This is a genomic window from Tabrizicola sp., assembly GCF_041911175.1.
Taxonomy (GTDB): domain Bacteria; phylum Pseudomonadota; class Alphaproteobacteria; order Rhodobacterales; family Rhodobacteraceae; genus Tabrizicola.
On the sequence record NZ_JAYRPN010000141.1, the window covers coordinates 1 to 49281 of the forward strand.

The 49281-nt window shown below is 66.2% G+C and carries 44 protein-coding genes, 1 pseudogene and 1 riboswitch; of the genes and pseudogenes, 26 read left to right on the forward strand and 19 right to left on the reverse strand.

Annotated features, from left to right (window positions below; translation table 11 throughout):
• Positions 1 to 164 (reverse strand): annotated as a pseudogene (locus tag ACE3P6_RS19370) (two-component system response regulator); the annotation flags it as partial.
• A gap of 72 nt (positions 165 to 236) precedes the next feature.
• Here ACE3P6_RS19370 and ACE3P6_RS19375 point away from each other — a divergent pair.
• Positions 237 to 503 carry a hypothetical protein gene (locus tag ACE3P6_RS19375; RefSeq protein ID WP_374398072.1) on the forward strand — a complete coding sequence of 89 codons (267 nt, stop codon included), beginning with the start codon at positions 237 to 239 and terminating at the stop codon, positions 501 to 503.
• 123 nt (positions 504 to 626) lie between these two features.
• On the opposite strand, the gene ACE3P6_RS19380 is transcribed toward ACE3P6_RS19375, so the two are convergent.
• From ACE3P6_RS19380 to ACE3P6_RS19395, 4 genes are all read right to left on the reverse strand, one after another.
• The gene (locus ACE3P6_RS19380; RefSeq protein WP_374398073.1) at positions 627 to 2711 is read right to left on the reverse strand and encodes an MFS transporter; all 2085 of its coding nucleotides are present in this window, start codon (positions 2709 to 2711) and stop codon (positions 627 to 629) included.
• Positions 2712 to 2912: 201 nt separating this feature from the next.
• On the reverse strand, positions 2913 to 3575 hold the full coding sequence (locus tag ACE3P6_RS19385; protein ID WP_374398074.1) for an adenylate kinase: 663 nt from the start codon (positions 3573 to 3575) through the stop codon (positions 2913 to 2915).
• Between the two features lie 5 nt (positions 3576 to 3580).
• Positions 3581 to 5539: an acetate--CoA ligase gene (gene acs / locus ACE3P6_RS19390; RefSeq protein WP_374398075.1), complete on the reverse strand. Its 1959-nt coding sequence runs from the start codon at positions 5537 to 5539 to the stop codon at positions 3581 to 3583.
• A 288-nt stretch (positions 5540 to 5827) separates the two neighbouring features.
• Positions 5828 to 7477: a SulP family inorganic anion transporter gene (locus tag ACE3P6_RS19395; RefSeq protein WP_374398076.1), complete on the reverse strand. Its 1650-nt coding sequence runs from the start codon at positions 7475 to 7477 to the stop codon at positions 5828 to 5830.
• A 105-nt stretch (positions 7478 to 7582) separates the two neighbouring features.
• Between ACE3P6_RS19395 and ACE3P6_RS19400 the strand changes: the two genes are divergently transcribed.
• On the forward strand, positions 7583 to 8074 hold the full coding sequence (locus ACE3P6_RS19400) for a HugZ family protein (RefSeq protein ID WP_374398077.1): 492 nt from the start codon (positions 7583 to 7585) through the stop codon (positions 8072 to 8074).
• A 49-nt stretch (positions 8075 to 8123) separates the two neighbouring features.
• Here the strand turns inward: ACE3P6_RS19400 and ACE3P6_RS19405 are convergent, their stop codons facing one another.
• The 3 genes from ACE3P6_RS19405 to ACE3P6_RS19415 form a co-directional block, all read right to left on the reverse strand.
• Positions 8124 to 10412, reverse strand: a complete 2289-nt coding sequence (locus ACE3P6_RS19405) for a right-handed parallel beta-helix repeat-containing protein (RefSeq protein WP_374398078.1) — start codon at positions 10410 to 10412, stop codon at positions 8124 to 8126.
• A 261-nt stretch (positions 10413 to 10673) separates the two neighbouring features.
• The gene (locus ACE3P6_RS19410) at positions 10674 to 11075 is read right to left on the reverse strand and encodes a DUF4864 domain-containing protein (protein ID WP_374398079.1); all 402 of its coding nucleotides are present in this window, start codon (positions 11073 to 11075) and stop codon (positions 10674 to 10676) included.
• Positions 11076 to 11188: 113 nt separating this feature from the next.
• Complete coding sequence (locus tag ACE3P6_RS19415; protein WP_374398080.1) at positions 11189 to 12769, reverse strand: lysine--tRNA ligase; 1581 nt, start codon at positions 12767 to 12769, stop codon at positions 11189 to 11191.
• Positions 12770 to 12872: 103 nt separating this feature from the next.
• Between ACE3P6_RS19415 and ACE3P6_RS19420 the strand changes: the two genes are divergently transcribed.
• The gene (locus ACE3P6_RS19420; protein WP_374398081.1) at positions 12873 to 13289 is read left to right on the forward strand and encodes a tellurite resistance TerB family protein; all 417 of its coding nucleotides are present in this window, start codon (positions 12873 to 12875) and stop codon (positions 13287 to 13289) included.
• Between the two features lie 15 nt (positions 13290 to 13304).
• On the opposite strand, the gene ACE3P6_RS19425 is transcribed toward ACE3P6_RS19420, so the two are convergent.
• Positions 13305 to 14921: a DUF4435 domain-containing protein gene (locus tag ACE3P6_RS19425; protein WP_374398082.1), complete on the reverse strand. Its 1617-nt coding sequence runs from the start codon at positions 14919 to 14921 to the stop codon at positions 13305 to 13307.
• A 416-nt stretch (positions 14922 to 15337) separates the two neighbouring features.
• On the opposite strand from ACE3P6_RS19425, the gene ACE3P6_RS19430 reads away from it, so the two are divergent.
• Positions 15338 to 16900, forward strand: coding sequence for a 2-isopropylmalate synthase (locus ACE3P6_RS19430; RefSeq protein WP_374398083.1), 1563 nt, complete (start codon positions 15338 to 15340; stop codon positions 16898 to 16900).
• Between the two features lie 117 nt (positions 16901 to 17017).
• Here ACE3P6_RS19430 and ACE3P6_RS19435 read toward each other — a convergent pair whose 3' ends face one another.
• Complete coding sequence (locus tag ACE3P6_RS19435; protein ID WP_374398084.1) at positions 17018 to 17776, reverse strand: SDR family NAD(P)-dependent oxidoreductase; 759 nt, start codon at positions 17774 to 17776, stop codon at positions 17018 to 17020.
• 242 nt (positions 17777 to 18018) lie between these two features.
• Between ACE3P6_RS19435 and ACE3P6_RS19440 the strand changes: the two genes are divergently transcribed.
• The 8 genes from ACE3P6_RS19440 (at position 18019) to ACE3P6_RS19475 (ending at position 26209) form a co-directional block, all read left to right on the forward strand.
• Complete coding sequence (locus ACE3P6_RS19440; protein ID WP_294983864.1) at positions 18019 to 19056, forward strand: rod shape-determining protein; 1038 nt, start codon at positions 18019 to 18021, stop codon at positions 19054 to 19056.
• Between the two features lie 30 nt (positions 19057 to 19086).
• A complete protein-coding gene (mreC, locus tag ACE3P6_RS19445) occupies positions 19087 to 20091 on the forward strand; it encodes a rod shape-determining protein MreC (protein WP_374398085.1) in 1005 nt (334 codons plus the stop codon).
• Positions 20084 to 20623 carry a rod shape-determining protein MreD gene (locus ACE3P6_RS19450; RefSeq protein WP_374398086.1) on the forward strand — a complete coding sequence of 180 codons (540 nt, stop codon included), beginning with the start codon at positions 20084 to 20086 and terminating at the stop codon, positions 20621 to 20623. The genes mreC and ACE3P6_RS19450 overlap by 8 nt, the downstream gene beginning before the upstream one ends.
• Positions 20620 to 22566 (forward strand): penicillin-binding protein 2, encoded by a 1947-nt coding sequence (mrdA, locus tag ACE3P6_RS19455; RefSeq protein WP_374398087.1) that lies wholly within the window; start codon positions 20620 to 20622, stop codon positions 22564 to 22566. Before ACE3P6_RS19450 ends, mrdA begins: the two co-directional genes overlap by 4 nt.
• A 13-nt stretch (positions 22567 to 22579) precedes the next feature.
• Entirely contained in the window at positions 22580 to 23719 is a 1140-nt protein-coding gene (gene rodA, locus ACE3P6_RS19460; protein ID WP_374371256.1) for a rod shape-determining protein RodA, read from the forward strand.
• The gene (locus ACE3P6_RS19465) at positions 23716 to 24336 is read left to right on the forward strand and encodes a DUF1345 domain-containing protein (protein WP_374398088.1); all 621 of its coding nucleotides are present in this window, start codon (positions 23716 to 23718) and stop codon (positions 24334 to 24336) included. The genes rodA and ACE3P6_RS19465 overlap by 4 nt, the downstream gene beginning before the upstream one ends.
• 111 nt (positions 24337 to 24447) lie before the next feature.
• Positions 24448 to 25155, forward strand: a complete 708-nt coding sequence (locus ACE3P6_RS19470; protein WP_374398089.1) for an IS1595 family transposase — start codon at positions 24448 to 24450, stop codon at positions 25153 to 25155.
• Positions 25156 to 25294: 139 nt separating this feature from the next.
• Entirely contained in the window at positions 25295 to 26209 is a 915-nt protein-coding gene (locus ACE3P6_RS19475) for a 2-hydroxyacid dehydrogenase (RefSeq protein ID WP_374398090.1), read from the forward strand.
• A gap of 5 nt (positions 26210 to 26214) precedes the next feature.
• Here the strand turns inward: ACE3P6_RS19475 and ACE3P6_RS19480 are convergent, their stop codons facing one another.
• On the reverse strand, positions 26215 to 27087 hold the full coding sequence (locus tag ACE3P6_RS19480; protein ID WP_374398091.1) for a MurR/RpiR family transcriptional regulator: 873 nt from the start codon (positions 27085 to 27087) through the stop codon (positions 26215 to 26217).
• Between the two features lie 191 nt (positions 27088 to 27278).
• Here ACE3P6_RS19480 and ACE3P6_RS19485 point away from each other — a divergent pair, with 191 nt between their 5' ends.
• From ACE3P6_RS19485 to ACE3P6_RS19515, 7 genes are all read left to right on the forward strand, one after another.
• Complete coding sequence (locus ACE3P6_RS19485) at positions 27279 to 27785, forward strand: TRAP transporter small permease subunit (RefSeq protein ID WP_374398092.1); 507 nt, start codon at positions 27279 to 27281, stop codon at positions 27783 to 27785.
• Positions 27785 to 29125, forward strand: coding sequence for a TRAP transporter large permease subunit (locus tag ACE3P6_RS19490; RefSeq protein WP_374398093.1), 1341 nt, complete (start codon positions 27785 to 27787; stop codon positions 29123 to 29125). The genes ACE3P6_RS19485 and ACE3P6_RS19490 overlap by 1 nt, the downstream gene beginning before the upstream one ends.
• Positions 29126 to 29171: 46 nt before the next feature.
• On the forward strand, positions 29172 to 30212 hold the full coding sequence (locus ACE3P6_RS19495; RefSeq protein WP_374371244.1) for a TRAP transporter substrate-binding protein: 1041 nt from the start codon (positions 29172 to 29174) through the stop codon (positions 30210 to 30212).
• Between the two features lie 89 nt (positions 30213 to 30301).
• A complete protein-coding gene (locus ACE3P6_RS19500) occupies positions 30302 to 31669 on the forward strand; it encodes a glutamine synthetase family protein (protein ID WP_374398094.1) in 1368 nt (455 codons plus the stop codon).
• A 75-nt stretch (positions 31670 to 31744) separates the two neighbouring features.
• On the forward strand, positions 31745 to 33121 hold the full coding sequence (locus tag ACE3P6_RS19505) for an aldehyde dehydrogenase family protein (RefSeq protein WP_374398095.1): 1377 nt from the start codon (positions 31745 to 31747) through the stop codon (positions 33119 to 33121).
• Between the two features lie 4 nt (positions 33122 to 33125).
• Positions 33126 to 34286 carry an iron-containing alcohol dehydrogenase gene (locus tag ACE3P6_RS19510; RefSeq protein ID WP_374398096.1) on the forward strand — a complete coding sequence of 387 codons (1161 nt, stop codon included), beginning with the start codon at positions 33126 to 33128 and terminating at the stop codon, positions 34284 to 34286.
• A gap of 40 nt (positions 34287 to 34326) precedes the next feature.
• Complete coding sequence (locus ACE3P6_RS19515) at positions 34327 to 35577, forward strand: NAD(P)/FAD-dependent oxidoreductase (protein WP_374398097.1); 1251 nt, start codon at positions 34327 to 34329, stop codon at positions 35575 to 35577.
• Between the two features lie 96 nt (positions 35578 to 35673).
• Here ACE3P6_RS19515 and ACE3P6_RS19520 read toward each other — a convergent pair whose 3' ends face one another.
• The 3 genes from ACE3P6_RS19520 to dacB all read right to left on the reverse strand — a co-directional run bounded on the left by ACE3P6_RS19520 (position 35674) and on the right by dacB (position 37915).
• Entirely contained in the window at positions 35674 to 35874 is a 201-nt protein-coding gene (locus ACE3P6_RS19520) for a hypothetical protein (protein WP_374398098.1), read from the reverse strand.
• A 232-nt stretch (positions 35875 to 36106) separates the two neighbouring features.
• On the reverse strand, positions 36107 to 36316 hold the full coding sequence (locus ACE3P6_RS19525; protein WP_374371233.1) for a hypothetical protein: 210 nt from the start codon (positions 36314 to 36316) through the stop codon (positions 36107 to 36109).
• 126 nt (positions 36317 to 36442) lie between these two features.
• On the reverse strand, positions 36443 to 37915 hold the full coding sequence (gene dacB, locus ACE3P6_RS19530) for a D-alanyl-D-alanine carboxypeptidase/D-alanyl-D-alanine-endopeptidase (protein WP_374398099.1): 1473 nt from the start codon (positions 37913 to 37915) through the stop codon (positions 36443 to 36445).
• A 138-nt stretch (positions 37916 to 38053) separates the two neighbouring features.
• Here dacB and ACE3P6_RS19535 point away from each other — a divergent pair, with 138 nt between their 5' ends.
• Entirely contained in the window at positions 38054 to 38929 is an 876-nt protein-coding gene (locus tag ACE3P6_RS19535) for a GNAT family N-acetyltransferase (protein WP_374398100.1), read from the forward strand.
• A gap of 76 nt (positions 38930 to 39005) precedes the next feature.
• On the opposite strand, the gene ACE3P6_RS19540 is transcribed toward ACE3P6_RS19535, so the two are convergent.
• Positions 39006 to 39608: a nicotinate-nucleotide adenylyltransferase gene (locus ACE3P6_RS19540; protein WP_374398101.1), complete on the reverse strand. Its 603-nt coding sequence runs from the start codon at positions 39606 to 39608 to the stop codon at positions 39006 to 39008.
• A gap of 206 nt (positions 39609 to 39814) precedes the next feature.
• Here ACE3P6_RS19540 and ACE3P6_RS19545 point away from each other — a divergent pair, with 206 nt between their 5' ends.
• From ACE3P6_RS19545 to ACE3P6_RS19570, 6 genes are all read left to right on the forward strand, one after another.
• Complete coding sequence (locus ACE3P6_RS19545; RefSeq protein ID WP_374398102.1) at positions 39815 to 41101, forward strand: reverse transcriptase family protein; 1287 nt, start codon at positions 39815 to 39817, stop codon at positions 41099 to 41101.
• A gap of 61 nt (positions 41102 to 41162) precedes the next feature.
• On the forward strand, positions 41163 to 42818 hold the full coding sequence (ettA, locus tag ACE3P6_RS19550) for an energy-dependent translational throttle protein EttA (protein WP_374398103.1): 1656 nt from the start codon (positions 41163 to 41165) through the stop codon (positions 42816 to 42818).
• A gap of 11 nt (positions 42819 to 42829) precedes the next feature.
• A complete protein-coding gene (locus ACE3P6_RS19555) occupies positions 42830 to 43129 on the forward strand; it encodes a hypothetical protein (protein ID WP_374398104.1) in 300 nt (99 codons plus the stop codon).
• Positions 43130 to 43346: 217 nt separating this feature from the next.
• The gene (locus ACE3P6_RS19560; protein ID WP_374398105.1) at positions 43347 to 44258 is read left to right on the forward strand and encodes an alpha/beta hydrolase; all 912 of its coding nucleotides are present in this window, start codon (positions 43347 to 43349) and stop codon (positions 44256 to 44258) included.
• Between the two features lie 85 nt (positions 44259 to 44343).
• The gene (locus tag ACE3P6_RS19565) at positions 44344 to 44502 is read left to right on the forward strand and encodes a DUF3309 family protein (protein WP_374398106.1); all 159 of its coding nucleotides are present in this window, start codon (positions 44344 to 44346) and stop codon (positions 44500 to 44502) included.
• A gap of 145 nt (positions 44503 to 44647) precedes the next feature.
• Positions 44648 to 44800, forward strand: a complete 153-nt coding sequence (locus ACE3P6_RS19570; protein ID WP_374398107.1) for a hypothetical protein — start codon at positions 44648 to 44650, stop codon at positions 44798 to 44800.
• A gap of 18 nt (positions 44801 to 44818) precedes the next feature.
• Here the strand turns inward: ACE3P6_RS19570 and aroA are convergent, their stop codons facing one another.
• The 4 genes from aroA to lnt all read right to left on the reverse strand — a co-directional run.
• Positions 44819 to 46165, reverse strand: a complete 1347-nt coding sequence (aroA, locus tag ACE3P6_RS19575; protein WP_374398108.1) for a 3-phosphoshikimate 1-carboxyvinyltransferase — start codon at positions 46163 to 46165, stop codon at positions 44819 to 44821.
• 94 nt (positions 46166 to 46259) lie between these two features.
• Positions 46260 to 46958, reverse strand: a complete 699-nt coding sequence (locus ACE3P6_RS19580; protein WP_374398109.1) for a tRNA (guanosine(46)-N(7))-methyltransferase TrmB — start codon at positions 46956 to 46958, stop codon at positions 46260 to 46262.
• Positions 46959 to 47082: 124 nt separating this feature from the next.
• A complete protein-coding gene (gene metK / locus ACE3P6_RS19585) occupies positions 47083 to 48249 on the reverse strand; it encodes a methionine adenosyltransferase (RefSeq protein WP_374398110.1) in 1167 nt (388 codons plus the stop codon).
• A gap of 6 nt (positions 48250 to 48255) precedes the next feature.
• A riboswitch (SAM-SAH riboswitch) is annotated at positions 48256 to 48305 on the reverse strand.
• A 35-nt stretch (positions 48306 to 48340) separates the two neighbouring features.
• Positions 48341 to 49281 (reverse strand): apolipoprotein N-acyltransferase (lnt, locus tag ACE3P6_RS19590; protein ID WP_374398111.1); only part of this gene is annotated, 941 nt, incomplete at its 5' end.

The following is a 49281-nucleotide window of genomic DNA, read 5'->3' on the forward strand; positions in this document are numbered from 1 at the left end:
AGCAGCACGAGGTCGGGCCGGGTTGCCCGGATGCGCGGCAGCGCCTCGGACCCGGTGGCCACCCGGTCATGCCCATAGCCCTCGCGCGTGATCAGGAATTCCAGCGCAATGGCGATGTTGTCCTCATCCTCGACCACCAGGACCCGGGGAAAGGCGGCGGTCATGCCGCACCGCCGATCTGGGGGCTTGTGCGCGCGGGCCTGATCGGGAAACTGACGCAAACGAAAGGACCCCCCATGATCGAGCTTATCCAGTCGCAGCTTCTGGACCCGCTCCGCATCGGCCTGATCGTGGGGCTGGTCGTCACCATGTTCCGCACCCGGGGCGCGACCGGCACGCTGGTCCCGCTGGCGGCGGGCGTGATCTTCGTCGCGGTGATCCTGCCGGTGACGCAGGGCGGGGCCAGCCTGACCCAGGCGGTCGCGGCGGGGATCCTGTCGAACCTGATCATCCTTGGCATCGTGCTAGCCCTTGCCATGATCATCCGGCGCCTGCGCAGCTGAGGCGAAAAAGCGGCGGGCCTTCGGAAAGACCCGCCAGTCTGCGCCCGGAGAAGCCCGACGGCTTGTCAGGAAGCAGCGCGGAAGGCCGGGCCGAGGCTTTCGCCCCGGCCCGGTTTCAGGCTCTTACCGATTGTCGTCGGCGAAGATGTCCTTCTTGTGGGTGCCATTCGGGACGAAGATCGTGCCGATGATCACCGTCATGACGGCCACCACGATCGCATACCACAGGCCTGAGTAGATGTTCCCGGCCTGGGCCGAGATCGCCAGCGCGGTCGCGGGCAGAAGGCCCCCGAACCAGCCGTTGCCGATGTGGTAGGGCAGCGACAGGCCCGAGTAGCGGATCCGCGTCGGGAAAAGCTCCACCAGCATCGCCGCGATCGGGCCGTAGACCATCGTCACCAGGATGATCAGGTAGGTCAGGATCAGGATGATGGTGATGTTCTGCCCGGTGAAGATGTCGCCGAACGAGCCGACCTTCGCGATGGTGGCGTTGTCCGCCGCCACGATCGGATAGCCGATGGCGGCCAGGGCGTCGTTCACCTGCTTCTCGAAGGCGCCCTTGACGCCGTTCTCCTTGGCCAGCGCAGCGGTGGCCGCGTCGAACTTGGCCAGGGCGTCGGCCGGAACCGCCGCACGGGCCGCATCCGCCGCCGCCTGGGCCGCCGGGACCGCAGCGTTGGCCGCGTCGAGCGCGGTCTGCGCCGTGGCCTTGGCCGCATCGTCCGCCGCCGCTTTCAGCGCCTTGTCGGCATCGGCCACAGCCGTCTTCGCCGCACCCAGCGCCTTGTCGGCATCGCTCATCGCGGTCATCAGGCCTGCGTCGATCCCGCCCTTGGCTTCCTCCAGCGCGGCTTTCGCGGCGTCGATGGCCGCCGTGTTCGCCGAACCGTCATAGGCGGCGATTTCCGTGTCGCCGATCTTGACCGAGGCCACGGTGCCCGCCGCCGCATCGACGGTCGACGAGTTGACCGAGGACTTGAGCAGGAGCGCCTTCAGGATGTCGCAGCTCTTGGTGAACTTCGCGGTGCCGACCGGGTTGAACTGGAACGAGCAGTCCGCCGGATCGGCCGTCACCACGACTTCATGCTCCTGCGCGGCATGCAGCATCGGGTTCGCGGTCGCGGTCAGGAACTTGAACACCGGGAAGTAGGTGATCGCCGCGATCAGGCAGCCGGCCAGGATGATCGGCTTGCGACCGATGCGGTCCGACAGGCGGCCGAAGAAGATGAACCCGTAGGTGCCGAGGATCAGCGAGGCCGCCACGAAGACGTTCGAGGTGAAGGCGTCGACCTTGATCACCGACTGCAGGAAGAAGAGGGCATAGAACTGGCCCGAGTACCACACCACGGCCTGTCCGGCGGTCAGGCCCAGAAGGGCGATGACGGCGAACTTGGCGTTCTTCCACTGGCCGAAGGCTTCGCGCAGCGGCGCTTTCGAGGCCGAACCCTCTTCCTTCATCTTCTTGAAGGCGGGGGATTCGTTCATCTGCAGCCGGATATACAGCGAGATCGCCAGCAGGAAGATCGAGCCGAGGAACGGAATCCGCCAGCCCCAGGCCTTCCAGGGTTCCAGCATCACGGCCACGCCCTTGGCGTCAAGCTGCGGGGTGCCGTCCAGGTTGAACTGGGCCACCGGCTCGTAGTTGCCGTTCACATAGGCGGTGAAGACCAGGATGATGACCAGCGACAGCAGAAGCCCCAGCGTCGCGGTGGTCTGGATGAAGGCCGTGAAGTAGCCGCGCTGGTTCGCCGGCGCGTGTTCGGCCACATAGACCGCGGCGCCGCCGTATTCCCCGCCAAGCGCCAGGCCCTGCAGCATCCGCAACCCGATCAGGATGACCGGCGCGGCGATGCCCCAGGACTGATAGCCGGGCAGCAGGCCCACGCAGAAGGTGGAAAGGCCCATGATCATGATGGTCATGAGGAAGGTGTATTTCCGACCGATCAGGTCGCCGAGCGAGCCGAAGACCAGCGCGCCGAAGGGACGCACCAGGAAGCCCGCCGCAAAGGCCAGAAGCGCGAAGATGTTGCGCGTGGCTTCCGGGAAGGGCGTGAAGAACTGCGCGCCGATGATCGCCGCGAGCGAGCCGTAAAGGTAGAAGTCGTACCACTCGAAGATGGTCCCTGCCGACGAGGCGAGGATGACTTTCCTCTCCTCCGCCGTCATCGGGCGCGATCTGTCGCGCACGTTGGTTGTGGTCGTAGCCATGCAATACCTCCTTGTGGCCTGACTCGGGTGAATCAGGCAGTCCCCGTCTGTTTCTGGCTTTGGGCCCGCCCGTCCCGGCAGGCCGTTGCTGTTGTCCATCCCTCCGGGGATGGCCTTCCTTGAAGGATCACGCCGTATGCGACCTTCCCCTCCCCTTCCGCTCCCGCCCGCCCCTCCTCATGGCGAGGGCGAGAGCCAATCTCATGCCGCGACGCGCCCGACGATCTCGGCCAGGCGGGCGCGGATGCCGGGGATGGACCCCATCGCCGGAACCCGTTCCAGGACCGAAAGCCGGTCGTAATGCGCGATCAGCGGGGCCGTCTGGGCGTGATAGGCGGCCAGCCTTTCGCGCACCGTCTCGGCATTGTCGTCGGCCCGGCGCTTGAAGCCGGTGCCGCCGCATTTGTCGCAGACCCCCGCCTGGGCGGGCAGCTTGAACGCGTCGTGATAGCCCTCGCCACAGGTGGCGCAGGTATAGCGGCCCGAGACGCGGGCGATCATCGCCTCGTCCTCGACCTCCAGGCTGATCGCCGCCGTCACGGATTGCCCGGCCTCGGCCAGCAGGGCATCCAGCGCCGCCGCCTGCCCCGCCGTGCGGGGAAAGCCGTCGAGGATGATGCCCTTGGCCACATCCGGCGCGGCCATCCGGTCCTTCAGGATCGCCAGCACGATGTCATCGCTGACCAGCTGTCCGGCCTCCATCACCGCCTTGGCGCGCTTTCCGGCCTCGGTCCCCGCAGCCACGGCGGCACGCAACAGGTCGCCGGTCGACAGCTGGACCAGACCGAAGTCTTCCTCCAGCATCCGGGCCTGCGTGCCCTTGCCTGCGCCGGGGGGGCCGAGAAGGATCAGGACGGGGCCCATGCGCCTCAGCCCCGGTTCATGCGGTTGGCGATCAGGTCGTCGACCACCGACGGATCGGCCAGCGTCGAGGTATCGCCCAAGGCGCCGAAGTCGTTCTCGGCGATCTTGCGCAGGATGCGGCGCATGATCTTGCCGGACCGGGTCTTCGGCAGGCCCGGCGCCCACTGGATCAGGTCGGGCTTGGCAATCGGGCCGATCTCGTTCCTGACCCAGCCTTCCAGCTTCTTGCGCAGGTCCTCGGTCGGCTCGACCCCCTTCATCAGGGTGACATAGGCATAGATGCCCTGGCCCTTGATGTCGTGCGGGTAGCCCACCACGGCGGCCTCGGCCACCGCCTCATGCGCGACCAGCGCGGATTCCACTTCCGCCGTACCCATCCGGTGCCCCGAGACGTTGATCACGTCATCCACGCGGCCGGTGATCCAGTAATAGCCGTCCGCATCGCGGCGGCAGCCGTCGCCGGTGAAGTAGTAGCCCTTGTACTGGCTGAAATAGGTCTCCTCGAACCGCTTGTGGTCGCCCCAGACGGTCCGCATCTGCCCCGGCCAGCTGTCGGCGAAGCACAGCACGCCCTCGGTCTCGGTCTCGGTCTGCACCTTGCCGGTCGCGGCATCCAGCACCTCGGGTTTCACCCCGAAGAAGGGCTTCGTCGCCGACCCCGGCTTGGTCGGGATCGCGCCGGGCAGCGGGGTCAGCATGTGGCCGCCGGTCTCGGTCTGCCAGAAGGTGTCGACGATCGGCAGCATGCCCTTGCCGACATGGGTGTCATACCAGGCCCAGGCCTCCGGGTTGATCGGCTCGCCCACCGAGCCCAGCACCTTCAGCGACGACAGGTCGTGCTTTTCCACCCACTCAGGCCCCAGCCCCATCAGCGACCGGATCGCGGTCGGCGCGGTGTAGAACTGCGTGACCTTGTGCTTGGCACAGACTTCCCAGAAACGGCCCGCATCGGGGAAGGTCGGCACGCCCTCGAACATCAGCGTCGTGGCACCATTCGCCAGCGGGCCATAGACGATGTAGCTGTGCCCGGTGACCCAGCCCACATCCGCCGTGCACCAGAAGACATCGCCGTCATGGTAGTCGAAGGTCAGCTGCTGCGTCATCGCGGCAAAGACCAGGTAGCCGCCGGTGGTATGCACCACGCCCTTCGGCTTGCCGGTCGAGCCACTGGTGTAAAGGATGAACATCGGGTCTTCCGCCCCGACCTCGACGTAAGGGCAATAGGGACGGGCCTCGGCCATTTCCGCCGTCAGGTCGAAATCGCGGCCCTGCACCCAGCTGGTCTGGTCGCCGGTGCGCTTGACCACCAGCACCTTCACGTCATCGGAACAGTGCAGCAGCGCCTTGTCTGTGTTGTCCTTGAGCCCCGTCTTCTTGCCCGCCCGCGGCGCCCAGTCGGCGGTGATGACGATCTTCGCATCGCTGTCGTTCACCCGGTTCGCCAGGGCATCGGGCGAGAAGCCGCCGAAGACGATGGAATGGATCGCCCCGATCCGGGTGCAGGCCAGCATCGCATAGGCGGCCTCGGGGATCATCGGCATGTAAAGGACGACCCGGTCGCCCTTCTGCACGCCATGCGCCTTCAGCACGTTGGCCAGGCGACAGGTCTGCTCCAGCAGTTCCCGGTAGGTGATGTGCTTGGCCGGGGTCTTCGGATCGTCCGGCTCCCAGATGATCGCGGTCTGGTCGGCGCGGGTCAGCATGTGGCGGTCGATGCAGTTGGCGGAGACGTTCAGGTGCCCGTCCTCGAACCACTTGATCGAGACATTGCCCATCTGGAACGAGGTGTTCTTCACGCGGGTATAGGGCTTGATCCAGTCCAGTCGCAGCCCTTCCTCGCCCCAGAACGCCTCGGGGTCGGCCACCGAAGCAGCATAGCGCTTGGCATAGCTTTCCGCATCGACATGCGCGGCGGCGGCAAACGCCGCAGAGGGCGGATGGATCGACTTGGCGGCTTCGCTCATTCTCTTCTCCCCTTGGAAGGCGGCAGCCTTCCGCGACTGACGGTGACTGGCCAGGAAACCTCTTCCTGATGGCAGAGTAGCACTTCGTAAAGATTTTCGTAACCCCATATTTTTCATCAATAATTCTGTAAATTTCTTCACTGTCATGAAGTCAATTCTGCAAATATGTGAAAATTGTGGCGCCCAAGTGCTTGCTTTTTCGGCCCGTTACCGCTCACGCCGCCGTGAGCGGCAGGCAGGAAGGGTCGCAGCACGCCCGGAAGACCGGGAAAGGCTGCGCTGCCGGGATCAGCGTGATTCGCCGCCGGGTTGTGCGTCCAGCACCGCATCGACGGCGGCGAGATCAGGCAGGAAGCGCACCTCCGGCTCGTCCAGCCCCTGCGCCTGCAACTGCCGCCTGAGCGCGGGCCTGAGCCCGACAAGGTAGAGCCGCCCGCCCCGCTTGGCCACCCGCGCGGCCATCCGGTGAAACCCGCGCGCGCCGGAGCTGTCGATCAGCGGCACCCCCGACATTTCCAAGACCAGCGCCCGCGGCGCCTCGGCGATCCGGTCCAGCACGCCCCCCAGTTGCGCGGCGGCACCGAAGAAATACGGCCCCTCCAGATGATAGACCATGCGGTCGGCGCGGGGCGTGTCGATATGCTCTTCCCGGGGCCGCATCGCGGCGCTTTCCGACATGCGCTTGATGAAGACGAGGCCCGCCAGCGCGAAGCCCATCACGATGCCTTCGGTCAGGTCGCGGAAGACCACCAGCAGGAAGGTCACGCTGACCACCAGCGCATCTCCACGGGTCGACCGCAGAAGGGCTGCAAACTCCTGCCGTTCCGCCATGCCCCAGGCGACGACGCCCAGTACGCCCGCCAGCGCGGCGAGCGGGATGTAGGCGGCCAGGGGCGCGGCAACCATCAGGAAGGCCAAGAGGAACAGCGCATGCAGCATGCCGGAGACCGGCCCCTTGCTTCCCGCCCGCACATTGGTCGCAGTACGCGCGATGGTGCCGGTCACGCAGAACCCGCCAAAAAGCCCCGAGCCGATGTTCGCCACCCCCTGCGCCACCAGTTCGGCATTCGAGCGATGCCGCGCGCCCGACATCCCGTCGGCGACCACGGCGGACAGCAGGGATTCGATGGCACCAAGGAGCGCGAAACTCCCCGCCCAAGGCAGCGCCTCGCGCCACATCGACAGGTCCGGCAGCGCGGGTGCGGGCAGCAGGTGCGGCAGGTCGCCGAAGCGCGTGCCGATGGTGGCGACCGGCAGTCCCAGCGCCCAGACCACCACCGAGGCCAGCGCGACGGCGATCAGCATCCCCGGCCAGTGCGGCCTTATCCTCCGCAGTCCCAGGATCACCCCCGCCGTCAGAGCCGTCACCCCGACCGCGCCCCAGGTCACACTCCCCCGCGCCGCCCACAAGGCCTGAACCTTGGCGATGAACTCGCCCGGCTCCGCGCCCGGAAGCGTCAGCCCGAACATCTCGCGCAGCTGGCTGGCGAAGATGATCACCGCGATCCCGGCGGTGAAACCCACCGTCACCGGATAGGGGATATAGCGGATGTAGGTCCCAAGGCGCAGCGCCCCCGCCCCGATCAGGATCACCCCCGACAGGATCGTCGCCAGGATCAGCCCCTGCACCCCCGTCGCCGTCACGCAGGCCGCGACCAGCACGATGAAGGCCCCCGCAGGCCCGCCGATCTGGTAGCGCGAGCCCCCCAAAGCGCTGACCAGGAACCCGCCGACGATGGCGGTGAAGAGCCCCCGCTCGGGCCCCACCCCGCTGGCGATGGCGATGGCCATCGACAGGGGCAGGGCCACGATGGCCACGGTCAGCCCCGCCAGCGCATCGGCGCGCACCTGCGAAAGCCCATAGCCCTCGCGCCAGACGGTCCAGAGCTTCGGCAGGAAGTCGGTCGGGCCATTGTGGCCCCGCGCGGTGTCGGTCATGATGGCGTCCAGGCCAGGGGAACGGCCAGTAATCGCTGGCAGGTCGGCAGGAATGCGGCCAGATGACCCCCGAGCCGCCCCCCTGTCAACTGCTTCCGGTATGCCATGTCCGACCGCCCCGCCCGCCCCGATCCCGTCCAGCCCGCCACTGACGACGCGCTGGCAATTGTCCACCAGCTCCTCTCGCTGGGCCACGCCGCCCTCGCCTGGACCGACCCCGACACCGGCACCCCCGGCATCAGCCGCATCGCCTTCGCCCGCGACCCCGAGGCGGGCCTCCTGACCCTAGTCTCCGGCCTCGCCCCCCACTTCCGCGCCCTGCGGACCAATCCCGACTGCGCCCTGATGCTGGGCGAGGCGGGCGAAAAGGGCGACCCGCTGACCCACCCCCGCCTGATGATCCGGGCGCAGGCCAGCTTCATCGCCAAGGACGACCCCGCCCGCCCAGGCATCCGCAGCCGCTGGCTGGAGCGGAACCCCAAGGCCACCGTCTACATCGACCTGCCGGATTTCGCCTTCGTCCGCCTGACCCCCAGCTCCGCCCTCCTGAACGGCGGCTTCGCCCGCGCCTTCCACGTCCAGCCCGGCGACCTGTGAAAAGGGGCGGCCCCGAAGGACCGCCCCCAACCTCACCACTGCATCAGGATCAGGCCGGCACGTCCATCCGCATCGTGACCAGTGCCTTGCCCTTCACCGCCTCGCCCCAGCGGACCTGCGCCTCGTTGCCGCCCGCCCCGCTGCCCGGCAGCGAATAGGGGAACACATAACGCGCCGCATTGGCCGCCGTGCTGATCATCCCCTCCGGCGCCACCGCCTCGACCATGCGGATGCGCCCGCCAAAGGGCACGAACCCGCCCGCGCTGACGTTCCAGGTCTCGGCCGCCGTGTTCTGCGTATGCATCACCTGCACCGGGTTGATGATCCACTGGCTCACGTTGTTGAAGCTGTTGCCCTCGACCCGCACATTGCGCGCCTTGCTGAAATCCAGCGTGGCAAAGCTGGTGTCCACCATGTCCACCCGGTCCACGATGTTGCCAAAACAACGGAAGCTGTTCCCCGTGATCGACAACCCGCTGAAGAAATGCCCCGACCCGTAGGGCTTCACCACGATCCAGCGGAAGGCGGTGGCCGTGTCCGAGGCGATGAACACGTTGCCGACGATGTTCAGCCCCCCGAACGAGAACTCGCCGTTCTCCTGCGGTTCCGAGTCATGCTCGTTGCCCCATTCGATGAAGCAGTTGTCGACATAGTTGCCCGTCACCACGGTCGAGACGTTGGTCTGCGTGAAGACCAGACCCGCGCGCCGCACACCCGCCGTCGTGTTGTCGCCCTGGAAGAAGTGGTTGGCGTGGATCAGGTGGCCGGTCCCGTTCATCACCGCGAAATGCGCGAAGCGCACGATCCGGTTGTTGCGCAGCTTGGTGTCGTTCGCCTGCACGTTCATCGCGATGGTGGTGCGGTCGACCGCCGCGACCGACTGTTCGTTCGACAGGAACTGGCACATGTCGACGAACATGCCCTGGCACCCCGACCCGGCCGAGCTGATCCCCCGGTCCAGCGGCCGGTTGAAGGTGCAGGACATGAAGCGCTGGGTATTGCCCGCCATCGGCAGCAGCACGCCCGACCCGATCCCGAGGCAGTTGAATTCGATATCCTCCAGCTCGAAGCGCGACAGAAGGCCGAAGCCGCTGAAATCCAGCAGGTATTTGAAGCGCCGGAAGGTATAGTTCCGCACCCCCACCGCCGCATACAGCGGCTGGCTGATCGTCACCGTCCCCGCGCCGATGTTGGTCGCGGTGACATAGACCTCGCGCCCGACGCCCGTCCCGATCACCAGCGAGCCGACCTTGATGTTCGCCACATTCGCCACCCCGGTCAGCGTGGTGTTGGCCGAGGCCGAATAGGTCGCGACCGAGGTCACGTCCTCGGTCGTCCAGCCCGGCCCCGCCACCGCGTTCAGCGACCCGTTCCGCACCACCCGGCGGCTGGAGAAACTGGTGATCCCGGCTAGGGCAGCGACATCAATCGGCTCGGGAATGTCGACCCGGCGGCCCGACAGGTCCAGTGTGACATAGTCGGTAAAGAAGAACAGCGCCTGCAAGGCCCGCCTGAACCCCTCCAGCTCCGACCCGAAGGCCTGGCCATAGGTGTCCAGATCGAAGTTCCGCGTCAGGGTCAGCTTGCGGTTCGCGGGCATCGACAAGGTGCCCTCGAACCGGATGCGGCTGTTGATCGTCACGTCGCTCGTCAGCCGGAACACCCCCGACGGCACCAGGATTTCCCGCCCCTGTGCAGCGGCATCGGCGGCGAGGAAGGCCGCCGCATCATTGGTCGACCCGTTGCCCAGGGCGCCAAAGTCGCGCACGTCGACCCAGTCCATCAGCTTGCGGATGAAGATGTTGGTCACATCCTCGACCACGATATCGTCGATCCTGACCACGCCGCCGTTCGCCCCGGTCAGGTCCAGCCCGACATGGGCATAGACGGATTGCAGCGACCAGGGCAGGTCCACCCCGGTCCGGCTGGCGGGCGAGATGATCGCGCTCACCGTCACCACCTGGCCGTAAGCGGTCAGCGTGACCGCTGGCCCGGTCTGCGGCAGGCCCGCCACGTTTGCCCCGCTGACATCCCCCGCCCAGGCCGCGATGCGCACCGAGGGCAGGTTCCCCGACACTGCCTTCACCCGCGCCGTGACGCGCAGGTAAAGCCCCGGCTGCACCGGCGTCTGCGCGAAACTGCGCAGCTTCTGCGTGGCTTCCGTCTTCTGCAGCTCCAGGCAGCCCGCGAAGTCCTGGTCATTCGTGACCAGCGCCGCGTTCGGCTGGCCCTGGTAGGACCCCGACCCCGGCACCCCGTCCTCGCGCGACCAGAGGTTCAGCCCTGCCGAGAACGGCGGCGGCATCAGGACCAGCCCGTCGGTGATAGCCTTGTTCATCTTCGATTTCCCTCGCCTCGCTTCGCGTCCCTGTCCCGGAGAGGTGCGCCGGAAACTCCGACAAACCGCGCCGTCATCGGGCAAAGGGGGTAGCAAGCAAGGTTTAACCGGGGGTCATGCCTCCGCACGGAGCAGGGTCGGCTTGCGCAACGGACGAGCCGCGTGACGGAAACAGGGCAGGGTGGACGCCCACCCACCGTTCGCAGGGACCTGATGGGATTGCACCCACCCTCCGCCCGGCCCTGAAAGCGCTCCTGCCCGTCACGCCCCGACATCCGGCGCAGGCAATATCTGCACCGCATTGATCTGCCAGCCCTCCGCCGTCTCGACCATCATGTAGTCCAGATACCAGCCCGCCCCGGCCTGATCGGTGATCCTGACCCGCTGCCACAGGGCCCCCGCCACCTCGCGCAGCTCCATCATCTGCACCTCCGCCGGCCGGTAGACCATCGGATAGCCCTGCTTCACCATCGCCCCGAAATTCTCGGGCGTGCCGAACATGCCCTTGATCGTCGGGCTGGCAAAGGTGAAGGCCCGGGCGAAATCATCGGCCCGGAAGGCCTCGATCTGGCTCTGGATGGTGTTCCGTATCGGCTCTTCCTGCGCGGCGGCAGGCAGGGACAGGACGGCGGCGAACAGCACGGCGTAAACAGCATTGCGCATGGCAATCGCTCCTTGTGAAGCGTCCCCTCGCGAAACGACCTAGACCGCCCGGGCGGAAGTCAACCGCCCCGCCCCGCAAAGCCGCGTGGGCGCCAGCCTCGCCGCCCCCTGCGTCAGCCCGCCAGCTCGCCCCTCAGCGCCCGCTCCATCAGCGCCACCGTCTCGTCCACCCCATAAAGCGCGATGAACCCGCCGAAGCGCGGGCCATCCGACGCCCCCAGCAGCACCTCGTACAAAGCCTTGAACCAGTCCCTCAGCGGCTCGAACTCATGCTCCTTGCCCACCGCAAAGACCATCGACTGCAAGGCCTCGTCGTCCAGCCCCCCGTCCCACAGCTTCAGCCGTGCGACAAGATCCTCCATCGCCGCCCGCTCCTTCGCGTCCGGCAGACGGAACACCCGCGTCGGCGCGATCCGGTCCGCGAAGTAGCGCACCGCAAACCCCGCCGCCGCATCCAGATCGGGGTTCCCCTCCGGCGACGCCTCCGGAGCATAGCGCCGGATGAACTTCCACAGCGCCTCGGCATCCTTCGCCCCGGCCACCGAGGCCAGGTTCAGCAGCATCCCGAACGACACCACCATCTTCGACTCGGGCGGCTTCCCCCCGTGGATATGCCAGACCGGGTTGTTCACCTGCCCCGCCACGTCCTGCGTCGGATAGGCCTTCAACTGCTGGTGATACTCGTCCACCGCCCGCGGGATCACGTCGAAATGCATCCGCTTCGCCGTCTTCGGCTTCTGGTACATGAAATACGACAGGCTCTCCGTCGCCGCATAGGTCAGCCATTCGTCGATGGTCAGCCCGTTCCCCTTCGACTTGCTGATCTTCTGCCCATGCTCGTCCAGGAACAGCTCATAGCTGAAATGGTTCGGCTTCCGCCCCCCCAGGACCTCACAAATCCCGTCATAGATCGGCGTATTGGTGGAATGGTCCTTCCCGTACATCTCGAAGTCCACATCCAAGGCCGCCCAGCGCGCCCCGAAATCCGGCTTCCACTGCAACTTCACATGCCCGCCCGTGACCGGCAGCGTCCACTCCCGCCCGTCCTCGTCGTCGAAGGTGATCGTCGCATCCTTCGCATTGACCTCCTTCATCGGCACATACAGCACACGGCCACTCTCCGGGTGGATCGGCAGGAAGCAGGAATAGGTCTGCTGCCGCTCCTCCCGCAGCGAAGCCAGCATGATCGCCATGATCGCATCATACCGCTCGGCGCACAGCCGCAGGGTCGCATCGAACCGGCCCGACTTGTAGAACTCCGTCGCCGAGATGAACTCGTACTCGAAGCCGAACGTATCCAGGAACCGCCGCAGCATCGCGTTGTTGTGGTGGCCGAAGCTCTCGTACTCGCCATAGGGGTCCGGCACCGAGGTCAACGGCAGCTGCATATGCCCCCGCAACATCTCCTGCTGCGGCACGTTCTCCGGCACCTTCCGCATCCCGTCCACGTCGTCGGAAAAACAGATCAGCCGCGTCGGGATGTCCGAGATGATCTCGAACGCCCGCCGGATCATCGTCGTCCGCGCCACTTCCCCGAAGGTCCCGATATGCGGCAACCCCGACGGCCCGTAACCCGTCTCGAACAGCACATAGCCCTTGGCCGGGTCCTTCCCGCCATAGCGTTTCAGCACCGCGCGGGCCTCTTCGAATGGCCAGGCCTTCGACGCCATCGCCGCATCGCGCAACGCACTCATCGCTTCTCTCCTGAAACGCCGGGCCCACGCCCCGCGCCCGTCCTCTATTGCCCCCCCTGCCTCCCGTCAATAATCTCCCCCCCAAACCCTTGAAGGACCAGCCATGCCCGAATCCGGAATGTCACCCCAGGACGCCCTCGTCGCCGTCATGGTCGCCTGCTCCGCCTCGGACGAGAACATGCGCACCGCCGAACTGGTGGCGATCACCCGCATGGTCAACCACATGCCCGCCTTCGCCACCTACGACCCCGACCGCATCCGCCGCGTCAGCCGCATCGTCTTCGACCTGTTCGAGGAGGAAGACGGCCTCGACGCCCTCTTCGGCCTGATCCGCAACGCCCTGCCCGAGCGCCTGTACGAGACCGCCTATGCGCTCGCCTGCGACGTGGTCACGGCGGACGGGCGGCACTCCCAGGTCGAGCTGCGGATGCTGGAGGAGGTGCGGGACGAGCTGAAGATCGACCGCCTCCACGCCGCGGCGATCGAGTGGGGGGCGAGGGTGCGGCATATGGGGGTGTGACCGCTTCAAATTCCATTATTTGGCTATCAATGCCGGTAGCACGCTTTGGACTGCGGACCTAAGTCCTACATTCTTTGGGTCCCGCAGCGATCTTGATATCCAATCCTCAAATGCACTCTTTGATAGACCCTTGACCTTCCTAGCTACAACATTCAGAAGCGCCTTGTTGTCGTAATAGCGAAGGAACGTAGTGCTGTCGTCCTTCTGCATTGCGTCAGAGATATTCTCCATCACACCTCGAACAATGGCTTCGACGTCAATCTGTGATACTTCAGAAAGGAAAGCCTCCTTAAGTTGACCTGATGTTTTGAACGATCTCAGATCAATGGATTTAAGGGCTCTGTCAATTCGTCTCTGACAGTGGCGAACAGCTACGCTTTCCAGCGCATCCTGGGCACTCGCCAGCGCAAACATTTCCCTCCTCAACTCATAGTGCTTTGACACTCGCTCATCCGCATCAAAGCTTTCCATTTCAAGCATAGCCTCCACGACTTGCGGAAGCAGAAAAAGATTCTCTATTTCGCAAACCGGGAGAACTGCCACTCCAAGAAAATCAAGAGCGCGTATTTCGTCCTCATTGTGATCATCTGCGTCCACAGCACCAGCACATGTCACTCTCGTGAGAGCGGAGTTCGCCCTCATTGTAGCCACCGAATGGATAACATCAGCGGCATTTCCTCTCGGGATCACAGTCCAACTTGGATAACAGGCGCGATAAACTGCTAGATCGAGACTACTGTCAGTGCCCTCAACGAATAGAATAGGCTTCCGACTTCCGAGAATTAGCGTTGAAACTTCTTCGCTAAAACCCGTGCCGTCTGGCACTTCCTCAACTTCCCAATTGGATGGCGCCATGTACTTTTTAATTACATACTTTCGTCCAGGACGAGAAGCAGCAAACTCGAGATCATGGGTGATCACTAGGAAAGCGCAATCCGGGCGAGCGGCTTCAACCTCATCCCAGAGACTTCCGAGAATTGACCGATGCATGTGCAATTCGGGCTCGTCAAATATCAGAACAACGTTCGGCATGGCAACAAGAACCTGACCAATCAGGTAGAACGCAGATCGCTCTCCATCGCTCATTTCAGAACCATCGAATTGGTTCTGATTTGCGTCAAGACATCTTATTCCATCTCCAGTAACGTATAATTTTCTATGCGGAAATATTCCATCCCAGATCCGACTTAGTTTTTGAAAGTATGTTTCCTCTAGTTCGCTAATTTTATTTGCATGGACTGCGTAGTGGGTTCTTAGGGCAACATTGGATTGGTTGGCAAACAGAAGTTGCAACAGATAGTCGTAGTCATTTAGTAGGTTTGTAGACGATTTTGAACCCCACCTCTGACTCGCACGATAGTTAGTTTCGGCGCCAGGCTTCACCTCCGGGTAACCTGTCAACAGACCCTTCTGCGCCTTCTCTTCAGAGATCTTCGCAACAGCAGGATTTAAGTTGAGGGACCTGTGCGCAGAAATGCGATGGGCATTCAAGCCCAGTCTCTCCTCCGCATACGCTGAAAGGCGTGTCTTTCCGCTACCGTTTGCCCCGACGAGAAAAGTCGTAGTTCCAGCATCAAGACTAATGCTAACCGGAGTCGTATCGAAGTTTGGAACGGAAAGAATGTTGGCCAAATTTGCACTCCGCTTACAGATGAACCAGAACTTGATGGCCTAGCACTGCCTCTTTAGCAAGCAGCTCCAGTACGAATGAGAACAAGGGGCCATTAACCACCCCCTTAACAAACCCTTACCGTCCACACCCCTTCCCCAGCAAAATCAACCCCTTACCCCCATCCGTCCACCGTGGACACTCCCCCGGAGTCCCTCCCGGCCCCCGCCCCGCACAAACCCCCTTCCCTTCCCCGATTTCCCCCGTATAGTCGCGCCCCATGACCAGGGGCCATCATATCCACTCCCCCGGGGCCGCACCGCGCCCCACGACCGCCCGCGGTCTCCTCCTTCTTAGCTGCCTCTGAGCGTGCCCCCGGGCGCGACCGCTCAGAGGTGACCAGCGCCGACCACGCCAGCTAAGGAAACAGGACCGCATCATGACCCAGAACAAAGTCGTCATCTTCGACACCACGCTCCGCGACGGCGAGCAAAGCCCCGGCGCGACCATGACCCATGAGGAGAAGCTGGAGATCGCCTCCCTCCTCGACGAGATGGGGGTCGACATCATCGAGGCCGGCTTCCCCATCGCCAGCGAAGGCGACTTCGCCGCCGTCTCCGAGATCGCGAAGCGGGCGAAGACCTCCACCATCTGCGGCCTCGCCAGGGCCAACCAGAAGGACATCGACCGCTGCTGGGAGGCGGTGAAGCACGCCCGCAGCCCCCGCATCCACACCTTCATCGGCACCTCCCCCCTGCACCGCGCGATCCCGAACCTGGACATGGACCAGATGGCCGACCGCATCCACGAGACGGTGACCCACGCGAGGAACCTCTGCGACAACGTCCAGTGGTCCCCGATGGACGCGACCCGGACGGAACCCGACTACCTCTGCCGCGTGGTGGAGATCGCGATCAAGGCCGGGGCGACGACGATCAACATCCCCGATACCGTCGGCTACACCTACCCGATGGAATCGGCGAAGATCATCCGCATGCTGCTGGAGCGGGTGCCCGGCGCCGACCGGATCATCTTCGCCACCCACTGCCACAACGACCTCGGCATGGCGACCGCCAACGCCCTGGCTGCCGTGGAGGCTGGCGCCCGGCAGATCGAATGCACGATCAACGGCCTGGGTGAGCGCGCGGGCAACACCGCGCTGGAAGAGGTGGTGATGGCGATGCGGGTCAGGAACGACATCCTGCCCTTCCAGACCGGGATCGACACGACCAAGATCATGAACCTCTCCCGCCGCGTCAGCCAGGTCTCCGGCTTCCCGGTCCAGTTCAACAAGGCCATCGTCGGCAAGAACGCCTTCCTGCATGAGAGCGGTATCCACCAGGATGGTGTGTTGAAGAACGTCCAGACCTTCGAGATCATGCGGCCCGAAGATATCGGGCTGACGGCCAAGAACATCGCGATGGGCAAGCATTCGGGGCGCGCAGCACTCCGGGCCAAGCTGAAGGAACTCGGGTTCGAGCTGGCCGACAACCAGCTGAACGATGTCTTCGTCCGCTTCAAGGCGCTGGCCGACCGCAAGAAGGAAGTCTACGACGACGACCTGATCGCGCTGGTCACCGACGAGCAGACCAACGACGCCTACGAATACCTCCAGCTCAAGAAGCTGCGGGTCGTCTGCGGCACCGAAGGCCCGCAGGAGGCCGACATGATCCTCTCCGTCGACGGGGTCGACCACCACATCGACGCCACCGGCGACGGCCCGGTGGATGCAGCGTTCAACTGCGTGAAGATGCTCTTCCCGCACCAGGCGAACCTGCAGGTCTACCAGGTCCATGCCGTGACCGAGGGGACGGACGCGCAGGCCACGGTCAGCGTGCGGCTGGAGGAGGACGGGCGGATCGTGACCGGCTCGTCCGCCGATACCGACACCATCGTCGCCTCGACCCGGGCCTATATCAACGCGCTGAACCGGTTGATCATCCGCCGCCAGAAGACCGCGCCGGGCGAGGATGTGAAGACCGTCTCCTACCACGGCGAGTAAGGCAAGGACCCCGCTGTCCACGCAGGACAGCGGGGGACGACCCTTTGGAATCAAGGGCTTGGTCGTGGACGTTTACTGCGGCTTGACCGTGCCGGGGCGGGGCGACGGCCCCCAGGCTCACGCCCCCTTGATCTCCTGCAGTGTATTGCCGCCGTCCACCACCAGCATCGCCCCGGTGACATAGGACGCTTCGTCCGAGGCGAGGAAGAGGGCGCAGGCGGCTACCTCCTCGGGGCGACCGGGACGGCCCAGAGGCGTGGCCCTGCCCGCGCGCAGCTCACGCGGGCTGGCGCTGTCGGTGGCGATCCAGCCGGGCAGCACCGCGTTGCAGGTCACCCCGCTCGCGCCATATTCCACCGCGACGGTGCGGGTCAGCCCGGTGATCGCGGCCTTGGCGGCGGCATAGGGCGCCCCGCCGGAATAGGTCACGACCGGCCCGGTGACCGAGGCGATGTTGACGATCCGGCCCTGCCCGCGGGCTTCCATGCCGGCCAGGGCGGCGCGGCAGCAGTGGAAGGTGGTGTCCAGGTTGATCGCCATCTGGTGCGCCCAGGAGGCATCCGAAGTCCCGCCCAGCTTGCCGGGCTTCACCTTCCGGCCGCTTTGCACCATGCCCGCATTGTTCACCAGGATTTCGACCGGCCCCAGCGCCGCCTCCACCGCCGCGAAGAGGCCCGCAACCTGCGCCGGGTCGGTCAGGTCGGCGATTTCGGACAGGCAGCCAAGCTCTCGCCCCCGGTCATGGACGCGCGCCGAGGCGGAGGTCACCGCCACCCGCGCACCCCCGGCAACCAGCGCCCGGGCGATGGCAAAACCGATTCCCCCGGGGCTGCCCGCCCCCGTCACCAGCGCCACGCGCCCCGCCACGCCTGCCATCGCCGTTGCCCTCTCCAGATCGCCTTCAGGCTAGCATATCGCAATAGTGCAAGGATGCTGCAAAATCCGGCCAAGAGTCTGCGCCAATAGATCGCATTTCTGCAAGCACGGCGAAGTGAGCGGATACCGGCCAGCGGGGCTTTCGCTCAAATCCCCATGCTTCTATATGGTAGCGCCCCGTCGGAAGCCCCGAGTCGGGGCCAAAACCATTGCTTGCCCCATCGACCACCAAAGGACTGCACATGTCGCTTATCCCCGGCCTCTTCTCGTCGGACATGGCCATCGACCTCGGGACCGCGAACACGCTGGTCTATATCCGGGGCAAGGGCATCGTGCTGAACGAGCCTTCGGTGGTGGCCTATCACAACAAGGACGGCAAGAAGCAGGTCCTTGCGGTGGGCGAGGATGCCAAGCTGATGCTCGGCCGCACCCCCGGCACCATCGAGGCGATCCGCCCGATGCGCGACGGGGTGATCGCCGATTTCGAGGCGGCGGAAGAGATGATCAAGCATTTCATCCGCAAGGTTCACAAACGGTCCACCATCTCGAAGCCCAAGATCATCGTCTGCGTGCCGCATGGCGCGACCCCGGTGGAGAAGCGTGCCATCCGGCAGTCGGTGCTGTCGGCGGGCGCCAAGCGCGCGGGCCTGATCGCGGAACCCATCGCGGCGGCCATCGGGGCGGGGATGCCGATCACCGAACCGACCGGCAACATGGTGGTCGACATCGGCGGCGGCACCACGGAAGTCGCGGTCCTGTCGCTTGGTGACATCGTCTATGCCCGCTCGGTCCGCGTCGGCGGCGACCGGATGGACGAGGCCATCGTCAACTATCTCCGCCGTCACCAGAACCTGCTGATCGGGGAATCCACGGCGGAGCGGATCAAGACCTCGATCGGCACCGCGCGGATGCCCGACGACGGGCGCGGGTCGAGCATGACCATCCGGGGCCGCGACCTTCTGAACGGCGTCCCGAAGGAAACCGAGATCAATCAGGCCCAGGTGGCCGAAGCTTTGGCCGAACCCGTGCAGCAGATCTGCGACGCGGTGATGCAGGCCCTGGAAGCCACCCCGCCCGATCTGGCCGCGGACATCGTCGACCGGGGCGTGATGCTGACCGGGGGCGGCGCGCTTCTGGGCGAGCTGGACCTGTCCTTGCGCGAGCAGACGGGCCTGTCGATCTCGGTGGCCAACGAGTCACTGAATTGTGTTGCCCTCGGCACCGGGAAAGCGCTGGAATACGAGAAGCAGCTTCGGCATGTGATCGACTACGATACCTGAGCCGATCCAGCGGCGATGGAAGGCTGACCCGTGGCCAGGAACCGCACCGCCCCCGAGGAGTATTCCCGCCCGCTGCGCCGACTTCTGGTCTGGCTGGCGGTGCTGGTGCTGTTCGCGATATTCATCCTGTGGCGGATCGACAGCCCCCGCGTCGAACGCTTCCGCGCGGCGCTGATCGACGCGGTGGTGCCGAATTTCGACTGGGCGATGAAGCCGGTGACGATGGTCGCGGGGATGGTGGATGATTTCCAGTCCTATACCCGGATCTACGAGCAGAACCAGGAGCTTAAACGCGAGCTTCAGCAGATGAAGGCCTGGAAAGAGGCCGCGCTGCAGTTGGAACAGAAGAACGCACGGCTTCTGGATTTGAACAAGGTGCGGCTCGACCCGAAGCTGACCCATGTGACGGGCGTGGTGATGGCCGACAGCGGCAGTCCCTTCCGGCAGTCGGTCCTGTTGAACGTCGGCGCGCGGGACGGCATCCGGGACGGCTGGGCGACGATGGACGGGATCGGGCTGGTGGGGCGCATCTCGGGCGTGGGGGAACGCACCAGCCGGGTGATCCTGGTGACGGATTCCAACAGCCGCATCCCGGTGACGATCCAGCCCTCGGGGCAGAAGGCGCTTCTCAGCGGCGACAACTCGCCCCTGCCGCCCTTGGAATTCATCGAGGACAGCGACGAGGTCCGCCCCGGCGACCGGGTGGTCACCTCCGGCGATGGCGGGGTGTTCCCGGCGGGGCTTCTGGTGGGCCAGGTGGCACTGGGGACGGACAAGCGGCTGCGCGTGGTGCTGGCGGCGGACTATCAGCGGCTGGAATTCCTGCGCGTGCTCCGCAGCCACGACCTGCAACCGATCACCGACCCCGGCAGCCTGGTCGCCCCGCCCGCGACCCAGCCCGTCCCCGACACCTCGACCGAGGCCGCCGAGGCCGCCGCCGCCGCCCAGCCCTCGCCGACCGAGGGCGGCAATGTCGAGGAAGCCGGCTCCGGCGCCGCCGAGGGCCCGTCCGGGCCGGAGGTGCCGAATGACTGAGTTCTGGCGCCAGGAGCACTGGATCTTCCGCGCGCTTTTTCTGGCCATCGCGCTGCTTCTCCTCTTCATCCGGCTGCTGCCGCTCGGCAGCGCCCCCGGCGCCCTGCCCGGCCCCGACCTCCTGATCTGCGTGATCATGGCCTGGATCGTGCGCCGTCCCGATTTCCTGCCGATGCCGCTGATCCTGTTCGTCATCCTCGCCGAGGACCTGATCCTGATGCGCCCGCCGGGCCTCTGGACCGACATCGTGATCCTGGCGACCGAATTCCTGCGCGGCCGGGTCACGCTTACGCGAGAGTTGAGCTTCGTGGTCGAATGGCTCTTGGTGTCGGGGCTGATGCTGGGCATGATGCTGATCTACCGCCTGACCCTGGGCCTCGCCTTCGTGCCGCAAGCCCCGTTCGGCTTTGCCATCGTGCAGGTCCTGTGGTCGATCGCGGTCTATCCGGTGGTCGTGGGCCTGTCGCGGCTGGCGCTCGACCTGCGCAAACCCGCCACCGGCGAGGTTGACAGTTTCGGGAGACGGCTGTGAGACGCACCGCCCGCGACAGCGAGGAATCGAACCAGCGCCTCAACCGCCGCACCCTCATGCTGGGCGGCGCGATGGGGGCGATGATCGCTGTCCTTGGCGCAAGGATGCGCTACCTGCAGGTCGACCAGGCCGACGAATTCAAGCTTCTGGCCGAGGAGAACCGGATCAACATCCGCCTGATCCCGCCCGTCAGGGGCCTGATCCAGGACCGCAACGGCAAGGTGATCGCAGGGAACGAACAGAACTACCGCGTCGTCATCACGCGCGAGGCGGCAGGCGATGTCGATCTGGTGATGCGGCGGCTTGCCAGCATCATCCCGATGACCGCCGAAGAGATGCAGCAGTCCATCGACGAGGTGAACTCGCTTTCAGCCTTCGTGCCCGTCACCGTGGCCGAGCGCCTGTCCTGGGCCGACTTCTCCAAGGTCGCGCTGAACGCTCCCGCGCTGCCCGGCGTGGTGCCCGAAGTCGGCCAGTCGCGCCACTATCCGCTGGACACCGATTTCGCCCATGTCGTCGGCTACGTCGGCCCGGTCAGCGAGAAGGACCTGGAGGGACTGGAAAACCCCGACCCCCTGCTCAAGATCCCGAAATTCCAGATCGGCAAGATCGGCGTCGAGAAGTGGATGGAAGACACCCTGCGCGGCGAGGCGGGCACCAAGCGGATCGAGGTCAACTCCGCCGGTCGCGTCATGCGCGAGCTGGAGCGGCAGGAAGGTGTCCCCGGCCTCGACATCCGCCTGACCATCGACGCCGACATCCAGAACTTCGCCCAGGCGCGTCTGGGGGGCGAAAGCGCCGCCGTCGTGGTGATCGACGTGACGAACGGCGACATCGTCTGCATCGCCTCGGCCCCCTCCTTCGACCCGAACCTCTTCGTGCGCGGGATCAGCCACACCGACTACAAGACCCTGACCGAGAACGACCACCGACCGCTGGCCAACAAGACCGTCTCGGGTGCCTACCCGCCGGGGTCGACCTTCAAGCTGGTGACCGCCCTTGCCGCGCTGGAGGCAGGCGTCGTCACGCCCGATACCAAGGTCAGCTGCCCCGGCTACATCGAATTCGGCGGCCGTCGCTTCCACTGCTGGAAGCGCGGCGGCCACGGCACCGTCCGGCTGGAGCGCAGCCTCGCCGAAAGCTGCGACGTCTACTACTACGAGGTCGCGCAGAAGGTCGGCATCGACAAGATCGCCGAGATGGGCCGTAGGATGGGCCTTGGCCACAAGTTCGACCTGCCCATGTCCGCCGTGACGGACGGCATCATGCCGGACAAGGCCTGGATGCTGGAGCGCTACAAGCAGGAATGGCGGATCGGCGACACGATCAACGCCTCGATCGGGCAGGGCTATGTGCTGGCCTCGCCCCTGCAGCTGGCGATGATGACCGCGCGGGTCGCCTCGGGGCGGGCCGTCGTGCCGCGCCTCGTGCGGATGATCAACGACAAGGAACTGCCGGTCGTCGAGGCTCCGCCGCTGGACGTGCCGCCCGAATACCTTGCCGCCGTGCGCGGGGGCATGAACGCGGTGGTGAACGGCGACCACGGCACCGGCAAATCCAGTCGCGTGGTCGACCCGACGATGATCTTCGCAGGAAAGTCCGGCACCAGCCAGGTCCGCAACATCTCCAAGGCCGAACGCGAAGCCGGGGTGATCTCGAACGACGACCTGCCCTGGAACCGGCGCGACCATGCGCTGTTCGTCGGCTTCGCCCCCTACGATGCCCCGCGCTATGCGGTGGCGGTGGTCGTGGAACACGGCGGCGGCGGATCGACCGCCGCCGCCCCCATCGCCCGCGACGTGATCCTGCGCTGCATGTCCGACGGGCTGCCCTCGCTGGAGGCCTATCCCGCCAGCCAGCGCGGCCGGATCGAGACCATGCTGAAGGAACTGCCGCTCCGCGACCCCGTCACCGGGCAGCCGCCCGTCAAGACCGAAACCTGAAGGGGGCGGGTCGATGAGCTTCCTGGAATACCGCGTCAAGTTCGCCCCCACCGGGCTGCGCAAGGTGCTGTACCTCAACTGGCCGCTGGTCCTGCTGGTGACCGCCGTCGCCTCGGTCGGCTTCCTGATGCTCTATTCGATCGCGGGCGGCAACCTGGACACCTGGGCGCGGCCGCAGATGGAACGTTTCGGCGTCGGCATGGTGCTGATGTTCATGGTGGCCCTGACGCCGATCTGGTTCTGGCGGTCGATGTCCGGGGTGGCCTATATCGTCGCCTTCCTGCTCTTGATCGTGGTGGAATTCTTCGGCACCGTCGGCATGGGCGCGCAGCGCTGGATCGACCTTGGGTTCATCCGCCTGCAACCCTCCGAGATGATGAAGTTCACCCTCGTCATGCTGCTGGCGGTCTATTACGACTGGCTCGACCCCAAGCTCGTCTCGCGGCCCTTGTATGTGCTCTTGCCGGTGCTGATGATCGTCACCCCCACCGTGTTGGTGCTGATGCAGCCGAACCTCGGCACATCGCTGATGCTGCTTCTGGCCGGGGCCACGGTGATGTTCGCCGCCGGGGTCAGTCTGTGGTATTTCGGCGCGGTGATCGGCATCGTGGTGGCCGCCGTGGTCGGCGTCTTCACCCTGCGCGGCACGCCCTGGCAGTTCCTGCACGACTACCAGTACAAGCGGATCGACACCTTCCTCGACCCCGCCGCCGACCCGCTGGGCGCGGGCTACAACATCATCCAGGCCAAGATCGCCCTTGGGTCGGGGGGGTGGAGCGGCAAGGGCTTCATGCAGGGCACGCAGTCGCGCCTGAACTTCCTGCCGGAAAAGCACACCGACTTCATCTTCACCACTTTGGCCGAGGAATTCGGCTTCATCGGGGCCTTTTCCCTCCTCGGCCTCTACGCGCTGATCCTGGGTTTCTGCCTGGTCGCAGCCTGGCAGAACCGCGACCGCTTCTCGGCGCTCTTGATCATCGGGGTGGCGGCGAACTTCTTCTTCTACATCGCGGTGAACCTGTCGATGGTGATGGGCATGGCGCCGGTCGTGGGCGTGCCGCTGCCCTTGCTGTCCTACGGCGGGTCGGCGATGATGGTGCTTCTGGTGGGCTTCGGCCTTGTCCAAAGCGCCCATGTCCATAGGCCCAGATGACCTTCGCCCCCCGCCACGGCCGGTTCCTGATCGCCTTCTCGCTGGGGGTTGCGGCGGGCATCGCGGCCTGGTCGCTGTCGATCGCGCGCGACTTCGCCGTGCTCGCGGCGGCGGACGTGTTCTTCGTGATCTACCTTGGGCTTACCGCCCGGATCATCGGCGCGACCGGGTCCGAGGAGTTGCGCCGCCATGCCGCCGAGGATGACGAAGGCGTCGTGCTGATCCTCCTCCTCGCCGCGCTGGCGGCGGCGGTCAGCGTGACGGCGATCTTCCTGGTGCTGAACGCCGATGCCAGCAGCCTTGCCGCCCGGCTGGCCGCGCTGGTCAGCCTGCCCCTTGGCTGGGCGACGATCCACACGCTCGTCGCCTTCCACTATGCCCACCTGCATTACCGGGGCAAGGCGCCGGGCTTCCAGTTCCCCGGCAAGGGCGATCCGGACGCCCTGGATTTCCTGTACGCGAGCTTCACCATCGGGATGACCGCGCAGGTCTCGGATGTCGTGGTCGCGACCCGCCCCCTGCGCCGGGCGGTGCTGGCGCACGGCGTGGCATCGTTCTTCTACAACACCTGCATCCTGGCGCTGGCGGTCAATGCCGCCCTGACGGCGGGGCAGTAGGCACCGATTTCTTCAAAGAAATCGGACCGGAGCCTTTGAAGGCTCCGAGCCGGAATTTTCGCAAGGGTCTACCACAGCTGAGCGGTTCTGAGAGTATGCTAAGGTGCTCTCATGGCTCAGAAAAACCGCTATCTGTTTCGGGGGAGAATATCGGAGCGCAAGTTCCGCGATCTTCTGCGGCTTTTCGCGCTCGACATCACGGCGGATCGCGCGGCGGACCTGACCGGGCTGCACCACAACACCACGCTGGCGCTCTACCGGTTTCTGCGGCTCAGGATGGCCGAGATGGCGCGCGAGGGCTGCCCCTTCCGTGGCCAGGTCGAGATCGACGAGAGCTACTTCGGGCCCGCCCGCGTCCGGGGCCAGCGCGGGCGTGGGGCGGGCAGGAAGACCCCCGTCTTCGGCATCCTCGAACGGGGTGGGCGGGTCCATTGCCAGATCGTGAAAAACTGTTCAAAAGCAACGCTGACGGCGATCCTGCAGGGCAAGGTCACCCCTCAGGCCGAGATCACCTCGGACGGCTTTCCCGCCTATCACGGCCTGGTCGAGGCGGGCTTCTCGCGCCATCACAGGATCGACAAATACGCCGATCCAAACCACCCCGTCTTTGCCGAGAAAGGCGTCCACATCAACGGCATCGAGAGCTTCTGGAGCTACGCCAAACGCCGCCATCAGAAGTTCAACGGCCTGCGCCGCGACGCCTTCCCGATCTTCCTCAAGGAGACCGAATTCCGCTTCAACAATCGCGCAAATGACCTCTACAAGATCCTCCTCAAATCCTGCAGACTAACACCCCTCAGGTCACCTCAGCTGTGGTAGACCCTTTCGCAAATTCCGTCGCCGCGCGGACCTGCAGCGTGCCGGAAAACCTTGACAAATCCCTAACGTCCACGGCCAAGTTGTTGAAATCCCTCACCCCGAAAATCTGTCCACCGTGGACACGTCCCCGAAAGCCCCCATGCCGACCATCCTCTTCGCCGCCCCCTCGCTCTGGCCGGAATACCGCGACGCCCTGCCCGCCGCCCTGGCCGAGGCCGGGATCGACGCCACCCTAGTCACCGAGGCCGCGCCGGAGATGGTCGACTACATCGTCTACGCCCCCTCCTCGCCCCTGCAGGACTTCACCCCCTACACGCGGACCAAGGCCGTCCTGAACCTCTGGGCGGGGGTGGAGCGGATCACCGGCAACCCGACCCTGACCCAGCCCCTGACCCGGATGGTCGACCCCGGCCTGACCGAAGGCATGGTGGAATGGGTGACGGGCCACACCCTGCGCCACCATCTCGGGATGGACCGCCACATCGTGAACCCCGGTCATGTCTGGGACCCGACCTGCCCGCCGCTGGCCCGCGAGCGCCCGGTGACGATCCTCGGGATGGGTGCCCTCGGCTCGGCCTGTGCGACGGCCCTGCGCGCGCTGAACTTCCCGGTGACCGGGTGGAGCCGCACCGCGAAGCCCGGCTGCCTGCACGGGCAGGACGGGCTCGCCCAAGCCCTCGCCACCGCGCAGATCCTGGTCACCCTCCTGCCCAAGACGCCCGAGACCGAGAACCTCATGAACGCCGACCGGCTGGCCCTGCTGCCGCAAGGTGCCGTCATCCTGAACCCCGGCCGTGGCCCGCTGATCGACGACAACGCCCTCCTCGCCGCCCTCGACGCGGGCCACATCGGCCATGCCACGCTCGATGTCTTCCGGGTCGAACCCCTGCCGCAGGGTCATCCGTTCTGGACCCACCCGCGCGTCACCGTCACCCCCCATATCGCCGCCGACACCCGGGCGATCACCGCCTCGCGCGTCATCGCCGAGAACATCCGGCGGGGCGAGGCCGGGGAGCCCTTCCTCCACCTCGTCGACCGCGCGCGGGGGTATTGACGCCGCTACCGCCCCACCTTCGGCGCGCGGAACACGCGGGTGCGGGCGAAGTAGCCCTCCAGCCGGTTTAGCCGGCCCTGCACCTGGTCGGGAAGGTGGCCCTGCACCTGCGCCAGAAGCGCCTCGACCACCACCAGCATGGCGGCGGTGCTGTCCCAGGCCGCAGGCATCTCGATCTGGCAGGGCAGGGTAAAGCGGGCATGGGCGGCGGCGGGGGACAGCCAGCGGTCGGTGATCAGAACCACCTCGGCCCCCTGCTCGGCTGCAAGCTCGGCGAAATGCACCGCATTGCCCTCATACCGGCGGATGTCGAAGATCACCACCACATCGCCCGCGCAGAGGTCGAGAAGCGCCTGCTGCCAGTCGGTCAGGTGGTCCGACAGGAAGGTCACGTCCGGCCGGAGCACGCGCAGAAGCGTGGCCATGTAGTCGGCCATCGCATGGGTCAGCCGCCCGCCGCTGATCGCCACCCGGCGGGCAGGATCGGCCAGAAGCGCCGCGGCGCCGGTGAAATCGGCCGCCGGGATCAGGCCCAGCGTCGCCTCGACATTGGCCACCACCTGCGCGGCAAAGCCCTGCAGCGGATGGGCCTGCGGCTCGCGCGCGCCCTCGGGCAGGCTGAGCGGTGCGACCAGCAGGCGCTCCACCTCGACCTTCAGCGCGGCCTGGTAGTCGGACCAGCCGAGATAGCCCAGCTTCCTGACCAGCCGCATGATCGTGGGCGAGGAGACCTCGGCCGCCTCGGCCAGCGCGGTGATCGATCCCAGCGCCGACATCGGGAAATGCGACAGGATATGCGTGGCGGCACGGCGTTCGGCCGGGGTCAGATCCCCCAGGCTCGCCCGCATCCGGACCGCAATGGTCAGTGACCGATCCATCCACCCCCCTGGCCGCCCGGCGAATCCCTGGAATGTTTGTAACAGTTTTTTCGTCAGCGGAAAATTCTTGACACAATGCGGCAGGTCGGCCGACCCTTCTCCCATAACAGGGGGATGAATCAGCCGATGAAGCTGTCCGTCACAGCAATCGCCGCAGCGGTGCCTTGCCGCGAAAAGGGGGCACCGTCGCCATGCCGCATGTCCTGATCCGCTTCGTCCGCCTCGTCGAGGGCGTGAACTATGCTGTCGGTCGGCTCGCCATGTATCTGTTCTTCGTCCTGGGCGGCGTGCTTCTGTGGTCGATCATCGCCAAGGCTTTCGGCCACCCGCCCTTGTGGACGCAGGAGATGGCGCAGTTCACGATGGTCAGCTACTTCGTCCTGGGCGGCGCCTATTCGCTGCAGCTTGGAAGCAACGTGCGGATGGACCTGCTTTATGGCCGCTGGTCGCCGCGCACCCAGGCCGCTGTCGATGCCGTGACCGTCTTCGCGATGATCTTCTTCCTGGCGGTCATCCTCTGGGGCGGGATCGAGAGCACGATCTATTCCTTCGAGGTGACAGAGCGCTCGCGCTCGGTCTGGCGGCCCTACATGGCGCCGATCAAGATCGTGATCTGCATCGGCGTCGTGCTGATGATCCTGCAATCGCTGGCCTTCCTGATCCGCGATCTCGCGCGGCTGCGCGGAGAGGATATCTGATGGACTACAACTACATCGCCCTGGTCATGTTCGGCGGGATGGTCATCCTGCTGCTGACCGGACAGCGTGTCTTCGCGGTGATCGGCTTCGTCGCTGCGGTGGCGGCCCTCGCGCTCTGGGGCACAGGCGGATCGGCCATCCCCTTCACCAGCACGATCAAGCTGATGAACTGGTATCCGATGCTGACCCTGCCGATGTTCGTCTGGATGGGCTATGTCATGTCGGAAACCCGCATGGCCGACGACCTGTACCGGATGTTCCACGTCTGGTTCGGGCCGATCCCGGGCGGGCTTGCCATCGGCACCATCCTTCTGATGGTGCTGATCTCGGCGATGAACGGGTTGTCGGTGGCCGGGCTGGCGATCGGCGCGACCATTGCGCTGCCCGAGATGCTGAAGCGCGGCTACGACAAGGTGATGGTCACCGGGATCATCCAGGGCGGGTCGAGCCTTGGCATCCTCGTGCCGCCCTCGGTGGTGCTGGTGCTTTACGCCATGATCGCGCGCCAGCCGGTCGGGCAGCTGTGGCTGGCGGGCGTGCTGCCCGGCCTGCTGATGGCCGGCATCTTCATCGTCTATGTCGTCATCCGCTGCGGCCTGAAGCCAAGCCTTGGCCCGCCGCTGGCCAAGGCCGAACGCAACGTGCCCTGGGCCGACAAGATCCGCCTGTTGTCGGCGGGACTTCTGCCCCTGGTGATCTTCGCCGCGATGATGGGGCCGTTCATCTACGGCTACGCCAGCCTGGTCGAGTCCTCGGTCATCGGGGCGGCCATCTCGACCCTCGTCGCGATGGTGCGCGGTCGCATGTCGGCCCGGGTCTTCGAAGTCTGCATCACCAACACCCTGGGCGTCAGCTGCATGTTCATGTGGATCCTGCTGGCGGCGCTGGCCTTCGGCGCCGTGTTCGACGGGCTGGGCGCGGTGAAGGCCATCGAGGACCTTTTCCTGCAGGACCTGGGCCTGTCGCCCTGGACCATCCTGATCCTGATGCAGGTGTCCTTCCTGATCATGGGCATGTTCCTGGACGACACGGCGATGCTGGTGATCGTGGCACCGCTCTACATCCCGCTGGTGGCGAAGCTCGACCTCGGGATGGCGCCGGGCGATGCGCTGATCTGGTATGGCGTGCTGTACACGATCACCTGCCAGATCGCCTATATCACGCCGCCCTTCGGCTATAACCTGTTCCTGATGCGGGCGATGGCGCCGGACCATGTGACGCTGGCCGACATCTATCGGTCCATCGTGCCCATCGTGGCACTGATGATCCTGACGCTGATCATCATCATGGTCTGGCCCGACATCGCGCTCTGGCTGCCACATCAGGTCTACGGCCAATGATCCCGAGGGGCGGCCGAACCGTCCCCCCAACCCAACGGAGGTAAAGATGACGACGACCAGACGGAAGTTTCTTTCGACCGGTGCCCTTGCGGGGGCCGCGGCGCTGGCCGCTCCCGCCGTGCGGGCGCAAGCCGCGCCGATCAAGTGGCGGATGCAGACCTATGCCGGCGCGGCGCTCGGCGAGCATGTCTGCAAGCCGGCGATCGACAGCTTCAACAAGATCGCCGCCGGGCAGATGGAGATCGAGCTCTACTTCGCCGACCAGCTGGTGCCGACGTCCGAACTGTTCCGGGCGATGCAGGCGGGCACCATCGACGCCGTGCAATCCGATGACGATTCGATGCAAAGCCCCACCGACGTGACGGTGTTCGGCGGCTACTTCCCCCTGGCGCTGCGCTACTCGCTCGACGTGCCGGTGCTGTTCAACCAGTACGGCCTCGATGCGATCTGGAAGGAGGAATACGCCAAGGTGGGGGTGCAGCACGTCTCGGCCGGGTCCTGGGACCCCTGCCATTTCGCCACCCGCGACCCGATCAAGTCGCTGGCCGATCTGAACGGCAAGAAGGTCTATACCTTCCCCACTGCCGGCCGGTTCCTGGCGCAGTTCGGCGTGGTGCCGGTGCAATTGCCCTACGAGGACGCGCAGGTGGCATTGCAGACCGGCGAGATCGACGGCGTGGCCTGGTCGGGCATCACCGAGGACTACACGGTGGGCTGGGCCGACGTGACCAAGTATTTCCTGACCAACAACATCTCGGGTGCCTGGATCGGCCATTTCTTCGCCAACCAGGACCGCTGGAACGAGGTCCCGCCGCACCTGCAAGAGCTGATGCGGGTCTGCTTCGAGCAGTCGCACTATTACCGCCAGTGGTGGTATTGGGGCGGCGAGGCCGACCTCAGGGTGAACGGGCCCAAGCTGCAATTGACCTCGATCCCCGATGCCGAATGGGCGACGGTCGAGGCAGCGGCGGTCAAGTTCTGGGACGAAGTGGCCGCCGAATCGGAAACCAAGGCAAAGGTCGTGGAAATCTTCAAGAAATACAACGACCTGATGTCCAAGGCCGGACGGCCCTATCGCTACAGCTGAGGCCGGAGTAAAAGGGGGTGCGCAGAGATTGCGCGCCCCTTCCCTCTGAAATATGATCAAATCATCACAACAACAGGGACAGGTCGGCCATGCCCGGCAATATGACGCTTGAACAACTGAAAGCCGCCGTGAAATCCGGCGAGATCGACACGGTGGTCGCGGCCGGCATCGACATGCAGGGCCGCCTGATGGGCAAGCGCTTCCACGCGCAGTTCTTCGTCGATGGCGGCTGGGAGGAGACGCACTGCTGCAACTACCTTCTGACCGTGGACATGGAGATGAACACGGTGCAGGGCTACAAGTCTTCGTCGTGGGAAACCGGCTATGGCGACTACACGCTGAAGCCCGACCTTCGCACCCTGCGCCGCATCCCCTGGCTGCCGGGCACCGCCTTGGTGCTGGGCGACACGCAGGACCATGCAACGCACGCCGACGTCCCCCACGCCCCGCGCTCGATCCTGAAGCGGCAGGTGGAACGCGCCCGCGCGATGGGCTTCGAGCCGATGATGGCGACCGAGCTGGAGTTCTACCTGTTCGAGAACAGCTACGAAAACCTGCGCGACGGGGGGCTGAACGCGCTCCGCACCGTCGGCGGCTACAACGAGGATTACCACGTCTTCCAGACCACCAAGGAAGAGGACGTGATGCGCGCCGTCCGCAACGGCCTTTATGGCGCGGGCATCCCGGTAGAGAACTCCAAGGGCGAGGCCGAGGCGGGGCAGGAGGAGATCAACTACAAATACTCCGACGCTTTGGACACCGCCGACAACCACGTCATCATCAAGAACGCGATCAAGGAAATCGCCTGGGCCAAGGGCAAGTCGGTGACCTTCATGGCCAAGTATGACCACCGCCGCGCGGGGTCATCCAGCCATATCCACCAGAGCCTGTGGTCGAAGGATGGCAAGGCATCCTTCGCCGACCATGACGACCAGCACGGCATGTCGGACCTGATGAAGCATTACATGGCGGGCCAGCTGCACCACGCCCGCGACATCACCGCTTTCCTCGCGCCCTACGTCAACAGTTACAAGCGCTTCACCGTGGGGATGTTCGCCCCGACCAAGGCGGTGTGGAGCGCCGACAACCGGACAGCGGGCTTCCGGGTCTGCGGCGTCCACAGCAAGGCCGTGCGGGTGGAATGCCGCATTCCGGGCAGCGACGTGAACCCCTATCTTGCCTGCGCGGCGCTTCTGGCGGCAGGGCTGGACGGGATCGAGAAGAAGATGGCGCTGGAGCCGGAACTCAAGGGCGACATGTATGCCGCCAAGGGCATCCGCGAGATTCCGCATACGCTCCGCGAGGCGGCGGAGCTGATGAACGGCTCGAAGATGCTGCGCGAGGCCTTCGGGGATGACGTGATCGACCACTATCACCACGCCGCCCAGTGGGAGATTTCCGAGACCGATCGTGTCGTGACCGACTTCGAACGCGAGCGGCTTCTGGAACGGGCGTGACCGGTGCGAATGTAGGTCGGGGTTCACCCCGACTCTGTTGAATTGTCGGGGTGAACCCCGACCTACGAGGACGACATGAAACCTATCCAACTTATCTCCCCGGTCGATGGCCGGGTTTATGCCGAGCGGATGCCGCTGTCGGCAGATGCCGCCGATGCCGTCGTCGCCCGTGCGAAAGCCGCGCAGAAAGCCTGGGCCGCCCGGTCGCTGGAAGACCGCATCGCGCTGGTCAAGGCCGCGGTCGCCAAGCTGAACACCATGACCGATGTGGTGGTCGAGGAAATCGCCTGGCAGATGGGCCGCCCCACCCGCTATGGCGGCGAATTCGGCGGCGTGAACGCCCGCACCGACTACATGTCCCAGATCGCGGCCAAGACCCTTGCGCCCGAAATGATCGAGGACAGCGACAAGTTCCGCCGCTACCTCGCCCGCGAACCCGTGGGCGTCGTCTTCATCATCGCGCCCTGGAACTACCCCTACCTCACCACGATCAACACCCTCGTCCCCGCCCTGATCGCCGGGAACACGGTGGTCCTGAAGCATGCCAGCCAGACTCTGCTGGTGGGTGAACGCCTCGCCGAGGCCTTCCACGCCGCGGGCATCCCTGAGGATGTGTTCCAGAACGTCGTCCTTGACCATGCCACCACCGAACGCCTGATCGGGCAGCGCAGCTTCGGCTTCGTCAACTTCACCGGCTCGGTCGGCGGCGGGCAGGCCATTGAACGCGCCGCTGCGGGCACCTTCACGCCGCTGGGGCTGGAACTGGGGGGCAAGGATCCCGGCTATGTCCGCGCGGACGCGAACCTGGACCTCGCCGTCGACGTGCTGATGGACGGCGCGATGTACAATGCCGGGCAATGCTGCTGCGGGATCGAACGGATTTATGTCCACGAGAGTCTCTTCGACAGCTTCGTCGAGAAATCCGTCGCCTGGGTCGGCCAGTTGAAACTCGGCAATCCCTTCGACGCCTCCACCACCCTCGGGCCGATGGCGCACAAACGTTTCGCCCAGACCGTGCGCGACCAGACCGCAGAGGCCATCGCCAAGGGCGCGAAGCCGCTGCTCGACCCGAAGCGCTTCGCCGATGACGGCGGTGCCTACCTTGCCCCGCAGATCCTCATCAACGTCGACCATTCGATGCGGGTGATGAAGGAGGAAAGCTTCGGCCCGGTGGTCGGCATCATGCCGGTCAAGAACGACGCGGAAGCCCTGAAGCTGATGAACGACTCGCCCTACGGCCTGACCGCCTCGATCTGGACGCAGGACTACGACACCGCCGCCGCCCTTGGGCAGCGCGTGGAGACCGGGACCGTGTTCATGAACCGGGCCGACTATCTGGACCCGGCGCTGACCTGGACCGGGGTCAAGGACACCGGGCGCGGCACCTCGCTCAGCTACCTCGGGTTCCATTCGGTGACCCGGCCGAAATCCTACCATCTCAAGAAAGCCTGATATCATGACCCATAGCGTTCCCAACCGGAACTGGTCCTACCCCACCGCGATCAAGTTCGGCGTCGGTCGGATCGCGGAACTCGCCGACCATGCCAAATCCATTGGCCTGACCAAGCCCTTGCTTGTCACCGACAAGGCACTGGCCAGCCTGCCGATCACCAAGGCCGCGCTCGACGTGCTGGAGGCCGGGGGCCTTGGCCGCGCGGTCTTCTCGGACGTCGACCCGAACCCGAACGAGATCAACATGGCCGCCGGGATCGAGGTCTACCTTGCGGGGGGCCATGACGGGGTGATCTGCTTCGGCGGGGGCTCGGCGCTGGACCTCGGCAAGATGATCGCGCTGATGGCGCACCAGCCGAAGAAGCTGAAGGTCTGGCAGCTGGAGGATGTGGACGACTGGTGGACACGGGCGGACGCCAGCAAGATCGCTCCGATCATCGCGGTGCCGACCACCGCCGGAACGGGCAGCGAAGTGGGCCGCGCCGGGGTGTTGACCAACTCGGAAACCCACAAGAAGAAGATCATCTTCCACCCGAAGCTGATGCCCGCCGTCACAATCTGCGACCCCGAGCTCACCACGGGCATGCCGAAGTTCATCACCGCCGGCACCGGCATGGACGCGCTGGCGCATTGCCTTGAAGCCTACAGCAGCCCCTTCTACCACCCGATGTCGCAGGGCATCGCGCTGGAAGGCATGCGTCTGGTGTTCGAGAACCTCCCGAAAGTCTATGCCGACCCGAACGACCTTGATGCCCGCGCGCATATGATGTCGGCGGCGGCGATGGGGGCGGTGGCCTTCCAGAAGGGCCTTGGCGCGATCCATGCCCTCAGCCACCCGATCGGCGCGGTCTATAACACCCACCACGGCACCACCAACGCCGTCGTGATGCCGATGGTCCTGGACTTCAACCGCCGTGCGGTGAAGGACCGGCTGACCAGTGCAGCGGCCTATTGCGGGATCAAGGGCGGCTACAAGGGCTTCACCCAGCGCATCCTTGATCTGCGGCAGACCCTGAACATCCCGGAGAACCTGACGAAGCTGGGGGTGAAGGATCCCGACCTCGACATGCTGACCAAGATGGCGCTGGAGGATCCCTCCTGTGGCGGCAACCCGGTCAAGATGACGAAGAAGAACACCCGCGCGCTGTTCGAGGCCTGCCTCTGACGGGGCACGGCCCGCCCGGCATCCGGGCGGGCCACCAGCCATGCTGACGCGAGAGACAACCGATATCGCCGTGATCGGCGCAGGCGTGGTGGGGCTGGCCATCGCGCTGGAATTGGTCGACCAAGGCCATGACGTCACATTGGTCGACCCCGGCCAACCCGGCATGGGCGCAAGCTACGGCAACGCAGGCACCATCGCCGGTTATGCAACCAGCCCGGTCGGCACGCCCGAGGTGCTGCGCTCGCTGCCGTCGCTGATGCTGTCGAAGACCTCGCCGCTTGCGATCCGCCACCGCGCGCTGCCGTCACTCGCCCCCTGGCTCCTCCGCTTCCTCTGGCAATCGCTCCCGGCCCAGGCCGAGCGCAATTCCCGCGCGCTCGCCGCGCTCCTCGCCAATGCCGCCGACCTCTGGGATGACCTTGCCCTGCGGGTCCAGGGTGCGGGCATCCTGCAACGGCGGGGCTGCCTTTACCTCTACGAGACCCCCCAGGCCCTTGCCGCCGCCAAGGCCGAGCTGGACCGCCGCCGCGCGCTGGGGGTGGAGGTCGAGCTGATCGGCCCCGACCGGCTGGCCGAGCTGGAGCCGAACCTGCCGCCGCAGGCCGGGGCGGCCTTCTTCACCGGGGCGACCTTCCTCGACGATCCGGGCCGGATGATGGGGCTGATCGCGGCGCAGGTGCTGCAGAAAGCCCGCCACCTGCAGGCAAAGGCCGAGAAGCTGACCCGCGGTCCCGACGGCGTGGTGATCGAAGGCGGCGGCAAGGACGGGGGCCTGCACCTGCACGCCCGCCGCGTGGTCATTGCCGCCGGGGCGCAGTCCCGCGCGCTGGCCCGGCAGGTCGGCGACCGCATCCCCCTGGACACCGAACGCGGCTACCATGTCGAATGGGACATGGCCGAACCGCGCCTCTCCCGCCCCGCCTGCCCCACCGCGCGCGGCTTCTACTTCTGCCCGATGGCAGGCCGCCTGCGCGTCGCTGGCACGGTGGAGCTTGGCGGGCTGAGCCTGCCCCCCTCGCCCCACCGCATCGCGAAACTGGTCGAGGGCGCACGGGCCTTCTTCCCCGACCTCGGACCCCCGGACCGCGACTGGATGGGCTTCCGCCCCTCGCTCCCTGACAGCTTGCCGGTGATCGGACCCTCAGCCGGGGGGCCGGAAGTGATCCACGCCTTCGGCCACGGCCATATCGGCGTGACGCTGGCGCCGGTCACCGCGCGGATCGTGGCGGGGCTCCTGTCCGGCAAAGGCCCCGGCCTGGACATTTCGGCCTATCGGCCGGATCGATTCTGACGCCTGCGCAAAAGGAAACGCCCGGGGGATATCCCGCCGGGCGTCCTTGCCGTTCAGCCGATCAGGGCGCGCGCTTGCGAACCCCGGATCGATAGCTCAGTTGTCGTCGTTGCCGCAAGCAACGGCGCACAGCACGACCAGGCCCACGACGACCGGAACGATCCAGCCCGAACGCGGGGTTTCAGCGGTGACCGCCGGCTGGCCTTCGTCGACAACCACAACCGGGCCGCCGGCGAGGGCAGCGGTCGAGGTCAGAGCCAGCGAGAGCGCGAGCAGCGGTGCAGCGAACTTTTTCATATCCCAATCCTTCTGAATTCTGGGCCTGTCTTGTGGTCCGGCGGATAGGGCTGATGCAGCGCGAATGCAATCCAGGTTGCCAGAAAACAACAGGAAGCCATCGGAAGGTGGCGAAAAAGCAACGCATCCGGCGCAGGGACGGTTGTGCCCGGGAGCATGAAATGGAATGGCCGGGCGTGTCACGCAGGTCTGTGGACACGCCCGGCCAGTCGGGTACCGGATCAGGCGGCGATCACTCGGCCGGAGGGTCGTCGTTGCCGCAGGCAACAGCGCAGAGCACGATCAGGCCGACCACGACCGGAACGATCCAGCCCGAACGCGGCGAGTCAGCCACGACTTCCGGCTGGCCTTCTTCCTCGACCACGACCGGCCCACCCGCCATTGCGGCGGTCGAGCTGAGCGCGAGGGTTGTCGAGAGCAGCGATGCGATGATTTTCTTCATGGTCCAATCCCTTCGATCGTTGGCCACAGATTGCAATAATCGCATACTGCCATTTCCATCCCGGAAAGCAAGAAGGACAAAACGGGCGCGTTCACGCGTCGCAGGGAGTGTTTCCCCCTTGCCATATCAGGCGTAGAGCCCGGCCCAGCGGTTGATCAGCTGACCCTGCAACCGCCGCGCACGCGCGGTCCAGGATTTCACGCCTTCGGGCTCTTCGCGCAAGGCGACCGGCACCGCATCGCGCCGCTCGGGGTCACCCGAGAAGATCGCGAAGACCAGCTCCCGCCCGGTCGGCGGCACGATATGCCCCGCCAGGCCGGAGACGAAGTTCAGCGTCCCCGACTTCGCCAGCACCTTCACCGGGTGTCCCTTGATGACGCTGCCCTTGTCGTCCTTCATCCCGACCTCGCGCAGGATCGGCTTCAGCCCGCGCTTTTCGCGTTCGGCCTGCACCAGGACCTTCGCCATCCCCGCCGCCGTGACCCTAGACCGTCCGCCCAGGCCGGAATGGTCGTGCATATCGAAATCGACGCCGAAGGTCGTCCGCACCCAGTCCGACTGCACCTTGCCCGAGGCCTCCAGCGAGCCCTGCCCCGAGGCGGTCAACCCCACGCATTCCGCCGTCAGGTTGGTGGAAAACTTCAGCATGTCGCGCAGCACTTCGGGCAAGGGTTCGCTCTCGACCCGCCCGATCTCCGCTCCCGAGGGCACCGCATCCGCCCGCTCGGCCACCGCCAGCTTTATGCCCTGCGCCCGGGCCAGAGTACGGAAGACCTCCGCCACATAGGCGCCGGGGTCGCGCACCGGCAACCAGCGGCTGCCGCCCTTGCCCAGCGCGGCCGAGGCCACGGTCCACTCCTCCACCCGCCCCGGCGCATAGGTGAAAAGCGGCACGTCGCGGCTGGCCACATCCACCCGCACCATGTCGACGCCGGGCAGGAATCGTTCGCCCCGCGCATCAACTGTGGTCCGCCACTGGCCGTCCACCTTCTTCCATTCGAAATAGGCGCGGTTGAAGTTCAGGTTCAGCCCCGAGACGGCGGCGTTGTAGCCGACATGCTCGGGCTGGTCCGCCGCGATCTGGTCCAGCCGGGGCAGCGCACCGTCATAATACAGGAACCGCCCCGTTGCCCCCTTCAGCCCGGCCTTCGCCAGCCGCGCCACCAGGTCGCCCAGCTGGTCGGTCTGCAAGGTCGGGTCGCCCCCGCCCGCCAGCACGATGTCGCCCTGCACCATGCCCTGCGTGACCGACCCGGTCGCGATGACCCGCGTCGCGAAGCGGTATCCCGCCCCCAGCTTCTCCAGCGCGAAAAGCGAGGTCACGGCCTTCGCCACGCTGGCCGGTGGCAGGGCGAGGTCGGGTTCCCGCGCCTCCAGCACCGCGCCGCTCTGCGCATCCAGCAGCACATAGGCGACCGAGGCCGCCCCGAGTTTCGCCGCCGCGATCAGGTCGGACGCATCGAGCGGCCCCGCCGCCGGACGCGCCGCCGCCTTGCCACCCCGCGCCACCGGGCGGGGCGAGCTGTCCATCACCTCGGCCACCGCCGGGAAAGCCGCACCGGCCAAGAGCCCGGCCAGCATCATCCGCCGCGAAATCATCGGTTCCGTCCCTTCGTTTCATCGCGTGATAGCCGCTTCCTCCCCGATTCCACCAGCAGGTCTTGCCGCATCTTCGCGCTTGCACGCAGGATTTATCTGACCTATGTCCGGTAAAATACCTGACCAAGGTCCGACACCATGCTCGACGCCATCGCCCGCCTCCGCCGCTTCAACCGCGCCGTCACGTGCGAGGTGGGGGCGCTCGACACCTCCTTCCTTGGTCGGGGGCGGCCACTGGGCATGGCGCGCGTGCTGCAACTCGTCCAGCCGGAGGGCACCGACGTCGCCATGATCCGCGACCGGCTTGCGCTCGACTCCGGCCTGATGAGCCGCTTCCTGCGCAGCCTGGAGCGTGAGGGGCTGATCACCACCGCCACCGACCCCGCCGACCGCCGCCGCCGCATCGCCCGGCTGACGGAAGCAGGCCGCGAGGAGATGGCCGCCTACGACACCATCGGTCGCGACAGCGCCGCGCGGATCATCGCCCGGGCCGGATCGCGGGCTGCCGAGGTCGTCGCCGCGATGGACCTGATCGCCACGCTCTTGAACCGCGACCAGCTGGCGATCCGCCCCGCCGACCCTGACGCACCCGAGGCCCTGTTCTGCCTGCAGTCCTATTTCGACGAGCTTGTCGCCCGCGTTCCCGCCGCGCAGGCGGGCATGTTCAGCCTGCCCGACCCGCAGTCCGACAGCTACCGCCCGCCGCAGGGCCGCTTCCTGATCGCCTGGTCCGACGACCTGCCGGTCGGTTGCGTTTCCTTACGCCCGCTGGATGCGACGACCGCCGAGGTCAAGCGGCTCTGGGTCCACGACAGCGCCCGCGGCCAGGGCCTCGCCCGCCGGTTGATGACCGCCATCGAGGACGAGGCGCGGGCGATGGGCGTCGGCCTGCTGAAGCTCGACACCAACTCGGCGCTGACCGAAGCGCTGGCGCTGTATCGTGCGACCGGCTGGCGCACGACCGCGCCCTACACCGGCCTGCCCGCCGACACCTGGCTGGAAAAACCGCTCTGACCGGCCCCTCCTCGTTCGCCTTCGGCTTCTCGTCGGTGATCTTGCGACGAGAAGCCGAAGGCGCACGAGGAGCATTCTATCGTCCCGATTTCCACCCGCCCTTCGCCCGGATCGCGGTCGAGGACGCATCGCTCATCGGCAGGTTCACGAAGGCCCAGACCGGAGGCTTCCGCCCGCGCAGATTCTCGCCCCGGTCGACCTGATGCACCCGGAACGCCCTTGCGGCAACCGAGGTCCGCGCCGCCACCCCCGACCCCGGCCGCGCCAGCACCCCCACCGCGACGCTTCGCAAAATGTCCCGCCAGCGCCCCCAACGATGGAACTGCACCAGGTTGTCCGCCCCCATCAGCCAGACGAAGGTGACACCCGGATACAAGGCCTTCAGCCGGGTGATCGTGTCATAGGTCGCCCGCGTCCCCAGCTTCTCCTCCAGCGCCGTGATCTTCACCCTTGGGTCGCGCATGACTTCCCGCGCCCGCGCCAACCGGTCGGTCAGCGGCGCCGGCTGCCGCGCCTTGAGCGGGTTCCCCGGCGTCACCAGCCACCAGACCTGATCCAGCCCCATCCGCTTCAACGCCTCGCGCGTGATAAGCACATGCCCCTCATGCGCCGGATCGAACGACCCGCCGAGAAGGCCGATCACCATGCCCCTCGTCGCTATGGGAAACCCCTGCCGCATCGGCCCTCCATCCCTCGCGGCGCAGTTGACCGCAAAGACCCTTCCATTACAATGCCCTGCAAGACGCGGCTCAAGGTGCTGGGAAACCAGTGGGCCGGGGCTTCCCCGGTCGCAGTGTGCAGTGGTGACATTCGGCGCAGGAGACTGACTGGGCTTCACCCAGGACCTCTCCTGCAGGACGCAGAAAGGTTGGGCCGCGTCTTTTCATGCGACTTCGTGATGTCTTGGTGCCGCTCTCCGCATCCCTGTCGCAATGCGACTGGACCCTGGACGGCATCGAGGCGCACCTCCGCCAGCGGCTGCCCCGCAGTTGGGTTCGCATTCCCGCCCTGATCGCCCGCGACCTCCGCGCCGCCTTCCCCGGCCAATCCTCGCCCGATCCTTCGCGCATTTCCCGTGCCCTGCAGCAGACCCCACATGCTGCCCGTCTTCTGGCCCAGGCCCGCAAAACCCCCAACCTGCCACACCCCTGGCTCGCCCCGCCGACCTTCCGCCCGATCCCCGCGCTGGCCGACCTGCCCCTCCCCCACCTCATCACCCCCGATCAGCTTGCCGACTGGCTTGCGCTGCAGCCCGACCAGCTGATCCGCTTCACCGATCCGCACAGCCTTTCCGCCCGCAATCCCGTCAGCTTCGCCCGCCACTACCACTGCCACCTGATCCCCAAACGCGACGGCACCCTGCGCCTGATCGAGGAACCGAAACCCGTCCTGAAACGCCTGCAGCGCCGCATCCTGCACGGACTTCTCGACCACGTCCCCACGCACCCTTCCGCGCATGGCTTTGTGAGGGGCAGGAACTGCATCGATGCGGCGGCGAAACACGCTGGTGAAGCGGTGGTCCTCTCCTTCGATCTTGCCGACTTCTTCCCCGGCATCCCCTGGACCCGCGTCTACGCCACCTTCCGCGCCCTGGGCTACCCGCAAGCCGTTGCCCGCGCCCTGGCGCAGCTGACCACCGCCCTGACCCCGCACGATATCCTGCAGACCCCCACCCTCGCGGCCCGCGATCCCCTGAAAGGCCGCCACCTGCCGCAAGGCGCGCCGACCTCACCGGCCCTTGCCAACCTCGCCGCCTTCCGCTTCGACGACCGCCTCTCCGCCCTGGCCCGCCGCCTTGGCGCCCGCTACACCCGCTACGCCGACGACCTCACCTTCTCCGGCGACCCGCACATCGCCCCGATCCTCGCCCGCGCCATCCCCGAGATCGCCCAGTCCGAAGGCTTCCGCCTCAACCCCGCCAAGACCCGCCGCGCATCACGCGGCCAGCGCCAGACCGTCACCGGCCTTGTGGTCAACCAACACGTCAACGTCCCGCGCCCGACCTACGACCGTATCAAGACCACGATCCACCACCTCCAAAACCCCGAAGACCCCCGCCGCGCCGACCCCGCCTTCCTCGCCCGCCTCCGGGGCCAGATCGGCTGGGTCGAGGCCGTGAACCCCGCCAAAGGTGTCAAACTCCGCGACCGACTGGCCGACGCCCTGGCCTGACAGCCGTTGCAGCGCGACCCCTTCGACGCTACATACGCGCCAACCCCGATTGGAGCACGTCATGGCCAGCTATCAATACGTCTACCACATGGAGAACGTCTCCAAGACCTACCCGGGCGGCAAGACCTGCTTCGAGAACATCCACCTGAACTTCCTGCCCGGCGTGAAGATCGGCGTCGTCGGCGTCAACGGCGCGGGGAAATCCACGCTGCTGAAGATCATGGCCGGGATGGACAAGGACTTCAAAGGCGAGGCCTGGGCCGCGAAAGGCGCCAAGGTCGGCTACCTTGCGCAGGAGCCCTACCTCGACCCCAAGCTGACGGCCAAGGAAAACGTCATGCTGGGCGTGGCCGAGCAGCAGGCGATCCTCGACCGCTACAACGAACTTGCCATGAACTACTCGGACGAGACGGCGGACGAGATGGCCGCGCTACAGGACCAGATCGACGCGGGCAACCTGTGGGAACTGGAAGCCACCGTCGGCGTCGCGATGGATGCGCTGCGCTGCCCGCCGGACGATGCCGACGTCACCACGCTTTCGGGCGGGGAACGCCGCCGGGTGGCGCTCTGCAAGCTCCTGCTCGAAAAGCCCGACATGCTGCTCTTGGACGAACCGACCAACCACCTTGACGCCGAGTCCATCGCCTGGCTGCAAAAGCACCTGATCGACTACAAGGGCACGATCCTGATCGTCACCCACGACCGCTATTTCCTCGACGACATCACCGGCTGGATCCTGGAGTTGGACCGCGGCCGCGGCATTCCCTACGAGGGCAACTATTCCGCCTGGCTCGACCAGAAGGCCAAGCGCATGGCGCAGGAAGCGCGTGAGGACAAAACCAAGCAGAAGGCCTTGGAAAAGGAACTGGAGTGGATCCGCTCTGGCGCCAAGGCGCGGCAGGCCAAGGGCAAGGCCCGTCTCAACCGCTACAACGAGATGGCCGGCCAGACCGTCACCGAACGCGCCACCACCGCGCAGATCATCATCCCGAACGGCGAGCGCCTGGGGAACAAGGTGATCGAGGTCACCGGCCTGAAGAAGCACATGGGCGACAAGCTTCTGATCGAGGACCTGACCTTCACCGTGCCTCCGGGAGCCATCGTCGGCGTCATCGGCCCGAACGGGGCGGGCAAGTCGACGTTGTTCCGCATGATCACCGGGCAGGAACCGCCGGACGAAGGCACGATCAAGCTGGGCGAGACGGTGAAACTCGCCTATGTCGACCAGTCGCGCGACGCCTTGAACCCCGACAAGAACGTCTGGGAGGAAATCTCCGGCGGGGCGGAGGTGATCCACCTGGGCGACCTGCAGATGAACAGCCGCGTCTATACCGGCGCGTTCAACTTCAAGGGCACCGACCAGCAGAAGAAGGTCGGTTTGCTCTCGGGCGGGGAACGCAACCGCGTCCACATGGCCAAGCTGTTGAAATCCGGCGGCAACGTCCTCCTGCTCGACGAACCGACCAACGACCTCGACGTCGAAACCCTGCAGGCGCTGGAAGCCGCCATCGAAGACTTCGCCGGCTGCGCGATCATCATCAGCCACGACCGCTTCTTCCTCGACCGCCTCTGCACCCATATCCTGGCGTTCGAGGGCGACGCCCATGTCGAATGGTTCGAGGGCAACTTCCAGGCCTATGAGGACGACAAGGTCCGGAGATTGGGACCTGACGCGCTGGAACCGAAGCGGGTAAAGTACAAGCGGTTCGCACGATAAGGAGAACGGCCATGCGGAACTTGCTTGCTGCGCTCATTCTGTTGGGCGCGGCCGCCCCTGCCTTCGCCCAGGATGCCGAGACAGCGCAGCTCCTGCAGGACGAACAGGCCCTCAACTCCCGCTGCCGCGGCGGCTCGGGCGACGATACCGCGACCTGGCAGGCCTGCGGCGCCCGCGACTATGTCGGCTACCTCCTCTTCCAGCGCGGCTGGTGCTTCGGCAAAGAGGACCAGATCGACGCCGAGATGCAATGGCACCAATGCACCACCGGCTCGCTGGACTTCCCCAAGCCGGACTTCGCGCAGCCGTAGCGACCGGGCGGTGGACGCAGGTCGGGACCTGCCCCGACTCCCCTAGAGTGCGCTCCAGCGCACCACTTTCGCCGGGTCCGAGAGCAACCTGTAGGGTGCGTGATTTCACGCGCCAATTGCCCTCGCCACCCATATCCTCGATCATCTCCCCCACCCCCGTCCTGCGTGGACAACCCCTGCCCCCCGCCCCTACACTCCCGCCAAAGGGAGGCCCTCCATGCCCGACTACCAGACCCTCATCGACGCCCCCACCTGGGCGTTCATCGAAAAAACCAACGCCTCCTACCCCGAGAATACCGCGACCCTCTCCATCGCGGACCAGCGGGCGATCTATAACGGCATGTGCGCGGCCTTCGACACCCCCTACCCGCCCGGCGTGACCTCCCACGACCAACCCATCGCCGGGGTTCCCTGCCGCATCTATCCCGGCGCGCAGCCGACCGTCCTCTACCTCCACGGCGGCGGCTATGTGGTGGGCGGCCTCCACTCCCACGACGGGATCTGCGCCGACATCAGGGGGGCCACCGGCCTGACCGTCGTCTCCGCCGACTACCGCCTGTCACCCGAACACAAACACCCCGCCGCCTTCGACGACGCCTGCGCTGTCGCCCGCGCCCTCGCCGCACAAGGCCCGTTGATCCTCGTCGGCGACAGTGCCGGCGGAAACCTCGCCGCCGCCGCCTGCCATGCCCTGCGCCGTGAAAACCTGCCGATCAAGGGCCAGGTCCTGGTCTACCCCGGCCTCGGCGGAGACGTGAACACGGGCAGCGCCCTCACCCACGCGCACGCCCCGATGCTGACCCGGGACGACATCCTCTTCTACAAGGACATCCGCCATTCCGGCCCCGCACCAGAGGGTGACCCGACGGTCAGCCCGCTCCGGGACGATGATTTCACCGGCTTGCCGATGACCCTTGCCATCGCCGCCGAATGCGACCCGCTGGCCGACGATGCCGCCGCCTATGCCGCGAAGATCACCGCCGCCGGGGGCCGCGCGCAGGCGCTTGTCGACGAGGGTCTTGTCCACGGCCATCTCCGCGCCCGGCATTCCGTCCCCCGCGCCGCCGCAAGCTTTGCCCGGATCACCGCCGCGATCACCGCCTTCGCCGAGGGGCGCTGGCCCTACTGAAGCCCACCCCGGGGAACCATCCCGCCGGACAGGCGTTCCTTCGCCAAGAGGGGCCAGCCCGGCCCGCATGCGAAAGGCGCATCCCATGTCTCTCGGCACCATCCTCCTTGTCGTCCTGATCCTGATCCTCATCGGCGCGCTGCCTAACTGGGGCTATTCCAGCGGCTGGGGCTACGGCCCCTCGGGCGGGATCGGGGTGCTTGTCGTCATCCTGCTGATCCTGGTCCTGATGGGCCGGATCTAGCCGATACCCCATCCCGGAAAACCGACGGGCGCGCTTCGCAGGCGCGCCCGTTTCTGCAAATCGGGTCTGCGAGGGCAGAGGTTAACCGCTTCCTAACGCCCACGACTAACCCATTGATTCCAAACACCCGAAAAATCTGTCCACCGTGGACACCCTCCAGGGAACCGCCCCGGCGCCACCTGCGTTGTCAGGGCAACCAACCATCCAAAGGAGTCACCCGATGAAAGGCGCCCTTGCCTGGCTGATCGGCATCCCGATCCCGATCATCATCATCCTTTACCTGCTCGACGTCTTCTGACGTCGCAAGGGGCCGAGGTCAGCCCCGCTCGATCTCGGCCCCAAGGCCCCGCATCAGCCTCTCGAAGACCGGGAAAGAGGTCTGGATCGGCGAGCCGTCATCCACCCCGACCGGAGCTTTCGCCGCCAGCCCGCAGACCAGGAAGGACATGGCGATCCGGTGGTCGATATGGGTGGCGCAGGTGGCCCCACCCGGCACCCCGCCCGCACCGCAGCCGTGGACGATCAGCGTATCCTCGTCCTCCTCGATCCGCACCCCGCAGGCCTCCAGCCCCCGCGCCATCGCGTCGATCCGGTCGCTCTCCTTGACCCGCAGTTCCTTGACCCCGCGCATCACCGTCTTGCCGGAGGCGAAGGCCGCCACCACCGACAGCACCGGATATTCGTCGATCATGGACGGCGCCCGCTCCGGCGGCACCTCGATCCCTTGCATCGCGCCCGAGAACCGCACCCGCAGGTCCGCCACCGGCTCGCCGCCCTCTTCCCGGGGTTGAAGGAACTCGATCTCCGCCCCCATCTCGACGAGCGTCAGATACAGTCCGTTCCGCGTCAGGTTCTGCGAAACGCCGGGCACCAGGATATCCGACCCCTCGACGATCAGCGCAGCACACACGGGAAAAGCCGCCGAGGAGGGATCGCGCGGCACCGCCACCGCCTGCGGGCGCAGCTCGGGCTGGCCGGTCAGGGTGATGACATGGCCCTCGCCGGTCTTCTCGACCGACAGTTGTGCGCCGAAGCCCACCAGCATCCGTTCCGAATGGTCGCGGGTCGGCTCGCGTTCGATCACCACCGTCTCGCCCGGCGCGTTCAGCCCGGCCAGCAGCACCGCCGACTTCACCTGCGCCGAGGCGACCGGAAGGGCATAGCGCACCGGCACCGGGTTCGCCGCGCCGACGATGGTCATCGGCAGACGGCCCCCCTGCCGCCCGTAGGCCCGCGCGCCGAACAGCGACAGCGGATCCGTCACCCGCCCCATCGGGCGCTTGCGAAGCGAGGCATCGCCGGTGAAGGTCGCGGTGATCGGCGTTGTCGCCATCGTGCCCATGATCAGCCGCGCCCCGGTGCCCGAGTTGCCGACGTCCAGCACATCCGCCGGTTCGCGGAAACCCCCGACGCCGACGCCGTTCACCGTCCACGCCCCCTCGCCAACCCTCGTGACCACCGCCCCGAAGGCGCGCATCGCCTTGGCGGTGTCCAGCACGTCCTGACCTTCCAGCAGCCCGGTGATCCGCGTCTCGCCCACTGCCATCGCCCCGAAGATCAAGGAGCGGTGCGAGATCGACTTGTCGCCCGGCACTTCGGCCACGCCCCGCAAGGGCCCCGACTTGCGGGATTTCATCGGTTGCGCTTCGCCGTGGCCGGACATCGTCGTCTCCCCTTCGCATTCGCGATGCCTGATAGCGCAAGCTTGCCGCCCGCGCGACCCCGATTTCCGAAAGAAATCGGTCCGGAATTCTCCTTCAGAATTCCGGCGCCCGGCGACGGAAGGTCAGGTAATGCGGCTGGCGGCCCTCGCGCAGCGCCTTCTGCTCGTAGCGCGTCGAGAGCCAGTCCTCCCAGGCCTCGCCCGGCCCGGCCTCGCGGATCAGGTCGAACCCGGCGGGAGGGACCTCCTCCAGCGTCTGCCGGACATAGTCGGGAATGTCGGTCGCCACCCGGAACTCGGCCCCCGGTGCGGCGATCCGGGCCAGCGGCAGCAGGTAGTCCGGCGTCACGAAGCGGCGGCGGTGGTGGCGCGCCTTCGGCCAGGGGTCGGGGTAGTTCAGGAAGACCTTCGACAGACAGGCATCGGGCAGCACATCGAAGAGGTCGCGCACATCGCCCGGATGCAGCCAGAGGTTTGTCACCCCCGCGCCCCGGATCTTTCCCAAGAGCATGGCGATGCCGTTGACGAAAGGCTCGCCGCCGATGATCGTCACATCGGGGTTCCGCGCCGCCATGTGAACCAGATGCTCGCCGCCGCCGAAGCCGACCTCCAGCCAGAGCGGGCCCTTGACGAAACCCAGGTCCAGCACCGACCGCGCGGGGTTTTCCGCCGCCGTCACCCCGCGCAGGGTCAGCGGCCCAAGGTCCTCGGCCAGATAGTCCTTCTGGCTGGCGCGCAGGGTCTTGCCGTGGATGCGGCCATAGAAGTTGCGGCGTGCGCCCGTGTCGGTCATGCGAAAGGCCCCGGAAATGGTCCGGGGCCTTCAAGCAGAGCAAGGCAACAGGGTCAAGCGCGACCGGAGCCCGGAGTGGCGACGCCGTCCGAGGGGCTCGATGCCCCGAGGACTGCTTCCCCTGTCACACCGCCTTCTTCAGCGCCTCGACCAGATCGGTACGCTCCCAAGAGAACCCGCCGTCCGCGTCCGGGGCACGCCCGAAATGGCCATAGGCGGCAGTGCGCTGGTAGACCGGCCGGTTCAGGTCCAGATGGGTGCGGATGCCGCGCGGGGTCAGGTCCATCACCTCGGCCACCGCCTTCTCGATCCGGGACGCCTCGACCTGGCCGGTGCCGTGGGTGTCGACGTAGATCGACAGGGGCTTGGCCACGCCGATGGCATAGCTGACCTGAAGCGTGCAGCGTTCCGCCAGACCAGCCGCGACCACGTTCTTCGCCAGGTAGCGTGCGGCATAGGCGGCCGAGCGGTCGACCTTGGTCGGGTCCTTGCCCGAGAACGCGCCGCCGCCATGCGGGGCCGCGCCGCCATAGGTGTCGACGATGATCTTGCGCCCCGTCAGGCCCGCATCCCCGTCCGGCCCGCCGATCACGAAGGTCCCGGTCGGGTTCACATGCCATTCGGTCTTGCGGGTGATCCAGCCCTCGGGCAGCACCTCGCGGATATAGGGCTCCACGATCTTGCGGATGACCTTGGAGGTCTGCCGCTTCGACGTGTGCTGGGTGGAGAGCACGATCGAGGTCACTTCCACCGGCTTGCCATTGGCATAGCGCAGCGTCAGCTGGCTTTTCGCGTCCGGGCCGAGGGTCGGTTCGGCGCCGGACTTCCGCGCCTCGGCCAGGCGGCGCAGGATCGCATGGGCATACTGGATCGGCGCCGGCATGTATTCCGGCGTCTCCAGCGTGGCATAGCCGAACATGATCCCCTGGTCGCCCGCGCCGTCGCGGTCGACGCCCTGCGCGATATGGGCCGACTGTTCGTGCAGGTAGTTGTGGACCTTGATCTTGTCCCAGTGGAACTTCTTCTGCTCGTAGCCGATGTCCTTGACGCAATCGCGGACGATGCCGTCGATCCGGCCCATCATCGCCTTGGTCGCCTCGTTCGAGGACAGGCCGACCTCACCGCCCACGACCACTCGGTTGGTGGTGGCAAAGGTCTCGCAGGCGACGCGGGCGTTCGGCTCCTCCTTCAGGAAGGCATCGAGGACGGCATCCGAGATGCGGTCGCAAACCTTGTCGGGGTGGCCCTCGGAAACGGATTCCGAAGTGAAGACATAGTCCTTGCGGCTCATGGAAAGTGCTCCGTTGGGTGAATTCCCGCCACGCCAGGAAGCCGTTGTGGCGGTCAAAGATGCGCCTGCCTAAACGCGCGGCGCGGCCCCGTCAATGGGCAGCGTCCCGCCTGCGGTTGAACGCCACGGCGGCGAGGCCTGCCAGCAACAGCGCCAGCGGCCCGTCGCCCCAGCGGGCATAGGGCGTCGGCGGAAGCGCGCCGGGGACCTGGGTGTCCAGCGCCGCCATCGTGCCGAAGGGCAGCGCCTCGACCACCCGGCCACGCGCATCGACCACCGCCGTCACCCCGGTATTCGCCACCCGGATCAGCGGCAGGCCCTGTTCGATGGCGCGCAGGCGGGCCTGGGCGAAATGCTGGAACGGGCCGGTGCGGATGCCGAACCAGGCGTCGTTGGTGATCTGCAGCATCCAGTCCGCGCGCTCGGGCATGGCGTTCACGTCGCGCGGGAAGATCGCCTCGTAGCAGATCAGCGGCAGCACCTTGCCGAACGGCCCGAGGTCCAGCACCTGCGGCCCCGGCCCGGCGGAATAGCTGTTTCCCGCCTGCGCGGCAAAGGCCTTCAACCCGAACCAGGCATAGGCCAGGTCGCCGAAGGGGATGTATTCGCCGAAGGGCACCAGATGCGCCTTGTCATAGCGCACGGTTTCCTGCCCCTCGCCTGCCAGTACGCGCAGGCTGTTGTAGAAACGGTCCCCCTCAGCGCGCTGGATGCCGACGGCGACCGGGCGCCCGCCCGAGGCCGCGGTGACCATACCGGCCACCTCCGGCGCATATTCCAGCATGTAGGGCACCGCCGTCTCCGGCCAGATCGTCAGGTCGGCCGGGCCATCCTGCGCGGTCAGCCTCAGCAGGCGGTCGAGGAATTCCTGCGCCCGGTCGGCATCCCATTTCATCGACTGTTCGGCATTGGGCTGCACCAGGCGCAAGGTGCCCGGGCGCGAATCCGGCAAGGGCTGGCCCAGCCGCCAGAGGCCGAAGCCAAGCGCCGCCGCCAGCAGCAGCGCCGACCCCGCCGCGCCCTTCCAGCGGA

What these genes read in the sequence shown, in the direction of transcription:
- ACE3P6_RS19375 (WP_374398072.1), top strand. Translation starts at nt 237, where the DNA reads ATGATCGAGCTTATCCAGTCGCAGCTTCTGGACCCGCTCCGCATCGGC.
- ACE3P6_RS19380 (WP_374398073.1), bottom strand. Translation starts at nt 2,711, where the DNA reads ATGGCTACGACCACAACCAACGTGCGCGACAGATCGCGCCCGATGACG.
- ACE3P6_RS19385 (WP_374398074.1), bottom strand. Translation starts at nt 3,575, where the DNA reads ATGGGCCCCGTCCTGATCCTTCTCGGCCCCCCCGGCGCAGGCAAGGGC.
- acs (WP_374398075.1), bottom strand. Translation starts at nt 5,539, where the DNA reads ATGAGCGAAGCCGCCAAGTCGATCCATCCGCCCTCTGCGGCGTTTGCC.
- ACE3P6_RS19395 (WP_374398076.1), bottom strand. Translation starts at nt 7,477, where the DNA reads ATGACCGACACCGCGCGGGGCCACAATGGCCCGACCGACTTCCTGCCG.
- ACE3P6_RS19400 (WP_374398077.1), top strand. Translation starts at nt 7,583, where the DNA reads ATGTCCGACCGCCCCGCCCGCCCCGATCCCGTCCAGCCCGCCACTGAC.
- ACE3P6_RS19405 (WP_374398078.1), bottom strand. Translation starts at nt 10,412, where the DNA reads ATGAACAAGGCTATCACCGACGGGCTGGTCCTGATGCCGCCGCCGTTC.
- ACE3P6_RS19410 (WP_374398079.1), bottom strand. Translation starts at nt 11,075, where the DNA reads ATGCGCAATGCTGTTTACGCCGTGCTGTTCGCCGCCGTCCTGTCCCTG.
- ACE3P6_RS19415 (WP_374398080.1), bottom strand. Translation starts at nt 12,769, where the DNA reads ATGAGTGCGTTGCGCGATGCGGCGATGGCGTCGAAGGCCTGGCCATTC.
- ACE3P6_RS19420 (WP_374398081.1), top strand. Translation starts at nt 12,873, where the DNA reads ATGCCCGAATCCGGAATGTCACCCCAGGACGCCCTCGTCGCCGTCATG.
- ACE3P6_RS19430 (WP_374398083.1), top strand. Translation starts at nt 15,338, where the DNA reads ATGACCCAGAACAAAGTCGTCATCTTCGACACCACGCTCCGCGACGGC.
- ACE3P6_RS19435 (WP_374398084.1), bottom strand. Translation starts at nt 17,776, where the DNA reads ATGGCAGGCGTGGCGGGGCGCGTGGCGCTGGTGACGGGGGCGGGCAGC.
- ACE3P6_RS19440 (WP_294983864.1), top strand. Translation starts at nt 18,019, where the DNA reads ATGTCGCTTATCCCCGGCCTCTTCTCGTCGGACATGGCCATCGACCTC.
- ACE3P6_RS19450 (WP_374398086.1), top strand. Translation starts at nt 20,084, where the DNA reads ATGACTGAGTTCTGGCGCCAGGAGCACTGGATCTTCCGCGCGCTTTTT.
- rodA (WP_374371256.1), top strand. Translation starts at nt 22,580, where the DNA reads ATGAGCTTCCTGGAATACCGCGTCAAGTTCGCCCCCACCGGGCTGCGC.
- ACE3P6_RS19465 (WP_374398088.1), top strand. Translation starts at nt 23,716, where the DNA reads ATGACCTTCGCCCCCCGCCACGGCCGGTTCCTGATCGCCTTCTCGCTG.
- ACE3P6_RS19470 (WP_374398089.1), top strand. Translation starts at nt 24,448, where the DNA reads ATGGCTCAGAAAAACCGCTATCTGTTTCGGGGGAGAATATCGGAGCGC.
- ACE3P6_RS19475 (WP_374398090.1), top strand. Translation starts at nt 25,295, where the DNA reads ATGCCGACCATCCTCTTCGCCGCCCCCTCGCTCTGGCCGGAATACCGC.
- ACE3P6_RS19480 (WP_374398091.1), bottom strand. Translation starts at nt 27,087, where the DNA reads ATGGATCGGTCACTGACCATTGCGGTCCGGATGCGGGCGAGCCTGGGG.
- ACE3P6_RS19485 (WP_374398092.1), top strand. Translation starts at nt 27,279, where the DNA reads ATGCCGCATGTCCTGATCCGCTTCGTCCGCCTCGTCGAGGGCGTGAAC.
- ACE3P6_RS19490 (WP_374398093.1), top strand. Translation starts at nt 27,785, where the DNA reads ATGGACTACAACTACATCGCCCTGGTCATGTTCGGCGGGATGGTCATC.
- ACE3P6_RS19495 (WP_374371244.1), top strand. Translation starts at nt 29,172, where the DNA reads ATGACGACGACCAGACGGAAGTTTCTTTCGACCGGTGCCCTTGCGGGG.
- ACE3P6_RS19500 (WP_374398094.1), top strand. Translation starts at nt 30,302, where the DNA reads ATGCCCGGCAATATGACGCTTGAACAACTGAAAGCCGCCGTGAAATCC.
- ACE3P6_RS19505 (WP_374398095.1), top strand. Translation starts at nt 31,745, where the DNA reads ATGAAACCTATCCAACTTATCTCCCCGGTCGATGGCCGGGTTTATGCC.
- ACE3P6_RS19510 (WP_374398096.1), top strand. Translation starts at nt 33,126, where the DNA reads ATGACCCATAGCGTTCCCAACCGGAACTGGTCCTACCCCACCGCGATC.
- ACE3P6_RS19515 (WP_374398097.1), top strand. Translation starts at nt 34,327, where the DNA reads ATGCTGACGCGAGAGACAACCGATATCGCCGTGATCGGCGCAGGCGTG.
- ACE3P6_RS19520 (WP_374398098.1), bottom strand. Translation starts at nt 35,874, where the DNA reads ATGAAAAAGTTCGCTGCACCGCTGCTCGCGCTCTCGCTGGCTCTGACC.
- ACE3P6_RS19525 (WP_374371233.1), bottom strand. Translation starts at nt 36,316, where the DNA reads ATGAAGAAAATCATCGCATCGCTGCTCTCGACAACCCTCGCGCTCAGC.
- dacB (WP_374398099.1), bottom strand. Translation starts at nt 37,915, where the DNA reads ATGATTTCGCGGCGGATGATGCTGGCCGGGCTCTTGGCCGGTGCGGCT.
- ACE3P6_RS19535 (WP_374398100.1), top strand. Translation starts at nt 38,054, where the DNA reads ATGCTCGACGCCATCGCCCGCCTCCGCCGCTTCAACCGCGCCGTCACG.
- ACE3P6_RS19540 (WP_374398101.1), bottom strand. Translation starts at nt 39,608, where the DNA reads ATGCGGCAGGGGTTTCCCATAGCGACGAGGGGCATGGTGATCGGCCTT.
- ACE3P6_RS19545 (WP_374398102.1), top strand. Translation starts at nt 39,815, where the DNA reads ATGCGACTTCGTGATGTCTTGGTGCCGCTCTCCGCATCCCTGTCGCAA.
- ettA (WP_374398103.1), top strand. Translation starts at nt 41,163, where the DNA reads ATGGCCAGCTATCAATACGTCTACCACATGGAGAACGTCTCCAAGACC.
- ACE3P6_RS19555 (WP_374398104.1), top strand. Translation starts at nt 42,830, where the DNA reads ATGCGGAACTTGCTTGCTGCGCTCATTCTGTTGGGCGCGGCCGCCCCT.
- ACE3P6_RS19560 (WP_374398105.1), top strand. Translation starts at nt 43,347, where the DNA reads ATGCCCGACTACCAGACCCTCATCGACGCCCCCACCTGGGCGTTCATC.
- ACE3P6_RS19565 (WP_374398106.1), top strand. Translation starts at nt 44,344, where the DNA reads ATGTCTCTCGGCACCATCCTCCTTGTCGTCCTGATCCTGATCCTCATC.
- aroA (WP_374398108.1), bottom strand. Translation starts at nt 46,165, where the DNA reads ATGTCCGGCCACGGCGAAGCGCAACCGATGAAATCCCGCAAGTCGGGG.
- ACE3P6_RS19580 (WP_374398109.1), bottom strand. Translation starts at nt 46,958, where the DNA reads ATGACCGACACGGGCGCACGCCGCAACTTCTATGGCCGCATCCACGGC.
- metK (WP_374398110.1), bottom strand. Translation starts at nt 48,249, where the DNA reads ATGAGCCGCAAGGACTATGTCTTCACTTCGGAATCCGTTTCCGAGGGC.